This is a genomic window from Flavobacterium sp. U410 (genome assembly GCF_053570605.1).
In genome coordinates this window covers 57,672-115,342 of the sequence record NZ_JBSEFI010000009.1, presented here as the reverse complement: position 1 = coordinate 115,342, position 57,671 = coordinate 57,672, and the positions used below count along the sequence as shown (strand labels likewise).

Genomic DNA, 57,671 nt, shown 5'->3' with positions numbered 1-57,671 from the left:
AATCTGAAAGACGAGAAAAACAACTATGACGAAATCCATTCTGTACTTAAATTCAATGATGGTGAAGAAATGACCTTTAAATATCCAGTTGAACAACTTGATATTGTTGCAAGTCGAATGCCGACCGTTGAGAAAGTAGTTGAATTAATAAAGTCAAAACAGTTCCAAGAAATAAAGCCTCTTCTAAGTGATTCTTCTGTTGCCAAGTATAACAAAAATGAACTAGTTACTAATATGGAAAATATTGATTCTCAATTTGGCGAATTAAAGGAGTTTCTACCCTATGGATTTAGGATTAATGAAACTGAAGACGGTAAAAGATACTTGCACATTTCAGGAGCAATCTTGAGAGACAAACAAAACCATGAATTTAGTGCTGACTTTGACTTGGATCGTCCGAAAGAAGAATTGCTGATGATTGGATATAAATTATAAAAAACGTTTGCTAACAAAGCATATAGCTTATGGCGGGGAACATCTGCCCGCAAGGCTTTCGCTACGTAGCCAGCTTTGATCTCGGTGGACAGGAAAGTGCTTCGAAACCGCCACAAGTCATATGCAAACCATTAACAGCAATTTTGATCGAGACTATGAAATTAATATTTGACTCAAATGTTTTTGATGATTTAATAACTGGAAAACTTGATTTGAAAATTGTGAAAAGTAAGAGTAAAGAACTTTATATAACTCATATCCAAGTTGACGAGTTAAATGAATGTGAGGATAAAGAAAAAAGAGCCCTTCTTTTTAATTTTATGATTGAAATTAGACCAGAAAAAATAGCAACTGAATCTTTTATAATCGGAACTTCGAGAATTGGTTCTGCTAAAATTGGAGATGGAGATTTGATTGAAAATTGAGAATGGGAAATTATAAAAAAACAAACGATGCCTTAATCGGAGAAACTGCAATCAAAAATAATCTAACTTTAATTACAAATGATAAAAAATTCAAAAATAAAGTAATCGAACTCGGAGGAAAAGTATTGACTGTAGAAGAGTTAGTAAATGGATAAAAACTACTTACAACATCGGTTACAAGTAATGGCTTGGTTTGACGAACTTTCCGATTTTTGTTTCACCGGTTAGCACTTTGTACTCGTATCTCCGAAAATTCAAAATTTAATTTTATATTTGGAATGGCTCAGTTTGTGGTTTTTCGCCACAATTTTATAGCTGAGGACCGTTAGCATTAATTATAAAAAACATAAACTTGAAAAACATTTATCAGCATTATATTCCGCTCAAAATGATTTTTTTGTTAGAGCTAGTGAGTGGAATATCAATTCTAGGATTTTTTTTATATCTATTCAAAAATAACATTTATCCTGATATATGGGCAATAGCTGGGCCTTTGTTGGGTAGCGCTTTAATAATAACAGGATTAACAAGTTCCAAAATCAGAGAAATCAACGTTAATATTTCTCATCAATCAATAGAAATAAGTAAAGAGTCACTCTTTTCGTCAAAGGATATTAAAATCAAATTTTATAATTTAAAATCCGAATTGAAAACTGGAAATGGAAAAAAGAATAGTATGATACCCAAACTTAGGTTGATTATTTTTGATTCCGATAAAGAAATTGATGAATTAAATAGCAATTTTCTTGGATTTAATAACTCTCAACTTAGAAAATTACATTTTGACCTAAAAGAAATTACAAAAAAATCTAATTCTAATATTGTATAATTTACTCAGAATTTCAAAACTTAATCTAATAAATTTCAAATATTTAACCATAACCTAATGTTTTTAAGCTAATTATATGGGATACTATCTAGAATATATAACCGTAAGTTCTGAAAAAGAGTTATTGTCTAAAATTTCGAATAATGATAAAGAATTAGAATATGACAAAATCGGGATTTTAGAAGGGAAATTTAAGGAAAGTAAATATGACTTTAGCTTTAACATTTATGAAAATGGAATTTTGAATATTTGCTATCCTAAAATTAAATACAGTTGGATTGTAAATAAATTATTTGATGCTGACAGAATTGTACTCGAAATTGATAAAGAAATAATTAAATTCTTTCCCAATAATACTATTTTTAGAATTGATGAATTCATTCGTGAGGAATTTGAAAAACATACAAATAGTAAAATATTAGCCGAAGAATATTTAAAACAACTTAATCTTTATCTTAAAAAAGAAGATTCTAACTATTGGAAAAAATTATAATAACTACTTACAACATCGGTTACAAGTAATGGCTTGGTTTGACGAACTTTCCGATTTTTGGCACTTTGTACTCTTATCTCCTAAAATTCAAAATTTAATTTTATATTTGGAATGGCTCAGTTTGTGGTTTTTCGCCACAATTTTATAGCTGAAGACCGTTAGCATTAATTATAAAAAAAGTCTGCGGTTATGGTGGCTGTCCGGAAGAGTTGATGTATAAAGACTCCCTAAATGGAAAAGAAATTACAATTTTAAATTTCTGCTTTACATGTACGGGAGCTACTGAATATGAAAACAAATTTATTGAAATTGTAAATAATAGAAGTCAAAAACTACTTCATTAAAAAACATAGATCGCCTTTTCCCTACTTATCTCCTATCACAAAAACGTTTTTTATTATATAATTTAAGTATTTTTACCTAATTCCGTCAAAACCGTAACACAAACTAATGCTAAAAGAATATTTAAACTCCTTTGGTTTATTATCAGATAAAGAAATTAATTCTTTTATAGATCTTGGTATTTCCAAACAATTAAAAAAAGGGGATTTGTTTATTAAAGAAGGTGAAACTTGTCAATACGTTGCATTTGTATTAAGCGGACTACTCCGTTCATTTTATTTTTCAAACAAAGAAGAAGATATTACGTATTGTATAAGCTTTCCGAACCATTTTATGACGGCCTATTCTTCCTTTATCACGCAACAGCCTACCAATGAAAATATAGAAGCTATTTCAGATGTCGAATTGTTATTGTTTTCAAAAGAGAATATTCAGGGGTTAGAACAAAATAATCCGAATTGGATCAAATTTTTAAAGATCATTGCCGAACAACAATATATAGAGTTAGAAAAGCGCATCTTTCAACTTCAAAAAAATGAAGCTTTACACCGTTATAAGGAACTTATAAATAAACAACCGGAATATATCCGGAAGGTTCCTTTAAAATATCTGGCTTCTTATTTAGGAATCACCCAACGCCATTTAAGTCGCTTGCGAAAAGAAATTTCTTTTTAGACAAATGTCCTGTTATTAAGGAAACAACATAACTACATTTGTCATATTAAAATTAAAAAAATGAGTAAAAAAGTAGTTATCATTAACGGGCATCCCAATAAAGATTCATTCAATTTCGGAATTGCCGAAGCGTATAAAAACGGAGCTAAACAATCAGGGAATGAGGTGAAAGAGATTATCATTTCGGAACTTAACTTTAATCCTAATCTACAATTTGGTTACCAAAAAAGAACAGAACTAGAACCCGATTTACTGGAAGCTTGGCAAAAAATTCAATGGGCAGATCATTTAGTTTGGATTCATCCGGTGTGGTGGGGCGGACTTCCGGCTATCACTAAAGGATTTATAGACCGACTTTTTTTACCGGGATTTGCTTTTCAATATCGAGAAAATTCAGTTTGGTGGGACAAATTATTAGCCGGAAAAACAGGCCATATTATCACAACTCTCGATCAACCTTCCTGGTATTACAGACTCTTTTTTGGCAGACCAAGTGTAAACCAATTGAAAAAATCGACTTTAGAATTTTGCGGTGTAAAACCGGTGAAAGTGACTTATTTTGGTCCTGTAAAAAATACAGAGCATCAAAAAAGAAAAAAATGGCTGAAAGAAGTTGAAATGTTAGGCAAAAAAGTGAAGTGATTTTTTAAATATATATTTGCTACACTACTTAACTTTAAATCAAAATGAACAACGAACGCGTGTATAAAATGTCTTTTTCCGGAGTGTATCCGCATTACATCACTAAAGCGGAAAAGAAAGGACGTACCCAAGCTGAAGTCGATGAAATTATTTTTTGGTTAACGGGTTATGATGCGAAAGGTTTACAATTTCATTTGGATCAAAAAACGAACTTCGAAACGTTCTTTGCCAAAGCACCTCAACTCAATCCTAACGTTTCAAAAATTACGGGTGTCATTTGCGGTTACCGAGTAGAAGACATTGAAGAACCTTTAATGCAAAAAATCAGATATTTGGATAAATTAGTAGACGAATTAGCCAAAGGGAAAAGTATGGAAAAGATCTTAAGAAAATAGCTTAATACTTTCCGCTTTTAAAAATAGAATAGGCTAGTCGTAAACTTAACACTCCTGAAATGATAAAGCCTATAAAGCCCAAAAACGGAACATTGTAAATTTTCGGAGGCATATTAGCAAATACCAAAATGGAAGAACCCACAGATAAAGCAGCTATAATGATTGCTAAAACCAAACGATTACTCGCTTTTTGAATGGTATCACGCATATCATCTAATCCATGAATCTCATGCTTAATTTTCAGTTCGCCATGTTTTGTTTTTTCCAGAATTTCTTTAATATCTCCCGGTAAATTATCCACCAGATCGTAAACTTCTTCAAAACGTTTAACCACTTTATTGAAAATGCGCTTTGGACTAAATCTTCTGCTGATAATAGTTGTGATATACGGTTCTACGTTTGACATTAAACTATATTCGGGATCGAGTTTTAGTCCGATAGCGTCAACAATTAACAAAGCTCTCATTAGCATATACAAATAATGGGGTAATATGACTTTGTTTTCTGTTAGTATTTCTTTAAACTTACCTATTCCTTCATCAAGTTTAATATCTTGAAGCGTCATCATATCCGCTTCGCCTAATAGTTTAGTCAGTTCATATTCGACTTTTTTTCTATCCGCTATATCGCATTTTATGGCTATTTTTTCAATGGTTCCAATAATTTTTTTGGTATCCTTACGAACAAAATACAAAATCAAATCTTCTAACAATTCCCTTTCCGAAGTCAGGATTCTTCCCATCATTCCGAAATCAATAAAGCAAAGTTGCTCTCTTTCGGGGAGAAAAAATAAATTACCCGGATGCGGATCGGCATGAAAGAATCCAAACTCAATGATTTGTTTCAAATATAGATCGACACCTATTTTAGCCAATTCTTTTCTGTCAACACCTAATTCATCCAGCTTTGTAATATTACTGATCTTGATCCCTTCTATATATTCCATACAAATCATTCGTCTATTCGAAAGCTCTTTGTAAGCATACGGAACATGTAGATTAGGTTCGTTTTTAAAATTTGCAGCAAAGCGCTCTAAATTGGCTAATTCCCGGGTGAAATCAAGTTCTTCCAGAATACTTTCTTCAAAAGTTTCAACCATATTAACCGGTTGAAAAGATTGCAAAGTAGTACTGTAATTTTCTAAAGTTTTTGCCAGCGATTTCATGATTTGAATATCTGCTTCTATGATCTCTTTTATATCAGGGCGCTGTACTTTGAAAACTACCTTTTCTCCATTGAGCAATGTTCCTCTGTAAACCTGAGCCATTGATGCAGCCGCTAATGGTTCTGTCTCAATATGGAGAAAATAATCATTAGGATTGATTTTAAATTCCGTTTCTAACAAGACTTTTATATCAATAGTGTCTTTTGCGGGAACTTTGTCTTGCAATTTGGCTAATTCTTCTAGTAAGGCTTTAGGAAGCAAATCTTCTCGATTACTGAAAATTTGTCCGAATTTCACATAAGTCGGTCCCAATTCTTCCAGAACCATTCGAATGCGTTCATAAGTGGAATGCTCTAAATTGCTTTTCAAAGCCTGATGTTTTTCCAGATAAGATGTTGGCAGATATTGAAACAATCCTGAAGCCGCCAATAGATCTTCAAAACCATATTGAGTTAATACCATTGCCAATTTTTTATATCGGCTTGCCTGTTTTTTATCTAAAATACTCATGAATTTGCTTATTTTTTTTCTAAAATAATCTCTATTGGCTTATTGCTTCTCGGACCAAAAGAGCGTGCTTGTCTTTCGTTTTCTGCCGAGCATAAAATGTACAGATTATAGCTTTGTAACGGAAAAACCTGTGTTTGAAATATTCCTTTCGGATCTTCAATTTTAATACTGAACTGTTCTGCCGGAAAAGTATTGGTCACCGATAAAAAATATTGATCCTTAGCGTAAGGAAAAAAATAACGTTCCTTTTCTTTTTCTTTGCTTATCAAATAATTTTGAGCAAACAGTAAAGGTAAATTAGCTTTGTTCCAACTGTACATATTGTTAACATTGATTACGTCTTTTCCGTTCTCATCAACAATAGTGACCTTTAACTCTTTGATATTCTCCGTTTTTCCGTTTTCATGAGCATCTACAACTAAATATGATGTGAAATCATAACCGCAATGCTGAATCTGAGCAAATGCAATAGCAGAAAAAAGGAAAAAAAACATAAGATAGAATACTTTCATGTCAATTGTTTTGTAAGGTAAAAGTACAAAAGATTTCCTAACTCTTTAGTAACACGATTACGGAATTCCATGTAACTCTTTTTCGTCTATTAATTTGGCTTTTTGGTCTATAAAATTCCGTGATTCGTCTATTCTATTACTTGTTGAGCACAACTAATCATACATTTGGTACAGACTTTGGATTTAACCAATCAAAATTTAAAGTATTATGAAAGCAATAACAAAATTTGGATTAACAGCTTTATTATTAGCTGCATTCGTAGGGACAAGTGCTCAAAACAGAAGATCTTCTACCAATTCAGGAAGCAGAAATAACAGCACTACAAACAATAGTACAAGAAGCAATACTAACACTCAACAACCTAGAACGGTTGCTGTCGATAAACAACCTCAACCGCGCAATGTTGACAGAAATCAGGTTACGTACAAAAAATCGGAACCAAAAGTGGTAGTGGTTAGAAATGATAATAATCAAAACATGCATAAAGTGGTACACCAAAACAACGAATATTATGCAAATGGCGGTTATTATTACAAAAGAGTAAACAACAATTATGTTCGCACAGCACCTCCAGTTGGTTTACACATCGGTTTGTTACCTACAGGTTATATTGTGGTAACTATTAATGGCGGAAACTATTTCTACTATGAAGGAACCTATTATACCGGAAGCGGAAGTGAATATACCGTTGTTACGCCACCTGTAGGAGCTATTGTTTATGCTATTCCGGTAGATTATGAAAAAGTTGTTGTAGATGGAAATACATATTATGAATACAATGGTATTTTATATGATAAAGTATATTATAACGGAGAAAGAGCTTATCAGGTTATAGGTTATATAAATTAATTGAAGATCCATAAGAGTTAGATTTTAAGATTAGCACCCTCAAAACCCCGAAAATCCCGGATACTTTTAAAAGTAATTCCGGGATTTTTATTGTTTATTTTATAAAGAAAATTTTTAAGCGTCTTAAGAACCAAGATGGTATTTAAGATGTATAAAATATGGTAAGACAATGAAATTCTCTTCAAAATGAAAAATATCCTTACAACAGTAATTCTTACCAACTAAAAAATTATATATATTTGGTGATGTTTACTGGTTGTGCTTCATTCAGGAAAAAACCAGCCGTACATTAATTTTGCTACCTCCCACTTCTATCCTGAAAAACCAAAAGAGCTTAATTTCCCTACAGCTACTGGTAATCATCACTTCGAACCTCTATTTGTTGGATACTTAAATTGTCGTTCTTTGAATTGACCTATTTCTTCACGAAGAGCTTGGTTAATGTTTTGGATTAAATCATTCTGGACTTTCATAATCCTCAATAAGTCGTGCATAGCGTTTAGGTTTTCTAGTTGTCTATACACAATCTCTTCTAAATCTGATTTGGTATATCTCTTACTCATAAAAAAGTTTATTTTAAATTTTGATTCTTTATACGATTCATTAAAACTAAAATACACAATTAATGAATCGTTTTAAACAACAAATATATCTTAAAAAGAATGAATTAAAAAAAAATTTATTAATTAAATTTGTTCTACTTGCTATTTATATAATGTAATACGATTCAAATGACATCTAAAAAGCAGATTAATAGAATTAGAGTTGTACTAGCTGAAAAGGATAGAACTAATAAGTGGCTTTCTGAAAAAGTAGATAAAAATAGAACTACTGTTTCAAGATGGTGTACCAATGATATGCAACCTTCTCTTGAAACTTTGGTTGATATTGCTGAGGCACTTGATGTTGATATAAGAGAGTTACTAAATCCAACCAAAGATGAAAAGTAATATCTATATTGATTTATTTGCTGGTTGTGGCGGACTATCACTTGGCCTAAATCGTTCTGAATGGAAAGGCTTGTTTGCAATTGAAAAAAGCCCACACGCTTTTCAAACGTTAGAGCATAACTTGATTAAAAAAATAAATCATTTTGAGTGGCCTAAATGGTTCCCACAAGAAGCACACGACATTAATGAAGTTATTGAAAACTATTCTGATAAATTAAAAAAACTACAAGGCAAAGTAACCTTAATTGCGGGTGGACCACCTTGTCAAGGTTTTTCCATTGCCGGAAGAAGAAATGAAAAAGATGAACGTAATACTTTAATCAATTCATACATTGAATTTGTTTCGCTAGTGAAACCTAAACTTATCTTTTTTGAGAATGTAAAAGGTTTTACAATGGAGTTTAAAAACAATAAACAAAAAGGGAAAAAATACTCTCAAATTGTTACTGATAAATTAACCCAAGAGGGCTATAATGTTTTTGGTCAACTAGTCAACTTTGGAGATTATGGAATTCCACAAAAGCGGACACGTTTTATTCTTGTTGGCATCAGAAACGACATCAAAGATTCGAGTGTAGAAAAAGCAAAAAGTTTTTTCAATCTCATTGAAAACAACAAGTTTTCTTTTTTAGCTGAGAAAGAACTTTCTGTAAAACCAACTATTGAAGAAGCTCTTTCAGACTTAATCCGCAGTAAAAAAACGATTGAAACACCTGATAGAAAAGGTTTTAAAAGCGGATTTTATCATAAAACAAAATCTAATTATCAACGATTTGTCCGAAAGGAAAATGAGGATGATAAAATTCCCAATAGTCATAGTTTCACTAAACATTCTCAAAAAGTAATTGAGCGATTAAGCTATGTCCAATCTGTTTCAACAGAATGTAAAAATATATCTGAAGATTTGAAAAAGAAAATCGGACTTTCTACACAGGTTTTAGTTCCATTACAGCCAAAGGAACAAGCTCCAACCGTTACTTCGCATCCTGATGATATGATACATTATTGCGAGCCTCGTATTTTAACTGTTCGAGAATGTGCCAGATTACAAAGTTTTCCCGATTGGTTTGACTTTAAAGGAAAATATACAACAGGTGGAAAATTGCGAAAAATGGAAGTTCCAAGATATACACAGGTTGGAAATGCGATTCCACCACTATTTGGCGAGCAGGCAGGATTGATATTAAAACAACTTATTTAATGGCGAATACTGAATCATTCAAAATAAGTGCAGCATTAAAAGACCTCATTGGTAAAGAATTGATTACTGATGAGTTTGTTGCTGTTTTTGAATTGGTTAAAAACTCCTTTGATGCAAATGCAACAAAGGTTGAAGTCATTTTTGAAGACAATTACAATCCCGATAATGCCAAAATCATAATCAAAGATAATGGCAAAGGAATGAACTATGATGACCTTAAAAACAAGTGGTTGTTTGTAGCCTATTCTGCCAAACGTTTGGGAAAAGAAAATGAAGATTATAGAGATAAGATAAAGACACAACGGGTATTTGCCGGAGCAAAAGGTGTTGGTCGCTTTTCGTGTGATAGATTGGGGAAACATTTGGATTTAATCACGATAAAAGACGAACCCAATCCTAAAATTGAAAATCTTGTAGTGCATTGGGAAGATTTTGAAAATGCTGATGAAGAAGAGTTTGTAAACATCAAGGTTACACATAATGAGCTGAAAGACACTTCATATAAAATTAAAAGTGGAACAATTCTCGAAATTACCGGACTGCGAGATAATTGGGACAGAAAAAGAATTTTAGATTTAAAAAAATCATTAGCAAAACTAATTAATCCCAATCAGGGAAATGACAGCGAAAAATTTGATATTGAGATTATTGCCAAAGAAGAAATTTATATTGACAAAAAGCCAAATAAAAAAGGAAAATCAAGAGATGATTGGGATATTGTCAACGGAACCATAAGGAATACCATTTTTGAAACGCTTGAAATAAAAACATCTAACATTCTTGTACAAATCAGTGCTGATGGCAACTTTATAGAAACAACCTTACAAGATAGAAACGACCCCATATATTTTCTAAAAGAAAAAAATCCATATTCCGACTTAAAAAACATTTCGGTTTACCTTTTTCAACTAAATAGAACCGCAAAATCCAACTTCACCCGAACAATGGGAATGGAACCTGTAAAGTTTGGTTCTGTTTTTATGTATAAAAACGGATTTAGAGTATATCCGTATGGAGAACCGGGAGAAGATTTACTTTTAATAGATAACCGAAAACAGCAAGGTTATAACCGTTTTCTTGGAACTCGTGATTTGATTGGTAGAATTGAAATCAACGGAGAACAGCCTGAATTGAAAGAAACCACCAGTAGAGATGGAGGTTTAGTGAAAAATCCTACTTATTACAATTTGGTAGAATTTTTCTACGATTATGTTCTAAAAAGATTGGAAAATTATGTGGTCAATGTTATTCAATGGGGAGATGAAAAAGTTAATAAAGAAACCGGAGAGATACGACCGGAATTATGGGCAAAAGACGTTAAAATTCAAATTTTAGAACTCATTTCCGGCTTTATCAACTCCAAAAATGTCATTGATATTCAGTACGACAAAGATTTTCTTGAAATTATTGAGAGTAAGCAAGAAAAGAGTGTTGACAAGATTGTAAAAAACATAGCCAAAGTTGCAGCTAATTCTGACAACCCTGAGTTAGTAAAAGAAGCTAAAAGAATTGAAAAAGCCGTCAAAGAAATAAAAGCGGATGCACAAAAAGACCGAGAGGAAAGAGAAAAAGCCCTAACCCTACAAAAAGAAACCGAACAAAAATTAGATATTGTTACCAGCCAAAAAAACTTTTTACAATCGGAAATTAGTGATGATACCAAAAACTTGGAAAGTATTCTACATCACATTGGTTTAACAACAAGTCTACTCAAAACAGATATTGAAAACCTTGTAAAGGCAATAAACAAAGACGTTTCAAAAGATGAATTATTTAACATTGTAAAACGAATTAGTCAACAAAACGAGAAAATCACATCATTTTCAAAGTATTTCAAAAAAGTTAATTTCAATATACATTCCAATAATTTAAGTACTGACCTTGTTTCTTTCATCAACGAATATCTTACCAACGTTTACAAGCAAAGGGAAGATTTACGCATCAATCGTGAATTACTAAATATTGAAATACACTCACCAAAAGGTTTAGAATTAAACTTCAAATTCAATCCTATTGATATTGTAATTGTTTTAGATAACCTTATCAGCAATTCATCAAAACACGGGGCATCAAAAGTTGTATTAAATTGGAGCAAATTAGGTGATACCATTCAATTAACCTTTAAAGATGACGGAGCTGGAATCAAAGACAATATTCTTGACAACATTTTTGATTTTGGCTTTACTACATCAAGGCGAGGAACGGGTATTGGATTGTACCACGTAAAAGAAATTATTGAGAAATTGAAAGGAACAATAACGGTTAATAATAAAGTAAATAAAGGGGTTGAGTTTGTCATTTCCTTCAAAAATTAAGCATATATGAAATTGGAATACAACATATTATGGATTGATAATGATTTACAAAGTTACATTGACAATAATTCTGTAAGAAGTATTGAAGAATTTTTATTAGAAAAAGGTTTTGACCCTATAATTGAAAAGGTTTTTGATGAAGCAAATCTCGACCAATTTATAACCAAACATGAATATGATTTGATTATTTCTGACTATAATTTGAATAATACAACAGGGGATGAAATAATTAAACAAATTCGAGAAGATAAACAGTTAGATACTGAAATTCTGTTTTATACGGCTCAAGATAGTTATATGAACAACGATCAAGTAATAAAAAATCTTGCTTTTAAAGAACGATTAACGTTCAAAGTCGGCAGAAACGGATTACTCGAAAAAATCGAAAAAGTAATTGAACTAACACTAAAGAAACTCCTAGAACTCAATGCTACAAGAGGTTTGATTACTGCAGCGACTAGTGATTTGGATGTTGAAATTGAAGAAATTTATTATCAACTTATTGAGATTCCCCTTGATGACGAAATGAGACCAAAAGTTGAAAAAATCTTTAGGACGGATTATAAGGAAATGCAAAAAAATTATCTCAAACAATGTAAAGCTAAAAGAGATAATTGTACAGCCGACTACAAACAGTATTTTTCTCTATCTGATTCTTTTAGAAAATATGATATTTTGAAAGAGTTATTAAAGTTGAAAAACTTCGATAATTTTAATTTGGATTTATTCAAAAAATATGGAACAGATGTAATTTCAGTTCGCAACAAATTTGCCCACGCCAAAGCCATTGATGATAATGGAATCCTTAAACTAAAAGGGCAAATTGAAGGGCAGGATTTTGAGTTTACTGAAGTAAGTTGTGTAGAAATACGAAAGAACTTAATTGAACATAAAAGAAATATTGAAACACTAAAGAACCTGTTGAATAAATAATAGATGAAATGCCTACTCATAATGCTATATACATTACCAAGTCGCACCAGCTGAAGCACAAACCAAAACTTGGCAAAGAGTAAGTCCTCTCCAACGTTTCAAACTGAACGGAGATAAAGAATAAAAACACAACATTATGTATAAGCAATAGCGGGAAAAGTACTATTTTAAAACGTAAAAATCAAAATCAAAAGTTTCTTTTATATTTGTTATTATGATTAGTACAACTGCTTTTTATTTCAAGAATCTTAACTAAAACGTTATCAAACTCTTTCATAAAAATCAAAATAAAATGAAAAACGAATTGAGACCCTTTTGGAGAAACTTTTTTGATTTTAATTGGAAGTTCGGTCTTTTCTTGATTCTAATTATTTGTATTCCACGATTTATTTTAGTTCTAAGAGCAAATGAAACTGCTAATTATAGTTACATTGGTTTAATTATGATGATCTCTGCCATTGCTCCTTTTCTATTCCTCAGTAAATATGGACGAAAACAAATCGGAATCATAAAGCCTAAAAAATATTCTTGGTTATTCGGGAGTTTTATTTTGGGGCTAATGTTTAGTGTTCTACTCTACTTTGTGGGGAATTTGATGTATGGAAATACTTTTGAAAATTGGTATGTATACATTGGAAAATCATACAATATTCCTATTGAAATTGAACCAAATGACAAACTCATAATGTTCGTGATTATGGCAATAACAGGGATGATTTTTAGTCCGATTGGAGAAGAATTATTTTTTAGGGGAATTGTTCATTCAAGTTTCGCAAAATCATTTGGAAATGTAAAAGCATCGATAATTAACAGCTTTGCTTTTGCTTTAACTCACATCTCTCATTTTGGGTTAGTATTTATAAATAATGAATGGAAATTATTAACATTTCCAACATGTATTTGGACACTCAGTATGTTCTTAGTAAGCATTTTGTTTTATTTATGTAGAAAAAAATCAGGTTCAATTTTAGGCGCCATAATTTGTCATTCGGCTTTTAATTTAGGAATAATTTATTGTATTTTCTATTTATTAAACAAAACATAGGACTTTTATTTGTTGGTAAGCATATTTAATTTTTTTGTCTTTTATTAAATAATCACGTAACGTGAATCTCTATTTGTTATGTGTTTTTTCAATTTTTATTCTGCTCTTTTTACTTTACTAAATTACTTTTCAATATAATATCTTTAATCTTTCTTTCATAGTAATAATATAAATCGCTGTCTTCGCTCATTTGATTTTCTAAAACAATTATGCTTATATCATATTGGGGAACATAAATATTCAAAGAAGAAAAGCCATCTCCAAGTCCTGTATGACCAAAATATTGAATTCCATTATCATCAACTATTCTAATGTTATAACCATACCCCATCTTTTCTTTTCCAAAAACATTATGTTGCGATTTTGCACTTTCGGTGGTCATCAATTGATAGGTTTCCGGTTTTAAAATTTTTCCTTTATGAAGGTTTTCGTTCCAAATGAACAAATCTTCAGCTGTCGTAATAATTCCATCCGCAGGAATATTTTCAGTATTGATAAATGTTGAATCCACCACTTTGTAGTTATTCTTATCTATTAAATGCCCTGAAACAAGATTTTTAATAGTCGTTTTAGAATAGCAAAATGTATGCTTCATATTTAATTCTTTAAACAACTCTTTTGCTAATTCTGTATATGTTTTTTTGGAAGAGAACTCAATAATTTTTCCAAGTAGTATATTGGATAAATTTCCATATTTAAAATCAGAACCTGCTTTAAAAACTAAAGGTTTTTCAATATCAACAATACCGTGAGTATGATTTAGCAGTTGATGCACAGTAACGGTATCTGCCCAAGTCTGCGTTACATAAGGTAAATAATTCTTAATCGGCGATTGCAAATTGACATTTCCTTTTTCGACTTCTTTTAAAAGTAAAACAGATGTAAATTGTTTACTATTAGACATAATTTCAAAATTATGATCTAAAGTCAAAGGCTTTTTCTTGTCAAAATTTGTAAAACCATAAGATTTTGAGTATTTGATCTTCCCTTTTTTAGTAACCAAAATTACTCCGTTAAATGAATAAGGACTTTTCTCCTTCAATAAATTATCAATAGAAATCGAATAGTCATCTTTTTCCTGAGCAAATAAATTACTGCTGATACAAAAGAAAAAAACAAAAACTAATTTTAAAAAATGTCTCATTTTATTGTTTACAAAAGTTATAAAGCTTGTTCAATTTTAATCAAATTAAATCTCGCATCTGATTTAATAAAATCTTTCATCATTGCAGCATGCCCCGCTCCTACAATTACTACAATATTCTTATCTGTTTTCGTCACTTGATTTTGAATATTTGCATACATAATCAAATTTCTTTTATACCATAAAGAAACAAAATCAGAACCAAAAAAATCAGAGTCTTTATTTACTCTATTCAGAAATGAAATATACAATCCTTTATTTAAATTGTATTGTTCTCCTGTGTTCAAGCATTTAAAAACATCCTCTAATGTATTTTGCCTTATGCAATTATTCATAAAAGTTTCTAATTCTGCTAATTTTTTGTAAGCTGAAAAGAGTGATATTGTACCCAAATTGAGCGACAACAAATTTAGTATAAACTTTTATTTTTTTGAAGGTATAAACTAAGCGAATATAACATAATGTTTGAAAGGTTGTTTATCATTATCCCAGTATCTTCTCAATTTTTTAAACCCATTATCTGCTATAAAAAAATCCCAAAACTTTCGTCTTGGGATTTCAATATCATTTAAAAAGATGTTCTTTTTATTTCACATCCATCAACTCCACGTCAAAGACCAAAGTAGCGTCCGGTGGAATAACCCCACCTGCTCCACGGCTTCCGTATCCTAAATAAGACGGAATCACAAAACGAGCTTTATCTCCTACTTGTAACAACGCAATTCCTTCGTCCCAACCTTCAATCACTTGACCTACACCTAACGTAAAATCAATAGGTTGTTTTCTTTTGTAAGACGAATCGAAAACCGTTCCGTTATCCAAAGCTCCTTGGTAATGAACGGATACTTTACTTCCTTTTTGCGCTTTTTTGCCACTTCCTTTTTGAATAATTTGGTAACGCAAACCGCTTTCTGTTTTTTGGAAACCGGCAGCTAATTTCTCTAAAGCTTCCTCTGCTCTTTGTTTCTCTTCAGCCAAACGTTTTGCACGAGAACCTTCAAAAGTTCTGAAAGCTTCAATAGCATTCCATTTTTGAGCTTCCTCTCCTACTCTAATGATCTCAACCGAATCAATGCTGTCACCTTGTGCAATAGCATCTACCACATCTTGACCTTCAACCACATGTCCGAAAACTGTATGTTTTTTATCCAACCAAGGCGTTGGTACATGCGTAATAAAAAATTGAGAACCGTTTGTTCCGGGACCTGCATTAGCCATCGACAATACTCCCGGACCATCGTGTACTAATTCCGGATGAAACTCATCATCAAACTGATATCCCGGACCACCTACACCCGTTCCTTGCGGACAACCTCCTTGGATCATAAAATCAGGAATAACACGGTGAAAAGTTAATCCGTTATAATACGGTTTTCCCATAGGCAACACATTGTTTTCCAATTGCCCTTCTGCTAAACCTACAAAGTTTCCAACTGTTCCAGGTGTTTTATCATGAGTTAATTTCACCAAAATACTTCCTTTTGGCGTATTAAATTTTGCGTAAATTCCGTCTTGCATTGTTTTTTATAATTAAATTTGATTGCAAAATTACGATTTTATATTAAAATGGAAATTAAAATAGTGGGTTACAACCCAATTTATAAAAAAGATTTTATTCGATTAAATAAAGCTTGGCTTGAAGAATTTTTTTATGTAGAACCTCATGACATTGAAACTTTTGAAAATGTAGAAGAAGATATTATTAACAACGGTGGTGAAATATTTTTCTGTTTGGTTAATAATGAGGTTGTAGGAACTGTGGCTATGATAAAAACTGATGCAATGACATTTGAACTCGCTAAGCTCGCTGTCGACAAAACATATCAGGGGTTGCATTTGAGTTCAAGATTAATGGAAGCCTGCATTGAACTGGCGAGAAGTAAAAAAGCTTTAAAAATATTTTTAGTTTCAAATACTAGCCTCAAACCGGCATTAGGTTTGTATAAAAGGTTCAATTTTATTGAAGTTCCGCTAGACGAAACAGATTATGACAGAGCAAATATTCAAATGGAATTAATTCTATAATTATGGAAAATATAAAATATCTTGAAATCAATAAAAAAGCGTGGAATAATAAAGTCCCCGTTCATGTAGATTCTGCATTTTATGCCAACGAATCTTTCTTAAACGGTAGAAACACACTCCCAAGCCTAGATCTTGAACTTTTGGGTAATGTTTCCTGCAAAAAGATATTGCATTTACAATGTCACTTTGGACAAGATTCGCTTTCCTTAGCCCGAATGGGTGCGCAAGTCACAGGCATCGATTTTTCGGAAGAAGCCATAAAAGTAGCACAAAATTTAAATGAGAAATTAGGTCTGGGAGCAAAATTCATTTGTTGTGACGTATATGACACTTTAAATCATGTTGACGAACAATTTGATATTGTGTATACTAGCTATGGTGTCATTGGCTGGCTTCCCGATTTAGACCGATGGGCTACCATTATTGCTCAAAGTTTAAAGCCCGGAGGCCAACTGGTCTTTGTTGAGTTTCATCCGGTGGTTTGGATGTTTGACGACAATTTTAATGAGATCAAATACCATTACCACAACGAAAAAGTTATCATTGAGGAATATTCCGGAACTTATGCTGAAAAAGAAGCGCCCATCACTACTGATTATGTAGGTTGGAATCACAGTTTAGCCGAAGTATTTTCGGCTTTGCTCAAACAAAATTTAAGGATTACTTCGTTTCAAGAATTCGATTATTCCCCGTATAATTGCTTTAATAAAACAATTGAATTTGAAGAAGGAAAATTCAGAATTGAGCATTTAGGTAACAAAATCCCAATGTTATACAGCATTACCGCAATGAAACAATAAAAAAATGAAATCTATTTTTAACACCCACGATAATCAGGAACTCATTACTCGCATCAATAGACTTACTCCCGAAGCTCAAGCTGTATGGGGGAAAATGTCGGTTGACCAAATGTTGAGTCATTGTCAAGCACCTATTGATGTTGCTTTTGGAAATTTACCGTTAAAAGCCAACGTTATCATGCAACTACTGGGCAAAATGCTGAAAAATAAAATCATCAACTCACCCGAATTTAAAAAAAATAGTCCAACGGCTCCTTCTTTTATTCGAACGGAACATTATGATTTTGAAACCACTAAAAAAGAGTTGATTGAAAAAGTATCAAAATTTGCCACAGAAGGTCAAGCCGCAATAAAAAATCAAACACATCCTTTTTTTGGAAGAATGACCTATAACGAATGGGACAAATTACAATACATGCATTTAGACCATCATTTGCATCAATTTAAGGTTTAAAACATTACAAATCACTACTTATCACTACATCAAAAATGAAAAACGACTAAAATATCTGATTTTCATCGAATTAACATTTTATTAAGTATTTTTTTTATTAACTTTCCGTTATAAACACAGAAAGCCCGTCTGTGCATTCAAAAAATCCTGCTTTTTATAGAAATAAACTACCGCGATAGATCATTTTTTATTGTGCAACACTAAAAATCAAGTGTATGAAAAGTATTTTTAACACCCTTGACAACAAGCAGATTATCATGAGATTACATCTGTTAAATGAAAATTCAAAAGCAAACAACAGTAATTTTACTGCTGAAATGTTATTTCGTCAATCTCTTTTAGAGTTAGACATTGCATTTGGTAAAAAAGATATTGAGGTAGATCAGGTCAAAAAAGCAATGAGTACTCTTTTCAAAAATCAGTTTATTAAATCTTTGATTTATACTGATTCCCAAAATTTTTATCGCCGAAAATATCCAAAAGAAGCCAATCAAGAGCAACTAAAAAGTGAATTAATCCAAAAGATCAATCGTATTGGCAGCCAAGGAAAACATGCTATAATGAATATGTATCACCCATTTTGGGGAAAAATGACCTATCAAGACTGGGACTACCTAGTTTGGAATTACATTGATAATCATTTAAGCGATTTGGGTGTGTAATCTTTTCGTGCGTAATCCATCATAAAGTTTTACCTTTGCGCTGTAAATATTTTTTATCATGCGCATTGATATCATTACTGTTTTACCTGATTTACTTCGTAGCCCGTTTGAAGGTTCTATTATGAAACGTGCCATTCAAAAAGGATTAGTAGAAGTACATTTCCATAACCTAAGAGATTATAGTACCAATAAGCATAAAAATGTGGACGACTATCAATTTGGAGGAGGCGCCGGAATGGTCATGATGGTAGAACCCATTGATTTGTGCATTTCAAAATTAAAAAGCGAACGCGATTATGACGAAGTCATTTACATGACTCCCGATGGTGATACCTTGAACCAAAAAATGGCCAACACAATGTCAATGCTAGAAAACATCATTATTTTGTGCGGACATTATAAAGGAGTAGATCAACGCGTACGTGACATGCACATCACTAAAGAGATTTCCATTGGAGATTATGTTTTAAGCGGTGGCGAAATTGGAGCTATTGTGCTTTGCGATACACTTATCCGTTTAATTCCGGGCGTATTGAGTGATGAAACTTCGGCTTTAACGGATAGTTTTCAAGATAATTTACTATCACATCCTATTTATACACGTCCTGCCGAATATAAAGGATTAAAAGTTCCTGAAATTTTATTGAGTGGTAATTTTCCTGAAATTGAAAAATGGCGCGAACAAAAAGCGTATGAACATACCAAAGAAAGAAGACCTGATTTATTGGAAGAATAAATACTTAAGTTTAAAAACAAAAATTCCCGATTGAAAAATCGGGAATTTTTTTACTCATTCGAAATAATAATTTTAATTGCTCTTTCTTTTGCTCCATCCAAAAAGACTTGGTACGCATGTTCTAACTCTGATAATTTAAAATGATGAGTGATCATTTTTTTAAGTGGCAATTTATTAGTTGCAGCTGCTTTAATCAACATTGGTGTCGTATTTGTATTTACTAAACCTGTAGTAATAGTTAGATTTTTTATCCATAATTTTTCAATTTCAAAATCTACCTTTTTACCATGAACACCAACATTAGCAATGTTTCCTCCTGCTTTTACAATTTTTTGACAAATATCCCATGTAGGAGGAATACCTACTGCTTCAATTGCTACATCTACACCATCCTCTTCTACTATTTTTTTTATAGCTTCTTCAACGTTTTCACTTCCGGAATTGATCGTATGTGTTGCTCCTAATTCTTTTGCCATTTCCAAACGGTTTTCATCTAAATCTATCATGATAATTTTAGAAGGTGAATAAAACTGAGCAGTTAATAAAGCTGACATTCCAACAGGTCCTGCTCCTACTATGGCAATTTCATCACCGGGTTTAACATTTCCGTATTGCACTCCGATTTCATGTCCGGTAGGTAAAATATCACTCAATAAAACAGCTGTTTCATCATCAATGGTCTCCGGAATTTTATGTAAACTGTTATCTGCATGAGGAATACGTGCATATTCTGCTTGAACACCGTCAATCATATATCCTAAAATCCATCCGCCATCTTTACAATGTGAATACATTTGTTTCTTACAGTAAGAACACGACCCGCATGCTGAAATACACGAAATAAGTACCTTGTCTCCTACTTTAAATTGACTTACACTACTTCCTACTTCTTCAATAATACCAACACCTTCATGCCCTAAAATTCGACCACTGGCTATTTCCGGGTTTTTACCTTTGTAAATTCCTAAATCTGTACCACAAATAGTTGTTTTTAAAACTTTTACAATAACGTCCGTTGGTTTTTGGATCGTTGGTTTTGGCTTTTCTTCTAACTTAATGTTATGATCACCATAATATACCATTGCTTTCATAAGAATATTTTTTTCATTTACGTAAAAATATAATTAACTTTAGAGAATAATTTGAAGTATTCTGCTAAAACATGTAACAATTCTATCATTTTTACATTTTAACTTTCAATTATGAGTTAAACTTTCATTCTTCATGAACATTACAGACAAGATATATCAAAATAGAAAATTAGAAACTTGGGTCGAAAACAGAACTTCGAGTGCCTTAAACAATGCTGAAATGCACATTTTTGAAACCCATCAAACCGAGAATAATTTTTTACTAAAATTTAGGCATCCGGTTTTAGTAAGCATGTTTGAGGGAAAAAAAGTAATGCATCTTAAAGGAATGGATTCTTTTGATTTTTTACCCGGAGACTCATTAATTCTACCTGCAAATGAACTGATGACTGTTGACTTTCCCGAGGCTAGTTTAAATACACCAACAAAATGTCTGGCAATGACTATTTCCGAAGAAATGATTCGGAAAACCATTGATGATATGAATGAAAAAAGAGCTAAAATAGACGGAGAATGGGAATTAAAAGATTATAATTTTCATTTTACCAATGATATGGCTATTCATCAAATTATTGAGCGATTGTTATTTCTTTTCACTGAAAATCATCCTTCTAAAGATATTTTTGCAGATTTTATGCTACGAGAATTAATTATTAGAATTTTACAAAAGGAAACCAAAAGTCAGTTAATCAAAGACTCTAAATCGTTGGCAGCAAATAACAGGTTAGCCTTTGTTATTAATTACATTCAACAAAATTTAGACAAAAATTTAACCATTAAAGAATTGAGCGATAAAGCCTGTATGAGTGAATCACATTTTTATCGGGTTTTCAAAAATGAATTAGATCTTTCCCCAATCGATTTTATTAATAATGAACGTGTAAAATTAGCTACCGAATTACTAAAAGACCCTAAAAAACAAATCAAAGAAATTTACATGGAATGTGGTTTTAACAGCCTTTCTTATTTCAATAGAGTTTTTAAAAGAATAGAGTTAATTTCTCCCAAAGAATATAAAATACGTACTACTACTGGAGAATAATATTAAAATATTGATTATCCCTATTGAATTTAAATATTGTGAACTGATACAAAAAAATATAAATTTCGGATTCAAAGTTCAATTTTTTTTATATATTTGCACCCAAATTTGGATTAACCTCTGGCGAAAGACGTATATGTTACTCTGAATCAAACTTTTATTTTAAACAAAATGGCTAATTTAGTTGATTTCGTACAAAGCGAATTTGTAGCAAAAAAAGATTTCCCTGAATTTAACTCAGGAGACACAATTACTGTGTATTACGAAATTAAAGAGGGTGAAAAAACAAGAACTCAGTTCTTCAAAGGAGTTGTTATCCAAAAAAGAGGGGCTGGTTTAACTGAAACTTTCACTATTCGTAAAATGTCTGGTTCTGTAGGTGTAGAGCGTATCTTCCCTTTAAACATGCCAGCTTTACAAAAAATTGAAGTTAACCAAAGAGGTAAAGTTCGTAGAGCTCGTATCTTCTACTTCAGAGAACTTACCGGTAAGAAAGCTAAAATCAAAGAAAGAAGAAGATAATTTAAACTTCTACTTAGTAAAGAATAAAAAAGTCTCAACAATGTTGAGACTTTTTTGTTTTTATATATTTTTCAAACGCAATTTTTAGGTTTTGATAAAAATTCAATGCTTAAATTACCATATCCTTAATTCAAACGTTTTCGACCACTTTGAAACTGATAATTCATTACAAAATCATTATATTTGCCAGATTTTCTTTTGAAAAACTAATAAACAAACGAACTTAAATTAAATTTTCATGTCAAATCAACCTAAAATTATCTATACGATTACGGATGAGGCGCCTATGCTAGCCACTCATTCTTTTTTACCTATAGTACAAGCTTTCTCAAAACCTGCTAACATTACTTTAGAAACCAGAGATATTTCATTAGCAGGAAGAATTTTAGCTAACTTTCCTGAATTCTTAAAAGAAGACCAAAAAATTGGTGATGCTTTAACAGAACTAGGACAATTAGCAACAACTCCGGATGCAAACATTATTAAGTTACCAAATATTTCTGCATCTATTCCTCAGTTAAAAGCAGCTATCGCTGAATTACAAGCACAAGGATTTTCTATTCCTAACTATCCGGACGATCCTAAAAATGATGAAGAAAAAGCGATTAAAGCTAAATATGCTAAAGTTTTAGGTTCTGCTGTAAATCCGGTTTTACGCGAAGGTAACTCAGATCGTCGTGCTCCTAAAGCCGTTAAAAATTACGCAAAAGCTCACCCTCACTCTATGGGTGCTTGGGCAAATACTTCAAAAACTAAAGTAGCCCACATGAATGAAGGTGATTTCTACGGAACTGAGACTTCTGTTACTTTAGATAAAGAATCACAATTCAAAATCGAATTCGTTGCAAAAGACGGAAGCGTTAAAGAATTAAAAAGTTTAGCTCCTTTAAAAGCCGGAGAAGTTATTGACAGCGCAGTATTAAACATTAATGCTTTAAAAGCATTTGTAAGTCAAGCTAAAGAAGAAGCTAAAGCGACTGGTGTACTTTTATCAGCTCACTTGAAAGCTACAATGATGAAAGTATCTGACCCAATTATCTTCGGAGCAATTGTAGAAGTATACTTTAAAGATGTTTTTGAAAAATACGGAAGTGTTTTTGCTGAATTAAACATCAATAAAAATAATGGTTTAGGAGAAGTTTTCGGTAAAATTGCCGGACATGCTCAAGAAGCCGAAATCAAAGCTGCTATTGAAACTGCTATTAACAATGGTCCTGATTTAGCCATGGTTAATTCAGACAAAGGAATTACAAACTTACACGTGCCTTCTGATGTCATTGTGGATGCTTCTATGCCTGCTATGATCCGTATTGGAGGAAAAATGTGGGATAAAGAAGGAAAAGAACGAGATACTTTAGCAATGATCCCGGATCGTTCTTACGCTGGTGTTTATGTTGCTGTAATTGATGACTGTAAAGCAAACGGAGCTTACGATCCTAAGACTATGGGGTCTGTTCCAAACGTAGGATTAATGGCTCAAAAAGCAGAAGAATATGGCTCACATGACAAAACGTTCCAAGCGGAAGCTGAAGGAACTATTCGTGTAGTAGATGCTGAAGGAAATGTATTGTTACAACAAGCTGTTGAAGCCGGAGATATTTTCCGTATGTGCCAAACTAAAGATGCTCCTATCCAAGACTGGGTTAAATTAGCTGTGAATAGATCTCGTTTATCTGATACTCCTGCTGTTTTCTGGTTAGACGAAAATCGTGCTCACGATAGAGAAATCATCAAAAAAGTAGAAAAATATTTAAAAGACTACGATACAACAGGTTTAGATATTCGTATTTTAAACCCTATTGAAGCTACAAAATTCTCTGTAGAAAGAATCCGTCAAGGTTTAGACACCATTTCTGTTACAGGAAATGTATTACGTGATTACTTAACAGACTTATTCCCTATTTTAGAAGTAGGTACTTCTGCAAAAATGCTTTCTATTGTTCCATTGATGAATGGTGGTGGATTATTTGAAACCGGTGCAGGCGGATCAGCTCCTAAACACATTGAACAATTTTTAGAAGAAGGATATTTACGTTGGGATTCATTAGGTGAATTCTTAGCTTTAGGCGCCTCTTATGAGCATTTATCGCAAACACAAAACAATCCTAAAGCTATGGTTTTAGCTGAAGCTTTAGACGTTGCTACTGAGAAATTCTTAGAAAACGACAAATCTCCGGCTCGTAAAGTAGGACAAATTGACAACAGAGGTTCTCACTTCTACTTAGCTTTATATTGGGCAAATGCTTTAACTACTCAAGATAAAGATGCTGAATTGAAAGCTAAATTTGCTCCAATTGCTGAAGAATTAAATGCTAACGAAGCTAAAATCAACGAAGAACTGATTGCTGCTCAAGGTTCTGCTCAAAACATTGGTGGATACTATCATCCAAATGAAGAGTTGACCGCTAAAGCAATGCGTCCAAGCACAACTTTAAATGCAATTTTAGCTAAATTGAATTAATCAATTTCTATAATTTAATAAGCAAAGGCTTCCAATTTGGAAGCCTTTTGTCTTTGCTACATTACAAATGTTCTATTTTTTCAGTTGCTCAATTTCTGCCTTTAATGACACCACTTCATCATTCAACTCTTTAACAGCTTCAATTAGCACAGGTATTAATTGTATATAATTAACTGTTTTATATTCTTCAACCTTAGCTTGTGTATAATCAGTTCTCATCGTTTTAATCATTTCCGGAAAAACTTTTTCTACTTCCTGTGCTATAACTCCATATTCTTTACGTTTATGATGCTTAACCATCATTTCTCCGTTTAAATCATTTCTTTTAACATCAAACTCTATATCATAATATTTACCTGATATCTGTTCCAATTTTTCTAATGGCGAGTCAATTCTTTCAATATTAGATTTTAATCTCTGATCTGAAAGATTTTGAAAACCAGAGTAAGTAGCTACAATACCATTACCCACTATTGCATAAGTATCTGTTGTATCTCCCCAAAGGCCAACATATCCGTACCCATAAGTACCTACACTATTATAAGTAGTTGCTCCAAAAGCATCGTAATTTTGCCCCCATACACCATAACCCGGTCTGTAATTTGTCACACCTACAACTCCGTTAAATCCTTGCCCGTATACACCATGTCCTCCATTAGTTCTTAGATTACTTCCATTTATTGCAGCTGCAGCTGTAGCTGTTGAAGCCACTTCTCCGGAAACACCCGCTGCTGCCCCTGTTGTCATACCTACAATTGCTGCTGTATTAGTCGCTGTATTATTTGTCTCTGCTTGAATAGTTGAATAACTATTTGAAGAAGATGTGCTTCTTGCCCAAATAGCAACTCCGCTTGTCGAAACTGTTGACTGGATTCCGGCAGTATTAGACATCGGGTTATTAATAACTAATCCATGTGTAGCAGCATTTTGATTATTTATTGTAACAGATCCGGCATCTGCAGTTATGGTTCTTCCGGCACCTGATCCTCCTTCGTCATAAGCCATATCTAATGTATTATGTGATCCACCAGCCGCTCCGGCAGCCATTCTTACCCAAATGGTTCCATTCCAATAATAATACCCCGGAGTAACATCACTCACTGTTGCTGTATTGTAGACAATTGTCCCTGCTGTTAATGCGCCACCAGCTGGATTTACTACAGGCGCTGCAACTGTTGTAGTTGTTAAAGCAATTTGCGGAGCTAAAAAGCCATTTGAAGAAGAGTTAATTTCTAAAGCTGCTCTAGGATTAGTAGTTCCTACACCAACTTGAGCCATAGCAGTAATGCTCATTCCTAAAAAAACAAAAAGTAATCTTTTTCTCATAATTATATTAAATATTTTTTACATATAAATCCAAATATAATAAATTTATTCTACTAAATAAGTTAAAAAATAATACAATTGATATATATTATACTAAATAAAAAAAGATCACAACTCTATTATATAGCTCTGTAATCTTTTTATATCACTATATATAAAATTGAGAACTTAAAGGATAAATTTTACTTTTCCATAATTAAAAGTTATTTTTGGAATTCGTAACTAAAGATTTTATGAAAAAAATTATAATTAGCATATTTGCTTTATACGTTCACTTTCTTTCCTTTTCTCAAAATTTCACTATTGAAGAAACAGTAACCGGACCGCGAAAATATGCTCCCGAAACTATTTTGTTTTCCCAATGGAAAAAAAGCGAAAATGCTTTCATTTACCTAAATAAAGACTACCAATCTCTTATAGAAAAAAACAGTCAAAACAAATGGGCAGCAACCACACTAGCAACAACGACTGAACTCATAAAAAGTTTAGAAACGGCTTTTCCGAATGAAAAGTTCGAACTGCGATTTTTTCCTTATAATTTTGAATGGATTACAAACGAAATCATTTCTTTTACTGTCGAAAGTAAAACCCAAAAACATTTTGTTCACTACGATTTCAAAAATCAAAAAATAGTTAAAAGTGTCACTGTTCCAACAGCTGCAAACGAACCTAATGTTTCTAAAGGTTTTGATGTTGCTTGGTTAGAAGACAACAATATTAAAATTACTTCGCAAAACGGAACTACACTTTCTGTAACAAACGATACGGATAAAGGAATTGTAAACGGAAATAGTTATGTACACCGTCAGGAATTTGGTATTCACCAAGGAATGTGGTGGAACGAAAAAGGAACAAAACTAGCTTTCTACCGAAAAGACGAAACCATGGTTGGCGATTACCCAATCATCAATTGGAACGAACGCGAAGCGGTAAATAATAACATCAAATACCCAATGGCGGGTATGAAAAGTGAAGAAGTAACGCTTCAAATTTTCGATATTAAAACTCAAAAGACAATTCAAATTCAAACGGGCGAACCCAAAGAGCAATATTTAACAATGGTTTCTTGGCATCCTAATGGGGAAAGTATCTTTATTGGTGTATTAAACAGAGAACAAAATCATTTAAAATTCAACCAATATAGTACTAAAACCGGTGCTTTAATCAAAACTTTATTCGAAGAGAAAGCAGCTACTTGGGTAGAACCGCAGCACGAAATCATCTTCTTGCCTAATAATTCGGAACAATTCATTTACCAAACCGATTATAACGGTTATAACCAAATGTATTTGTACAGCACATCAGGGAAATTAATTAAAAATTTAGGCTATAAAGATGTTATTGTTTCCGAATTCAAAGGATTCAGTTCAGATAACAAATCGGTGTATTATACCGGAATTACGAATCAAGGTCTGGATCGTCAATTGTTTGAAGTTTCTTTGAAATCGGGCAAAACAACAGCTTTAACTTCGGCTTCAGGAACGCACAATGCAAGTGTTTCATTCGACGGAACATACATTTTAGATACTTTTAGTAATACCGAAACACCTAATACTGTTGCCATTGTTGAAACCAAAACTAAAAAATCAACTTCTTTGGTAAACGCTTCAAATCCTTTTACCGGAAAAATTGATTTACCAAAGATGGAAATGGTTACTTTAACTTCTGCTGATGGAAAAACATCTTTAAACGGACGTATTTTGTATCCAACAAATTTTGATGCAACAAAGAAATATCCAGTCATGATTTATGTTTATGGAGGTTCTCATGCGCAATTGGTTACCAATAAATGGTTAGGCGGTGCAGGATTTTTCGATTATTACATGGCACAACAAGGATATGTTGTTTTTACCTTAGATAATAGAGGTAGTGATGCTAGAGGAAAACATTTTTGCGATGTCAATCACCGTCAATTAGGAATTAACGAAATGGCCGACCAATTACAAGGTGTTGAGTTCTTAAAATCAAAAGACTTTGTTGACACCAATAAAATTGGAGTTTTCGGTTGGAGTTTTGGTGGTTTTATGACGACTTCACTCCTAACCACTTATCCTGATTTGTTCAAAGTAGGTGTTGCTGGTGGACCGGTTATCGATTGGAAATATTACGAAGTAATGTATGGCGAACGTTATATGGATACGCCTCAAGAAAATCCGGAAGGTTATGAAAATGCTTCTTTATTGAACAAAGCTCAAAATTTAAAAGCACGCTTATTGGTAATCCACGGAGCTCAAGATCCTGTGGTAGTACAACAAAACAGTATGAATTTTATTGAAGCATGCATTAAAGCAGGAAAACCAATTGATTATTTCTTGTATCCAAATCACGAACACAATGTTAGAGGAACCGACAGAATTCACATGTATGCGAAAATTGCCGATTACTTTAATACCTATTTAAAATAATTTATAAGCCAAAATTGAAAGCTATGAGTACAAAAATCCACAGAAATAAAGAACTATCCATTTTTGAAGCCTTAATTCCCGTTTTTGCATTAGTTGGAATGCTAGCTTATAACGTATTTGTTTTTGGAGACGAAGCCTTAAGCGGTAGTAACCAATTTGTGCTTCTTTTAGGCGCTTCGGTTGCAGCTATCGTTGGTTTCTTTAATAAAGTTTCTTATAAAAAAATGATAGACGAAGTTGCCGAAAACATCAAATCGACTGCCGGAGCTATTTTGATTTTATTGATGGTAGGATCTTTAGCTGGAACTTGGCTAGTAAGCGGTGTCATTCCTTCCATGATTTATTATGGACTAAAAATATTGAGTCCGGCTATCTTTTTACCGGCCACTTTAATTATTTGTTCCGTAATTTCTATTGCAACCGGAAGCTCTTGGACAACTTCAGCTACTGTGGGTATTGCCTTAATTGGGATTGGTGGCGCTCTAGGTTTTGATTTAGGAATGGTTGCCGGAGCTGTTATTTCGGGTGCTTATTTTGGAGACAAATTATCTCCCATGTCAGACACAACCAACCTTGCTCCTGCTATGGCCGGAACCGATTTGTTTACGCACATTCGTTACATGACCATTACAACAGTTCCTACCTATATTATTACGCTTATTGTTTTTATCATTTTTGGGTTAACAGTAGAAACACACGGAATTGCCAATACCGATGCGCTTTTGGCTGATATTGAAAAAGCATTTAACATTACCCCTTGGTTGTTTTTAGTTCCTGTTATTGTAATTGGTTTAATCGTCAAAAAAACGGAACCTTTAGTGGCTTTATTGGTTGGAACTTTATTAGGTGGAATTTTTGCACTTATCTTTCAACCAAATATTATTTTGATGCTTTCTGGTGGAACCGAATTGAACTTTTTAAACGGATATAAAGGCGTTATGAATGCCATTACAGTTGAATCGGTAATTCCAACAGAGAACGAAACGCTACAAGATTTATTCAAAGCAGGCGGAATGCAAAAAATGTTGGGAACTATTTGGTTGATTCTTTGCGCTATGGTTTTTGGCGGAATTATGGATGCTATCGGAGCTTTGGCACGAATTAGTCAAACCTTATTAAAATTAGCACATTCCACTTTTGGACTATTTGCTTCAACTGTTGGAAGTTGTTTAGCGCTTAACGTTACTGCTTCTGACCAATATTTAGCGATTGTAGTTCCGGGTAAAATGTTTGCCAAAGCTTACGAGCACAAAGGTTTGGCTCCAGAAAACTTGAGTAGAACCTTAGAAGATTCGGGAACAGTTACCTCTGTATTAATTCCTTGGAACACTTGTGGTGCTTATCAATCAGGGGCATTAGGAGTAGGAACTTTTGATTATTTACCATATGCTGTTTTTAATTATTTAAGTCCGTTGATGACCTTAATTTTCGCAGCTTTAAACATCAAAATAAGACAATTAACGACTTCAAAAATTGAAGAATAATAAGTATAAATAAAACTTATTCTATAATAAAAATTAACCATGACTTAACTATAGTTGTGGTTTTTTTATTTGTAAATTTGCATTAGAAAATTAGTAATAACATTAAAATAACAAATTATGGCACTAGTAGGAAAAAAATTCCCTAACATTACAGTTGACGCTATTTCTGAGATGGGTGACAACTTAAGAATCAACGTTTTAGAAGAAGCAGTAAACAACAAGAAAAAAGTTGTATTGTTTTGGTATCCAAAAGATTTTACTTTTGTTTGTCCAACAGAATTACACGCTTTTCAAGCTGCTTTAGGTGAATTTGAAAAAAGAAATACTTTAGTTATTGGTGCTTCTTGCGATACTAACGAAGTTCACTTTGCATGGTTAAACACGCCAAAAGACAATGGTGGTATTGAAGGTGTTACTTACCCAATTTTAGCTGATACTACTAGAAATTTAGCAGCCGCTTTGGATATTTTAGATGCGGAATGGGTTTTCGACGAAAATCTTGAAGAAGAAATTTTAGAAGGTTCAAATGTAACTTACCGTGCTACTTATTTAATTGACGAAGATGGTAAAATTTTCCACGAAAGTGTAAATGACATGCCATTAGGAAGAAATGTAAACGAGTACTTAAGATTAATCGATGCTTATACTCACGTTCAAACTCACGGTGAAGTTTGTCCGGCTAACTGGGAAGAAGGTAAAGACGCAATGAACGCAGATAGAAAAAGTACTGCAGCTTATTTAGCTTCTCACTAATAAAAAATCAACTTCAATAGCAATGTCAAAGATCAATTTGACATTGCTATTAAATCAAAATCCAAAAATTATGTTTCAAGAAATCGAGCAAGATAATTTACAAGAAATTGTAAACTCTAATGATACTGTATTGGTTCAATTTTCGGCTTCATGGTGTGGAAACTGCCGTATTATGAAACCAAAATTCAAAAAATTAGCTTCTGAAAACGAAAACGTTCCATTTTTAGTTGTAGATGCTGAAAAGTTTCCGGAATCCAGAAAATTAGCTAAAGTGGACAACTTACCTACTTTTGCCGCTTTCAAAAACGGTCAATTGGTAAAACAAACGCAAACAAACAAAGCTGAAGTTTTAGCAGAATTAGTTCACGAAGTAATTTAATTAATGGTTTTTTGTTCATAGTTTATGGTTATTTAAAAATTTATTTTAACCATCAACCACTAACAGCAAACTATAAACTTTAAAAACATGAAATTACCTGTAATTAAACAGCTTACTCAGTTTATTGAAGAGAACGACCAAGATTACCTAATTGAAACTATTGAAGTTTTAGAAAATCTTACCGAAGTTCCTTCTTTAAAAGACGAAGAGTTAGATGTTATTGGAGAATTAATCTCTAATATGTATGGCGCTTTAGAAGTACACAAAATGATTCAAGACGGAAAAGACAAAAAAACCGCTTTAAATGATTTCATGAAGCGCGTCTTGGGTTCTATCGATAAAGAATAAAAAATGCTCTCTAAATTTGAGAGCATTTTTTTTACGCATAAAAATACAGAATCATTATTATTTTGTTAAAAAATTATATATTGCATAATATTTCAATATATAATTTATGAAACAACTATATTTTTACACTACTCTACTTTTAAGCTGTTACACTTTAATTGCTCAAACTACTTTTAAACCAAGACAGCAGCAGCTTGAGTTTATTGAACTTCACAACGGAGAATTATCTGTTTTAAAAACACCTCAAGCTACTCTTCAAAGCTTTGTTTCTAAACTTCCTTATCCTATTATTTTTGTTCACGGACTCAATTCCAGTTCGGATACCTGGAACACTTCAACCGATTATTTTGATAACCAATATAATTTTAGTTTCGGTGGTCGATTGGATTATTGTTTAAATGCTGATAGTAATAATACCCTAGCCAACACTAACTTCTACCCTACTCCTAATGCTGATATTGCTGCATTTCAGACTAATTTCCAAAATGGAGATTATTTCTATGTGAATTTCAATGTAGAACCAAACGGAACTATTGATACCAGTGTTTTAAGCAATCAAGCTGCAATTACCAAACAAGGGGCTGCTATGAAAGACGCTGTACAACGTGTGCTACAAATTACCGGAAAAGATAAAGTTATTTTGGTGGGACATAGTATGGGCGGTTTGGCTTCACGAGAATATTTACAAAATACGATCAATTGGCAAAGTGATAATCAACATCACGTAGCTAAACTATTAACTTTAGGAACACCTCATGGCGGAAGTAATGCAAGCGACAATCCGTTAGCCTTTTTTACTAGTGTTAATGTACGTTCAGAAGCCATCAGAGATTTAAAAAAAACCTATTATTACAGTGGGGAACCAAGTGTTTTTTTATTTGGAGGAGCAGAAATTCAGAACAGCAGTACGATGAATGATAATTCATATTCGCCCGATTTTTATAATGTAGACATCAATTGTAATGGCACAGTTGGTGAAAGTATTACAGGTTTAAACCAAAGAGCTGCCGATCATTTTATTGATTATTCTTGTGTTATCGGAAGAATTACGGGTGGCACAACAGACGGTGTTGTTGCCGAACCTTCTTCGCTATTAAATACATATATCACTGGACTTACCTATCCTGCAAAATATTTCTACTTTAATTCGTCATTCGATTTTATTGAAAATCATACCGAACTTCCCGGAAAATATTATCAGATCATGCAAGGTTTAGACGAACCTAATTTTAAAGAACTAGCTTATGGAATAAATACCAATCAAGATTATTATGGTTTTACGACAGTTCAAGCTAATTCAGGAACTGCTGATTTGGACTTTTATAAATTTACTGTTTCAGATGCCATTGATGCTCAGATTAACATTAGTTCTATCACAACTAGTAACATGAATGCTATACTTTTAGACGAAACCGGAAACAATATAGGTTCAACTCATAATAATAGTGGTAACAGTATTAGTTTTTCTGAAACTTTAGCTGCAGGAAACTATTTTTTAAAAATTACAAGTGTCAATCCATCCACAACAAATTACCAAACACCTTACCAATTCAGTATTACTACTACTTTGAATAACTCGTCTTTTAGTTCAGATGAAAATACGATTCGCATTTATCCCAATCCGGCTACAAATGTTTTAATAATTCATGGAAACGAAATGGAAAAAATCAGTATTTATAATCTTTTGGGGCAACAAGTACTATTGCTAAATAATTTAAATACTTCAAATCAACAAACTTTAGATATTTCTCCATTACAATCAGGAGTTTATTTATTGAATGTAGAAAATAACCAAAAACAATATACTTTAAAATTTATAAAAGAATAAAAATAGTTATTTACTTAACCAACTAAGTTTGCCGAATTCTAACCTTTAAGAATTCGGCATTTTTTTATGTATTAAAATATTTTTTTCTAAACCAAAAAGCTAAATTCACCAATGCTATCAAAGCCGGAACTTCAACCAAAGGACCAATTACACCTGCAAAAGCTTGTCCGCTATTAATTCCGAAAACACCAATAGAAACTGCAATAGCCAATTCAAAATTATTTCCGGTTGCTGTAAATGCAATAGCTGTAGCCTTAGAATAATCGGCTCCAAAATATTTTCCGATAAAGAAACTCACCACAAACATAATTCCAAAATAGATCACTAAAGGAATAGCAATTCGAACTACATCCATTGGAATCTGAACAATTAACTTGCCTTTCAGACTAAACATCAGAACAATAGTAAATAACAAGGCAATTAACGTTATCGGTGAAATAAAAGGAACATATTTTTCCTGAAACCACTTTTCGCCTTTTAAACGAATCAATCCAAATCGACTGATGATTCCTAAAACAAACGGAATTCCCAAATAAATTCCAACACTTTCCGCAATTTGCTCAATACTAATATTAACTTCGAACCCTTTGTAACCGAAAATAGGTGGTAAAACGGTAATAAAAAAATATGCGTAAACGCTGTACAATAGCACTTGAAAAATACTATTTAAAGCAATTAAACCTGCTCCATATTCTCGATTTCCTTCTGCTAAATCATTCCACACAACAACCATTGCAATACATCGTGCCAAACCAATAAGAATAACGCCAATCATATATTCAGGATATCCTTCTAGGAATAAAACAGCCAAGAAAAACATTAAAATCGGACCAACAATCCAATTTAAAATGAGTGATGCACTCAACACTTTAGTATTTTTAAACACCTCACCCATTTTGGCATAATTTACCTTTGCTAAAGGCGGATACATCATCAAAATCAAACCAATTGCTAAAGGAATATTCGTTGTTCCACTTGAAAAAGAATTGATAAAACTACTGCTTGAAGGAATAAAATAACCTATTCCCACTCCGATTACCATGGCTAAAAAAATCCATAGTGTTAAATAGCGGTCTAAGAATCCTAATTTTTTTCTTTCTACGACCGGAGCGCAATTAGTAACAGACATACTACTTCTTTATTTGTGAGAAAACATAAAATAGTTCAGAAGCAATTTCTAAACTTCTTTCTTCATATTTAGCATTCATTAAATCCGTGCCGTCAAAAGCTTTCGGATCTTCGTAACGAATCGGAATTCGGGCTTCAGCACCAAAGATAAAAGGACAACCTTCATCTGCCGAAGAACACGTCATAATCGCAGCAAAACCTTTTTCGGGATTAAAACTGTCATCATATTTTTTAGAAAAACCAATAACAGCAGCTTCATTTGCATCATATTTTAAAGCATACACCGGATTTGTATTTTCAGATAACTTTAAAATTTTAAAACCTTGATTCGTCAATGTTTCCGATACTTTCTCAAACATAGCTGTCGCTTCTGTTCCTCCTGAATAACAAAAAACATTAGGGATTTTAAAATGAAAAGCCATAGTTTGTGCCCAAATTTGAGACAAATGACTTCTGCGCGAATTATGCGTACAAATAAAATTCAATCGGATTGTGTCTTTTGAATTGACTTTGTTTTGGATAAAATCGATTAAAGGTTGTAGCACCTCTTTTCGTTCGTTAGAAACAGAAATTTCTGTTATTTTTTCAAGTGTCTGCGATAGTTTTGTATACATTTTACAAAAGGGATTTTAGCAACAACCTGAGTTTGGTGTGCAACAAGAAGTTTTAGCTTGTAAATCTTTTAAAGAAATTTTCATTTTTTCCGGCGGAATTCCACAATGATCTGTTGCTAAACAAGTCGTTTCATTTTTCGTTAATTTGAACATTCCGTTTTCAAAAACCAACCCGAATTTTCCAATGGTTTGTTCCATTTGGTACTCTACTTCCAAGTCCAAGTCTTGACCTTGAAACAAATTCTCAGAAGCTTTGATGATTTTGAACACTTTGTCAGCCGTTAAGCGATGTTCTAAATCACCAGCAAACCAAACCTGAAATGTAATTCGTTTTTCTTCGCGAATGGTATTTCCGCAATCGATAAAATTCTTGGTCAACAAACCCATTTCTGTAATATGAAAATGGCTAGGGACAAAAGTTCCGTCAGGTAACTGAATGGTAAATTCTGTTATCGTTTCTAAAGCGGTTTTAAATTCTGATAATTTCATTTTTTACTTTATTTAATATTTTGTCAAATTGAGCGGAGTCAAAATCTTATGAATATAAACTTAATTTATTGGCTGCCTATCTCTCGACTCCGCTCGAGATGACAGATTAAGAATTATTAACAACATTTTGTGTTCAACTTCTTTGAAATAACTCCAAAATAGTCTTCAATAAGAGATATTGTAACCGGATTTAAACAATAACAAATAGCAGTTCCTTCTATATTTCCTTGAATAATACCTGCATTTTTCAGCTCTTTTAAATGTTGTGAAACCGTTGGTTGTGCTAAAGGCAATTCGTTTACAATATCACCACAAATACAACTATCTACACTCAATAAATATTGAATAATAGCAATGCGTGCCGGATGTGACATGGCTTTAAACAAATTGGCTAAATCGTTTTGTTCTTTGGTAAAAAAATCCGCTTTTGAAGCTCCCATATTTAAAATTATTATATTGCAATATTACGATATAATAATTAAATAGCAAAATAAAAAAGCTCTAATTAAAATCAGAGCTTTTCATTTATGTGTTTATTCTTTTATAAATTTGGTATTTCCACTACCCTTTTCAGAATTTACTTTTATGAAATATGTTCCGTTTTCTAAATTGGAAATATCAATTTTACCCGTTGAATTTGAAACAGCAATTACTAATTGCCCAATAATATTATAAATTTCAACCGATTTAATCTCCGCTTGATTTTTACCTGAAATGTTCAAAATATCCTTCACCGGATTTGGATATAACACAAACTCTTTTTCAAACTCAAAACTTGGATTGCTCAAAGCCTGAATAGTTGTTACATAATTATTGGTTGTAATAGGAAAGTTATAATCAAAATAGATATTCGCTTCATTACTAAATGTCTCACCAACAGTCAAGGTTGGCAATGTTTTTATTTTAAAAGCCACATAACCATCATTAATTGCGTCATTGAAATCTAAATTGATGTTTTCAAAAATAAATTCCACTTTATTGTCCTTAATTCTTGTATAGAAATCATGACTACTATGCAAAGGAACTAAACTTGAAAGATCAAATTTTGAAGCATCAATCATGTCTTTTACTACGATATTTTGCGCAGGATAAGTTCCGGTATTTTCAAAACGAATTACATAGTGTACATATTTTCCAATCATATTCGGTTCAACAACTTCTCCTTCTAAACAGGTTTTATCATTGGGATCATAAGAGCCAACCACGGTTTGATTTAATGTAAATGAATTATCTTCAATAGTTTCATCTGTATTTGCTGTCGTAATTGTAGCTGTATAATTTAACACATCCCCATTATTGACAGCAGGTGTTTCTGTCGGAGAATTTACATTGAAGGTAATTTCAATTTCTCTAGTTTCAAACGGCTGTAAATTAGTATAATTCCAAATTAAACTATTGGTTACTACACTATCATAGACCGGATTTGAAGAAACATAATCTAAAACTGCATCGTCAAAAGCCAAGGTTACATTTCCGTTTTCTAATTGATTTCCTTTATTTCTAAATACTATTTTATAATTCGCATCAAAACCCGGTCTTGCAGGATTTCTTGGTACAATCATAACTTCCACATCTGAATGTACGCCATTTGCCGTAACACAAAAATCTTGAGTAAACGGACTTGGCTGAGTTGGAAAATCAACTGTAAAACTTGGAGGAGTGATATTGAAATATGTAGGATTTTCTAAATTTGGTGTAATTATATAATTTCCTGCTTGTAAAGGGATATCAAAATTTCCGGATACATTTGAAATAAAACTATCTGTAGTTGTTCCATCTGTTATGTTAAAATTCAAGTTTGGATAATTGATATCTGACACATCACACCCATTAGTATCAAAATCATATTTTGTATTGCCTGAAACTTCGTAAAAAGTTCCTCCCGGAGTAAAAGAGCAATAACTGTTTACATGGCAATTAATATAACCTAAATCAATTACTTCTTGCTGGTACATTTCAACATTTTCTTCATCAGCACATATATATTGAATATTAGGATTATTTAATAAAGACAGATTCAAGTCACTACTCCCTGTTTTAATAAATAATGCAATTAATTGATTATTTCTACAATCCAATTCTAATAAATTATTACAGCCTGAAATATTTAAGCTGGTTAGTTCATTGTTATAACACGAAAGCCAATTTAAAAAAGTTAAATTAGAAACATATAAACTCGTTAATTGATTGTTATTACAATACAATTGTGCTAAATGAATGCATCCTGTCACATCTAAGTTAATCAATTGATTGTTATTACAAATTAAATAGTTTAAACTTGCACAATTTGAAGCATCTAAACTTATTAATTGACCATTAGTATACTCTAAAGAATTTAAACTAGTTAGTCCGGAAACATCCAAACTAGTTAATTGGTTATTATCGCAATATAGCACTTCTAAATTGGTACAACCTGAAACATTTAAACTCGTTAATTGATTATTTTGACAATCAAAACTTGTTAATCCAACAAAATTAGACACATTTAAACTCGTTAATTGATTATTTTGACAATCAAAAGAGGTTAAACTATTACTGTTTGAAACATCTAAATTAGTTAATTGATTATCATGACAACTCAATTCTTTTAAAATAGTACAACCTGAAATATCTAAACTACTCAATTGATTATATCTACATTGCAAAAGATGTAAATTAATACAATCAGAGGCATCTAAGCTTATTAATTGATTATAATTGCAGAACAACCAATACAAATTAGTACAATTAGATAAATTTAAACTGGTTAATTGATTATTCCCACAATTTAATGTATACAAATTAGTTAAATTAGAAACGTCTAAACCGGTTAATGAATTATTATTACAACGCAATTCTACCAAATTAGTAAAAGCTTCAATCCCTGTCAAATCAGAAATAGCTAAGGAAACTATACTTAGATACTTAATAGCTTCCGCTTCCGAAACTTGTATATTTCCATCTCCATTAGTGTCAATAGCATTAAAAGTACCTACACCACCATTAGCATGAGGTGTAGCAGTTGAAGCAATATTATTATTTGAACCTGCACTTAATAAGGCTGCCTTAAAATTAGCATCCGGGATATTTACAATTTGAGCATTAACTATAAAATTAAGCAGTAAAAAAGATAAAACATAGAGTTTTTTCATATCAAGAAATTTATTACCAAAAGAAACAAAAAATATATTTTTTAACAAGTTATTATTAGGTTAATTTTAGAAAAAAGTCAATCACATCCAAATGTCTTAAACAAAAAAATCCCGCATGATTCATACGGGATTTAATTTATTTAGAAAAGGGAAAATTAGTTTCCTCCTTTTTCCATTTTAGCTTTTAATTCTGCTAAAGCATCGATATCACCTAAAGTTGATTTTTCAACTGTATTGTTAGATGAAGTTGAAGCTGCAGCTTCTTTAACCACTTTCTCTTCTTCTTCACGGAAGATAGCAGTGTGAGAAGCAACTACTCTTTTGAATTCTTTGTTGAACTCAATTACTTTGAAATCAGCAGTATCACCTTTTTTCAATTTTTTACCATCTTCTTTTTCTAAGTGACGAGATGGAATGAAAGCAACTACATCATCACCGAAATCTACAGTAGCACCTTTGTCTACCATTTCAGCAATAGTTCCGTTGTGGATAGTTCCAACAGCGAAAGCTTCTTCATGTTTATCCCAAGGGTTTTCAGTAGTTTGTTTGTGACCTAAAGATAATTTACGTCCTTCTACATCTAATTCTAAAACAACAACGTCTAATTTATCACCTACGTTAACAAATTCAGATGGATGTTTGATTTTCTTAGTCCAAGATAAGTCAGAGATATACACTAAACCATCAACACCTTCTTCTAATTCTACGAAGATACCGAAGTTAGTAAAGTTTCTAACTGTACCTGTGTGGCGAGAACCAACTGGATATTTAGAAGTAATATCAGTCCAAGGATCTTGAGTTAATTGTTTGATACCTAAAGACATTTTACGCTCATCTCTATCTAAAGTTAAGATAACTGCTTCTACTTCGTCACCGATTTTCATGAAATCTTGAGCTGATCTCAAGTGAGTAGACCAAGACATTTCAGAAACGTGGATTAAACCTTCAACACCGTCAGCTACTTCAATGAAAGCACCGTAATCAGCTAAAACAACTACTTTACCTTTTACTTTATCTCCAACTTGTAAGTTAGCATCTAAAGCATCCCATGGATGAGCGTGTAATTGTTTTAAACCTAATTGGATACGAGTTTTCTCATCATCAAAGTCTAAGATAACAACGTTTAATTTTTGATCTAATTCTAATACTTCGCTTGGGTGGTTGATACGAGACCAAGATAAGTCAGTGATGTGGATTAATCCGTCAACACCACCTAAGTCAATGAATACACCATAAGAAGTGATGTTTTTCACAACTCCTTCTAATACTTGTCCTTTTTCTAATTGACCAATGATTTCTTTCTTTTGTTCTTCAATATCAGCCTCGATAAGTGCTTTGTGAGAAACAACAACATTTTTGAATTCGTGGTTGATTTTTACCACTTTGAATTCCATCGTTTTGTTTACGTATTGATCGTAATCACGGATTGGTTTAACATCAATTTGAGAACCCGGTAAGAATGCTTCGATTCCGAATACGTCAACGATCATACCACCTTTAGTTCTGCATTTAACGAAACCGTTAACGATTTCACCAGTTTCATGAGCAGCGATAACTCTATCCCATGCTTTGATTGTTCTAGCTTTTCTGTGAGACAATACTAATTGTCCTGTTTTATCTTCACGAACGTCAATTAAAACTTCTACTTTATCTCCAACTTTTAAGTTAGGATTGTAACGAAATTCGTTTAAAGAAATAACACCTTCTGATTTAGCGTTGATGTCAACGATAGCATCTCTATCAGTGATTCTTACTACAAGACCTTCAACAACTTCTTGATCGTCAGTTGATACAAAAGTTTTTGCTACTAAATCTTCAAATTCTTGCAAGTTTTTTTCATCAACAGCATCAATTCCTTCTGCGTAATTGTGCCAGTTAAAATTTGCTAAAAACTCTTCTTGTGTTTTGTTAATTTCAGACATGCTGATTATAATAATTTGTATGCTGGGTTTTTTGAGTTTCAATTTTGCAGATTAAACCACAACAGTGTTTTTCATAATTAGTTGATACCCAATCGGAAACTCTACTCTGCCAAAAAGGTGTGCAAAGATAGTAACTTTTTCCTGAATTTCAAATAGTTAATTCAAAAAAACTATTGTTTTAAAAATACTGCTAATTTTAACCTTTAATTTTCTGCTGTATTAAGCCTAAAACCTGAGTAAACTGTTCTTCTTTAGACAAATGCGAATTATCTACCACCACTGCATCTTCTGCCTGAACTAGCGGAGAATCCTCACGATGGGTATCTATATAATCGCGTTGTTGTACATTTTCTAAAACTTCTTCATAAGAAACCGACTGTCCTTTTTCAAGCAATTCGTTATAACGTCTTTGCGCACGGGTTTCAGCAGATGCTGTCATGAAAATTTTCAATTCAGCTTTCGGAAATACAACCGTTCCAATATCTCTTCCGTCCATTACTATGCCTTTATCCTGCCCCATTTCTTGTTGTTGCTGTACTAATTTGGCTCTGACTTCTGAAATTTCAGCAATGCGACTTACATTTTGGGAAACTGCTAAAGTCCTGATTTCTTTTTCCACATTGACACCATTCAAATACATTTCGGCAAAACCCAAAGCTTCATTAAACTGAAAACGCAATTGTACTTGATCTAAATTTTGAACAACTTGATCTTTGTCTAAATGATTTTCAGAAACCCACTGGTTCTGCATGGCAAAATACGTCACGGCTCTATACATGGCTCCGGTATCAACATATACATAACCCAATTCTTTGGCTAGTTGTTTGGCTAACGTACTTTTTCCGGTTGACGAAAAACCGTCGATTGCTATAATGATTTTCTTCATATTCGAATGTAAACTATTCGTTTTCTTTAACTTCTTTCTTTTTTAAAATATCCATTACCACAGTTTGAGCAGCGTGTAAACCAAATAATCCCGGCATCCAGCTATTGGTTCCGTAAAATGATTTTTTAAAATTGCTTCCATCCGTCATTTTTACACTATCATAATCGGGACGTTCATCAGAATACACCACTTTTACGCCTCCGGAAATTCCTTCTTTCTTTAAACGTCTACGCACTTGTTTGGCTAACGGACAATATTCGGTTTTACTGATGTCGCGTACTTTTACTTTTTCGGCTAAAAATTTTCCACCGGCACCCATGTTACTAATAATCTTTACGCGCTTTCTTTTGGCTGCCAAAATCAAATTCAATTTAGGCGTTAAACTATCAATACAATCCAACACATAATCAAAATCTTGGTTGACCAATTCAAAAGCTCTTTCGGGCGAAAGAAATTCCTGAACACGAGTTAAATTCAATTCCGGGTTAATATCCATCAAACGATCGCCTACAACTTCAACTTTAGGTTTGTCTACCGTTGAATGTAATGCCGGTAATTGTCGGTTAATATTGGTAATATCTACGGTATCACCATCTACAATAGTCATGTTTCCTACTCCGGCACGAGCCAAAAATTCAGCTGCAAAACTTCCTACACCACCTAACCCCACAACCATTACATTTGCATTAGTCAACTTCGCTAAACCTTCCGGTTTAAACAATAATTCTGCTCTTTCTTGCCACTTTGCCATACCTTAATCTATTTTACTCTTTATTTTATTGGTTTAATTGGAAGACTTTACTAAAATTAGTACTTACTTTTTTTTGCAATTCTTCCAGAGTTATTTCTTTATAATTCGCTGCTTTTTGATACACTTCAACAATAGTTTCCTCTATTGTATCGGTTTCCAAAAAAAACTGATTTTCGGGCACAAATTTAAAAACCTTTTCTAAATCGGGGTTACGCAACAGGTATTTTCCGAACGAAAGATAAAATCCGTTATCCAATAAACTTTTGGCTACTTGTTCATTTTTTGAAAAACCGTGAATAATCATCGGGTTTTGAATATTCATTTCTTTTTGAATCGCAATGACTTCCTGGTAAGCCGCAACACAATGCAAAATAATAGGTTTTGTTGTTTTTTGTACCAATTCTATTTGCTGCTGAAAAACTTTGGTTTGCACCGAAAGCGGAATTTCAATTCGTTTATCCAAACCGCATTCGCCTAAAGCCAAACATTTTTTCTCTTGTAATTTCTCTTCTATTACTCGCAAATCACTTTTCAACCGATTTTCTTCAATATACCACGGATGAATTCCAATGGAATACTGCGGAATTTCAGTTGAAAACTCCCATGGATATTGGTTTACCACTTCCAAGATTTCCACCTGTGCAGAATAGCGATGTGTATGTAGATTAATAAACTGCATTAGTCATGAAACTTTTTTACGCCGGCTTCAATAGCTATATCCAAATCATTTTCTCGTGGCACTAACGGACACGAATAGTTATGATTGTAAGCACAATACGGATTATAAGCCTTATTAAAATTAAGGATAACCTCTTTTGATTTAGGAATTACAATATCTAAATATCGTCCGCCGGCATAAGTGGTTTCTCCATTGGTTAAATCTAAAAACGGAAGAAAAAGATAATCTTTAAAACCCGGTTTTTTACTCAATTCAATATTTTTATAGACATTTAAAACCATTGACTTTCCTTCCAATTCAAAATGTAATTCGCCATATTTAATATACATTGGTGTTCTGGAAGTCGAAGTTTTCATTTTAAAGCTTTTCTCTTTTTTAGCTTTTACAAAAGTTGCTTTCACAATGAACTTTTCGGAAATAGGATAAAAATCCAAACGTTCAAAATGCGCTAAATCTTCTTTTTCTAACGGACTGGAAACCGAGTCTTTAAATTCTTTATTCAACCCTTCCTGAAATTCTTGTGCTAATTCGATTTCGCTTTTTTGCTGACCGAAAACGGTAATTGTAAACAATAAAGCCAATGTTATTTTATACATGAATCAAACTTTTTAACAAAAGTACAGAATTTTAACGGGGATAACCAAAGACTAAAAAGGAACAAAAAGTTAAATTCATAGCAACTTAACACAACAATGGGATTTGCTTGTTACTTTTGCGAATTAAATTCTATTCATGCTCGTTAAAGCTTTCCAACAATACATCAATAATTTCAGAGGTTTTTCTAAAGAAATCTGGATTTTAACTTTAATTACTTTTATCAACAGAGCCGGAACCATGGTACTTCCGTTTTTGTCAAAGTATTTAAAGGAAGATCTTGGTTTCAGTTACAGTCAAGTGGCTTGGGTATTGGTGAGTTTCGGAAGCGGTTCTATGATTGGTTCTTGGCTAGGCGGCAAACTTTCCGATTCTATAGGGTTTTACCGTATTATGATTTTTAGTTTGCTTACCAGCGGACTCATGTTTTTTGGGTTACAACACATTCATACTTTTGAAGCTTTTTTGGTAGCCATTTTTCTTATTATGTTAGTTGCCGATATGTTTCGTCCGGCGATGTTTGTCTCGCTAGCCGCTTATGCTAAACCCGAAAACAGAACCCGAGCACTCACGTTAGTTCGTTTAGCCGTGAATTTAGGTTTTGCTGCCGGACCGGCTTTGGGCGGTTTGATTATCATCAACATGGGCTACAAAGGTTTGTTTTGGGTTGACGGAACAACTTGTGTTTTAGCTATTTTGATCTTTTGGGCAACCGTTAAAGAAAAAGAAAAATCGAAATATCAAGACACTAAAAATCCGGGAGAAGTTTTAACGGCTTCGGTTTTTAAAGATATTCCGTTTTGGATTTTCCTAACTACTTGTTTGATTACGGGAATTATCTTTTTTCAATTGTTCACTACTCTACCTATTTATCATAAAGAACAGTTTAACATGACCGAATATGAAACCGGAATACTCATGTCGTTCAATGGTTTTATGGTTTTTTTAATAGAAATGCCTTTGGTGAGTTATATTGAAAAACATCATTTTAACAAAGTTAAAGTAGTTACTCTGGGAGCTTTTATCATGGCGCTTTGCATGTTCATGCTTTTGTTGAACCAATGGCAATTTATGCTTTGGGTGATGATGTTTGCTATAACCTTTGGTGAAATGTTAGCTTTTCCTTTTTCCAATTCGTTTGCGATAAGTCGTGCTCCAAAAGGGCACGAAGGTCGATATATGGCCATTTTTACGATGAGCTATAGTTTGGCTCACATCTTATCGGCTAAAACCGGTTTTGGAATTATTAGTGCAAAAGGATATCAAACCAATTGGCTTTTTATGGGAATTCTAGGTTTAATAGGTTCGTTACTAGGTTTAATCGTCTTTTTTATGGTACAATATGAAAACAAATCGCTGAAAACGTTATTTTTTATGTTTTTAGCTAGGCTGAACAAACTAATATTACCGAGTTTCAGTAAACAGCAATTGAATCCTATTATTGCTAAGAAGTGGCAAAAAGCTATTTTGGCTTGGCGTTATTATGTTACTGTAAGAGCCTTGGGAAAATAAAAAAACGTAAATTTTAGTTAAATAACTATTTTTATAGTTGTGTAACTAAAAAAATAGTTGTAAGTTTGGTTCATCAATCAAATTACAATTATGTTATGCAAAAATTAACCAATAAAGAGGAAGAGATCATGCACATTTTATGGAAGCTTAAAAAAGCTTTTGTAAAAGATGTTTTGGCGGAAATTTCAGAAGACAAACCTCATTATAACACTTTATCCACTATTGTTCGAAATTTAGAAGACAAAGGTTATGTTGGACACACTGCTTACGGAAACACGCATCAGTACTACCCTATTGTAAGCAAAGAAGAATACCGTAAAACTTTTATGAATACGGCTATTTCTAATTATTTTAATGATTCTTATAAAAATTTAGTTTCCTTTTTTGCCGAAGAAGAAAAAATTTCGGCTGATGAACTTCGCGAAATTTTAGACATAATCGAAAAAAAGAAATAATATGGAAACAATTCTGCTCTATTTTCTTAAAGTGAATGGGTTATTAATTTTTCACTATTTGGTTTATTATTTCTTTTTGAAGAAAGAAACGTTTTTTCAAAGTAACCGCTGGTTCTTAATCGCCGGGATTTTTATTTCCTTTATTATCCCTTTGTTGTCTTATTCTAAAATCATCTGGGTAGATCCACAACCGGTTTCCGGAATTTATAACACTATTAAAGGAACCGGAATTACCACAATATCTGCTCCTGAAGAGGAATCAATAGACTGGAATACTATTTTGTGTTATTGTTATGTTTTTATTTCTCTGGGGCTTTTTATCAAACTAACCTTAGAATTCATTTCCCTTGCTTCTATTATAAAATCAGGGCAGTCTAATAAAATAGGTAAAACTCATTTTGTAGAATCTCCACAGATAGAAAATCCTTTTTCGTTTTTCAATTATCTGGTGTACAATAAAAAAGAGTTTAGTAAAGAAGAATTGGAATATATTTTTATTCATGAAAAAGTACACATGCAGCAAAAACATTCTGTGGATGTACTGATCAGTAAACTTTTGGTTTTATTCTTCTGGATCAATCCAATTGCCTGGCTTTATCAAAAAGCTATGCTTCAAAATTTAGAGTTTATAGCGGATGCTGAATCTATAAAACAGACTAATCAACTGTATGCCTATCAGAAGACGTTATTAAAAATAGTATGTAGTCAAAATCAATTATCAATCACCAATCAATTTTATCAATCATTAATCAAAAAACGAATTGTTATGTTAAACACTAATCCTTCTCGCAAAAAAGATGCATGGAAATACTTTGTTGCTCTTCCTGCATTAGTTGCTTTCTTTTTAATCTTTCAAGTGGAAACCATCGCTCAAGTAAAAAATTCTTCTGTTGAAGCTAATAAAGATGTTTCTATTGTTGAAATGACTATCGATAAAACCTCAACAGATGACGAAATCAAAAAAAATGTTGATTATTTCAAAGATGCTCTTGGTATTACTGTTAAAGTTAAAAATGTAAAACGAAATTCACAAGGTGAGATCTATGCTCTTTCTATTGAGTATAATGACTCTAAAGGTAATCAAGGCAAAGTAAGTCATAAAAATGATCCGTCTGATCCTATTGAACCGGTTTGCTTATTCACCAAAGTAAATAACGGCAAAGTTGAAAAGATTGTTTTTAGAGACAAAACTATGGAAGAAAAACATATTACTCAAAGCCCTTATCAGGTTATGTTAGCGGATTCTACTATTGATTCGGATGAAGATCTTTCTGATATTGAGAACGAGGATGAAGACACTGATGAAACTACCAACGATTTAGTTATTGTAAATGGTAAAACATATTCAAATGAAGAGTTGAAGAATGTAAAAATTCAAGCAAATGGTAATGTTACTGTTTATTCTGATAAGGATGCTAATGGAAAATTTAGAAAAGACAATGTTGTTGTTGTAAACGGTAAAGATATTTCATATTCTTATACAGTTGAACTTCCTGAGCCTCCTGTCCCTCCGGTTTTTGACATTGATTTCCCGACTCCTCCTACGCCTCCGAATTTCCCAAATGTACCGGATGTTCCTGCTGACTTTCAAGATAAAATTGCCATGGAAAAATATGAAAAAGCAATGAAGGTATATGAGAAAAAGATGAAAGCTATTGAGCCTAAAATGAAGGAGTTTGAGAAAAAAATGGAAGCTTTTGAAAAAGAAATGGAGAAAAAAGAACCGTCTATGAAAAAATATGAAGAGGCTATGAAAGTATATGAGAAAAAAATGAAGGTTTATGAAAAGAAAATAGAAGCTTACATGCAAAAAATGGAAGAATCCAATTAAAAAATATAATTCCCCCTCCATTTAAACACTGAGCAAAACCAGAAGCTGTCTCAAAGGTATTTTGTTGATCTTGTTTTATTTTACCGACTACAGAATTAAAACAAGGTTTAAAAACAATTTTATCTTTTAAGACGGCTTCTTTTTTGTTGAATATCTTTATTTTTTTGCTTTCTGAACGGACAATTCTACCCAAATTGGTACATGATCTGATATTGTTCTGGCCTGATGAAAAGAAGAAAATGTATTAAAAAAGAGAATTACATTTTTTGAAACTACTGAAAATGTACCTTTTAGAATAAAAATATTATCGTATTCTGATGCTAAGCAGTCTCCTTCAATACACTTTTGCCGTAATGATGTCTTTTGTCCTGTAAAAACGGGTAAATATCCTTTTTGCTTCAAGGGATTAAAAACAGTATGTTGCTGCGGGCAGTTAAAATCGCCTAAAAAAACTAAATTGAGCTGAGGATATAACTCCGGAAAAAATTTAAAATATTTAATTTCTGTTTCCGGTTGCTGTTTTTTGGTCTTGGCATGAAAATTAACTAATGTGAATGTTTTTTTCTGATACTGAAATGTACAGAAATAAGGTTCTCTTTGTATTTCTTCTACATAGTGATTGTCTAGCCAAGCTTTTAGTTGGGTTACTTTATTTGATTTCCATAAAAAAGCATAGCGTTCTGTTTTATATGCAGTTCCTTCTGTGGGCTTACTTACTACATAATTCCAGTTGGCTCCTTTCCTATTCAATTCATCCACTAATGCAGCAACGGCTTTAGGTCCTGATTCGTTTGCAACTACTTCCTGAATGGCTACAATATCAAAATCTTTCAGTACTGTTGCCATGAACTGAATTGCCGAATCTGATTTTGAAGCTCCTAAATTTTCAATATTCCACGACATTACTTTTAGTTGAGAAAAAGCAATTGATGTACTAAAAAGCAGGACAAAATGTATTAATCTTCCCATGCGCAAAGTTTGAGTCCTAATGTTTTGGCTTCATTAAGTGTTTTTTTATGGATTTCATCTTTACAACTGTTTAATCCTCTGCATTTTTTAGTAAAATGATACTTTTTAGCTCCGGCAGAACCGCACACATAAACTTCTGTCTCCTCATATTTTATTGACGTCATTACATTTAAAATGCATGCTAGTAATAGTAGTTTTTTCATTGTTTTTATTCTACTTTAAATTTATATTCTTTTCCATCTTCATCTGTACCGGCTAGTTTTCCGTAATCTACCCATTCTACATGCAGTTCTTTTTCTTCTCCCTGTGCATTAACTACTATTCCTGCACCATATTTTCCACGTATGTTGATATTGCCTCGCACTTCGTTGCTGTCTTTATCATGCCCTACAATATCATAATTATATTCGTATTGACCGGATATTCCGGTTCGGTACTTATACAGATGTTCTTCATCTACATGATAGGTTAGCGATTCTTCTTCTGTTATTTCTTCTCTGTCTTGCGGTGTTATGGGAGGTTCTGCTTCCTTATACAGAGGCTGCATTTTAACCGGAGGACTATCTGTTTGCTTACAACACAGTAAAAACAGTGTAATGGTTGAGAGTAGTAGTTTTTTTAGCATGAATTTTATTTTTATTACTGAATATTATTAAATAGTATCTAAAATATAAATAAGTCGATGTGAATTATTTAAAATGACATCATTTTTAGGAGATAAAAATGACTTATTCTGTTCATCTATATAGCCTAAAAAAGTAGCGTTTTTGTCTATAAAATAAAATTTTATATTCTTAACGTTTGCTTCTCCTTCCAATAGAATGGTTTCTAAATCTGTTTCAAATAAACGTTTGCTTTTTTCGGTTCCAAATAGTTCATAAAACATATTGGAAAGATGTTTATGATTAATACAACTGGAAATAATCTTTGAATCAATTAATTCTTTATAAAGAATTTCGTCTCCTTCTATTTTATCTTTTATAATTTCTGCATTGCGTTCATCATTAATCTCTGCTATTGTATGGACATTAGGCGCTTCTTTTTCTATATTAAAAATAGTCATTACGGTTCTTAGATCCACATCTTTTATCGTATCATGTTCTTTAGGTTCTGCAAATACGATAGCAAACTTTGCTTTTGCTATATTCACTTTTAACAATGTATCCAGTTCTGTATAATCATCATTTACATAAATAACACCATGAATATCATCTTGTACTTTCTTTCTGGTGATCAAAACTATTCTATTAATATTGTTTTTATCCTGGAGCAAATCTTCTATGACATTTTGTGATGACTTGGTATAGCCACAAATAACGATGTGATTCTCTAGTTTAATTTTCCCGATTTTACCCGAAGTTATGACTTCCATTGTATTTTGAATTTTATTTAGTATGATTGAAACAAAAAAGCCAAATATTGCCATATTAATTAAAAGCAATAAAGCGGCAAAGAATTTACCGAAAATGGTTTTCGGGGTATCGTCTCCGAAACCAAGTACTTTAACAGAATACCAGATAGAATCTTTAAAATTCTGAAATTCGCTATCTTGGGTTCCTCTTTCGGAAATATATAAGGCAAATGAAATAACGAACATAAAAAATATTGTAAAACTCAGAAAAACATGCCATACACGACTTTCTTCTTTCATTCCTTTTAGAATGATAAAGATCTTATCGATTTCTCGAAATGTTTTTATAGATCGATAAATTCTAAAAATCCTGAACAATCTGAGAAACCGCAACGTTCTGAAGACTCTAAAAAACTTTATACTAGGTATAATTGCTAAAAAATCTATAACTGTTTTCCACTGAGTAAACCATCGCAACTTCTGAATCAAAGCATGTTTTAATCCTTTATTCTTTAGGTCTTCTCTGAAATTTGAAGCAACATAAAAACGAAGCAAAAACTCTGTAATGAAGAAGAACATAATTCCTTCATCTATTTTTTCAAAAATAAAAGGTAATTCTCCTTCACTATTTTCAATAAAAATAGGAACAATGGAAAGGATAATAATAACCGCTAAAAAAATATCAAACAGAAATTTCTTGCCGTCATTTAACTGATCGTTTTCTAATATGTCATAGAGCCATTTTTTCACTTGTATTTAATGATAAAAAGGTGTTTCTATTGAAGGCACAAACCAATTTAAAAAATGCTCAAAAACAGTTAGTAATGAGAATGATAAACCTATAACAAGTATAAATTTAAAAACAAAATATACTATATTATTGTTCTCTAATTCTATTAACATTTCATTTCTTGTAAAAAAATATTTGTCCACCAAATCAATTATCTTATTAATGAAAATTGTAAATAGAAAAGTAAAACCAACATATAAAAGTATTTTCCCCACACTAAAGAAAAACGTGTTTTGTATTGTATTAGAATAAATAACCGTTTCAATTGTATTTTCTGTTACTTGCAATGCAATTTTCAGGAAAATAAAAAAGGGGATTAACCAGTTACATTGCCATAAAAGAAAGGACCATGTTGATTTTTCTTTTATACTCGAACTGATTGTTTTCTTAGCAACAAATTGTACTAAACCTAATGCAAGGATTAAACTGATAATCCCTGTTAAAATGGTAAAAAATAAACTCTGTTTGTTCATATTACTTTGACTTTAATGAAATTCTCCAAAAATGTAAATTATTAAATTCACCCGAAAGTTCTCCTGGTTGTAATCCTAAAGCGGTTGTTTCCCAGAAATAGTATTTTTTATCTCTATATGGATATGCTACTCCGCTTCCGCTAAATGGTAAATTTATTCCCAAAATTGAGTGTTGATAGTGTTCACTACTTAAAATTGCTACATCATAATTATAATGTTTAAAAATTGAATACAATAAAATGGTTCTTGTATCACAATCTCCTTTTAAATGATATAAAAACTCTACCGGTGTACAAATCCCAAACTCCTGATTTCCGATACATTTTCCTTGATTATTCCTTAAAAAATTTCTGGTAAAATTATCGGTTTGAACAGAAGGGGTACAATCATTTTGTAATACTAGACTATAGGGTATATCTTGAACAAAGCTAACTACCATTTTTGCAAAATCAACTTTATTAAGCTTATTAGTAGTACCAATGCTATCCAACATGTAATATAAATTTTCATAGTTATCTGTATCAAACTGTTGTATATTATACAGTATTTGATCGTAACTTAAATTTCTTCTGTTACGCAATTGATTTTTAAACTGACCGGATTTATAATAATCACTTTGTTTAATATAATAATACCCTTCATATTCATTTCCATTATAATCTTTCCAAATTCTGTAATGTTTGATTATTTTATCGTTTAATGTTTCGTTTTTTTTAGTCTCATGTTGATTATCTGCAATGGGTTTAATTACTGGGTTTAATTCTTTTTCAGTCTCAACTGGCTCTGATTCTGGAATATAATTACTTCTATCATTCGAAAAATTATAAGTAAAAGAGATTAACAAGCTTAGTAAAAACATACCCACTAATCCTCTAAAAATCCATTTAAGAAAAGGTGCTAATAGATTTAGAAGCCAAATAACTATTATAAAACCAATTATATATAAAACTATCGGAAAAAAGTTGGCAAGAACAGCTCCAACAATTAAAAATCCTATTATCCCCAAAGAACTGAAAAAACAGCCTTTAGCAATACCTCCTTTAGTATCCACAATTCCATTCTTGTTTTTTTCCCAGATTCCCCAAATAGTTTTATCATGATATGTATTATAATATTCATATCGGATATAACCTTCTCTAACTTCACTCCTTCCTGTCTTAATACCGCTCGATTTAAAAAGTTTAGAAGAAAAAGTAGACTGAATTTCATCTGTCCATTCCTCTATTACTTCTTCATAACTAATTTCATAATCAAAAATATAGCCTGTAATTGTTCCTATAAATACCCCAAAAATTTCACTTCCTTCTATTTGATGATATTTTTTATCTGAATAGAAATCACAAATTTTAGGTTCTATTACCCCTAATTTATAATAATTACCTTCCTTTTCTATGAAAACCTTTAACAATTCCGGCAGCTTTTCTCTCGGAAACTCTTTAGCATTACACTGATTGTTAAAGGAAATATTTTTTGATGTTTGTTCAATTCTTACTAAAGCTTCATAAATCTCGAATTCATAAAATTCTGAATTGTAAAATTCTTCCGAAATCTTTAATAAACTTCCTCTATACTTACCTTTTACACTTCCCAGAATATATGTTTTTCTAGGAATCTTTATCTCATAAGTAACTTTTAAACACTTTATACCATTTTCATCAATAAATGGTTCACGTTTAATTTCTGTAATTATTCGCTCTTCCATTTACTTTGTGGTATTATATAATGAATTTATAAAGTCCTTTTCCGAACTAAACTTCGCATCATCTAATATTCTCTTTGTTCTAAAAGGAGGGTCTTGCCAAATCTCATGAAACGAGATTTTTTCCGGATATAGTTCTTGTTTAACTTCTTTTAGAATCTCATTGTACTTGTCCTTGTTAATTTCTCTTATCTTTAGAAGAGCAACAAACAATCTATCCTGAATATCATTATTTACTTTCTGAATTTTATTTTCTAAAATTTTAGAATACTGGAATTTGAAATCTTCATAAAAATCAATAACTACTCTTTTCTCAATCTCTCTTTTGAATACATAAAATTTTTTATTTCTAACTAAGAATTTCATGCGAATAGGTAATAAGAAAATGATTATTACACAAAGTGTTATCATCCAAGAGAATATGTTTTCGTGGAGTACTATCTTGATTTTTTGAATGTAAAAATTACTTTTAGACAATAATTGTTCTAAATTTCTATAGTTCTTGATTTTACTAGAAATAATTTTATTTAACTGATTTCTATAAGAATTAAATTCATCCGATATTTTCAAATTTGGTATAGGCAATAACGCTAAATTTGTTTGATAGTTTATATCACTTTCTATTTCTGAATTCAGTAAAAGTATTAACTCTCCAATCAACGAATCTTGCTTTATATTTTGCTGTATAAAAAGTGGTTTAAAATTATATTTCTCTATTGAGTCTAATAAATTATATGCTTTAGAAATAAAAACTCTATCCGACAATAATTTACTATTCAAACCAGAAGCCTTTTGTTTTGCTACAATGAACTCTTTATCTGTCAATTTCAGCCTTGCATGCTTTTCAAAATCAATTTTAGCTCTTAATTCATCTTCAATAAATAAACTATCTATAGCCATTATCATATTGGCTTTTTGCAATTGTTTAAATTTTTCCAGACTAGGTTCAATTGAACTTGATAAAAAGTAGACATTTAAAGGCTGTGCAATTATTACAGCTAATAATATCATAAACCCTAAACGCAAAAACATGGAAAATGTAAAAAATCGAGTGTGATCTTTCTCATCAACAACTACTTCTCCGTTATTTGTTTTGTACTTACTTGGTAACGTGGGCGGAGAAATTGTATATAGTAGCAATAAATAAATAATAGTTATTATACTCGCCCATAGCAAACCAAACGGTGTACTTATAAATGAATTCTCATCAAACAATGAATATGTAAAAGTAGTTGCGCTAATAAAACATCCGACAAATACCAATAGTACAAAGAATCCTATTACTGCAAAATAAACTTTTAGAGAAGCCGAACATCTTTTCAAAACATAGCCATCTTCTCCTGAAAGGGTAGTTAGTTTAAGTCTGATATTTTCTATAAAACTATTCTTCATTTTGAATTGGCTTGATGTAATCTTCTAAATTTTCATCAATTTTGCTCATCTCTCTTTCTTTATATTTACCAACAGCATAATCCGTTAGCTCTTTTTGTATTTCAGTCAGTTTTATTTTTTCATAGATCAATCTTTTGGCTTCATGGTTTATGACTAAATGGCGTTCTATTCCTTCTTTATCTTTATAAAAATCATACTGAATTTCAATTCCTTTTTCTGCTTTTATCAAATCATCTCGATTCTCTGCTAAATAATCATAAGGAGATTTAATAAGCATCAGTTTAAAAAACACTGGTGTTAGTTCTATTGCCATAAAAAGTAATGTAATAAAAAGAGTTATCCATGTACCTGCAACCTCATGAGCAATTTTAATCCGTTCAAGAAGACCATCTAAGCCATTAGCTACCTTTTCTGTGTCAGCTAAGGCCTTCTCTCTTCTTTTTTCTATTTCTCTTTTTTCATTTTTAACTCTTAAATATTCCGGATTTTTCTTAATATCCTCAATTTCTTGATCTACAACATCCATCTGTGCTTTAATTGCTCTTGCTCTTGGACCTACTGTAATCAATCTAGCTTCTTCAATGTATTGTTTTTCTAAATCAGCATGTCTTTCAATCTTAAGCTTTAAATCTTCTTCAATTTTCTTAATTTCTAAGTTTTTCTTTGCTAATTCTTCATTAAAATTTGCATTGACTTTATCTATATATATTCTTTGCTGCTCTATTTGTTTTTCACGAAGTTTAATATCAATTTCTGTTTTAAACATTCTTATTTCAACTGGTTTTGAAATTGTAATTGCAATAATAGCTCCCATTAAAATACGAGGTGTCGCTCCTTTTAATTCGTCCCAAGTAATAGCTTCTGTTCCATCTCCTTTCCCAGTACTTGTAACGATGAAACGATCAATGTTATAAATCATTAATCCCCAAATTAATCCAAAAAGCATTGCTCCAAACAATGTTCCTGTATGAACCGGATTATCAATAGCTGAACCCCGAGGTTCAAAAATGGTATAAAAAGCATAGCCGCCGGCAATTCCTGCCATTGCTCCGGTTGCAAAAACAATTCCTCCTAGGCACATATACTTAATCTGATCAGAATATGTTGCTCGCTCTAACAGATAACGGTCTCCACCTGCACATTTCCATAAAAATCGCATAATAGAACCCGATTTTGGTAACTCATAATAATCTCTTTTCATATAAATTCGTTTTGGTTATAGGTATTAAATTTTATAGTTGCTTTTTTATGTTTTAACCTTATTTCATCAAAATAGAGCTTAGCAATTTTTCTACGAACTGTCGGTTCAATGTTAATATGAAGTTTCTTTTGTTCATTACTTTGAAGCTGCAATTTTGAGGTCTTTGTTTTAAAATCAGAAAAGTCAGCCTCAAAACCAGGTTCAATTGAAATAGTTTGATGATATGTTTCAAATATCCCAATAGCATAAAAATCAATTGTATAATTGTAATTTTTCAAAGGGATTATTTTTGTTCCTTGGTGAAGATGTTTTACATTATTGATTTTAAAGTATAAAGCATTTTTGAAATGAAATTCAAACAGTAGGAAACTGTCTTTAAAATATGGATAAGAAGCGTAATTAACTTTCTCTCTTTTTAACCTTTTACTACCACTAAAAAGAATTTTAAAAAATGTAATTCCTACTAAAAAATAAAACTTAGAAAACAACACTATATTTTTTATCATAATACTGTCTAATTTGTATCCCAAACATACTCTATCTAAAAACCAATACCTTACGGAAAACCGTAATCTAATTTCTCTATCATAAAAAAATCCCGAGAACAAAAGCTATCGGGATTCTTGCCTACTAGTTAACCTAATCTTTTTTAGGAGGTTTGGGCTTTGCCTTTGGCGGATTATTATCTCTATTTTTTCCGGAAGGTTTTCCTGTTTTACTGGGCCAATTTGGTTGTTGCTTTTTAACTGTTATCTTAATTATTCATTTATAAATTGTTGCACTTTACCAAATAATAATTCTGCCATTTGATTATTAGTCTCTTCAAAATCTTTTTTGACAACTTTTTGTTCTTCCCAATGAATATTGTATTCATTTTTATATTGATTTACAATTTTTACAGTTCCCCCTCTTGTTCTGGTCGCACAAATTATAATATCACATTTTAATTCAACAAAAAAAGGTAATGACTCAAAGATTCTTGAATTAGGATCTCCCTGACTTTCAATACCTATTACTTTTCCATTGATCGTGATAACTACTCTTATGTCTCCGTCAAAAGATTTCATTTGTTTAACAGAGTCTAATAATATATCTTTTTCATAGTTATCTATCAATTTTTGATAAAGTAATTTAATTGTCATAGACTTCCCAACGTTTGAAGTCCCATACAACGCAACTATATGTTTCATTTTTTTCTATTTTACATATTGATAATGTACCCAACCTATATTTTCGGAATCATTGACCAAAACTTTTAGCCATTCTCCTTCTGCTTTAATGAATGTCAATTCGTCTCCTTGTGATAAAACCTCAACTATTTCATAATCTGTACCCGGTCCTTTTCTTAAATTCAGCGTAGTATTAGAAACATATAATAGTTTACCGGCATAATAATTCTGTATCACATTTACGGTTACCGTACTACGATAAGTGTTTCCTGAAGATTGGCTACTACTCTGTCGTGGTGTTGTATAAAAATTTTGAGTACTACTTCCCGAACAGACTCCGCAAGTTCCTCCGTTAGAACAATGGGCGCAGCGAGAACAATTTTTACAAACACTACAAGAAGAAGATCCTGTACATCGTCCTTCTATTACTGTTTTTGGAATACAGGAATATTTAGAAGTTACCAAATCTTTTTGGGGTTCTGCCCCATAGAAAAGGCTTAATAAAGAGGTTAATATGATTATTATTTTCATCTATTTTACTTTTTTAATTAAAAATCAGTTTTAAAACAATCAATAGTAATGTTGGTAGTATCAAAACCAATGCACAACCTTTATTTTTAGCCTCTGAAAAGTTTTTTCTATAGCTTACTCCTGAAATTCCAGTTCTTAGCGAGGCTCCTTTTCTACTAATTGACCCAAACTTCGTTCTGATGCTTGGAGATATTCCCGATTTGCTGATATTGATATGAAGTCCTTTTCCTATACTGATTCTTTTTTGAAAACGAAACCCCATTTAACTTGTATGACATTCATTTGAACATGTTTTGCAACCATTCGATTGAGCATAAGTTTTTTTGGATTCTTTGACAGCTTCTTTACAATTACTGAATTCTCCGAGATACTTTCTATTAGATTCACTTGGCAGATAAATACAATTCTGAGTATGAACCTCATGATCTCCATTTGATTGCTGATTCTTGTTTACATAATACTTCATAATTTTAATTATTTAAGGTTAAACACCTCAAACATAAAACCAATGTTATTCGTTTCCTTACGGTTTACCATAAAGGCTACTTTTTATTTTGAAAAAATAAATTAAAGATGGTTTTTGATTTTTGTAGCAAAAAATATTTTTTGAAAAAAGTGCTGCAAGTAGTGTAGCAAAATTTAATTTTAAAAAAAAATGCTACAAACATTGTAGCAAAAAAAATATTTTTAAAAAATTGATACGCTATACAGCTATCTTTTGAAATTTTAGATAACGCCCATATCTTTAGCTATAGCTATTAAATGCACATTATTATTGGCTCTGAAATAGGTTCGCAGTTTGTTAATGCGTTTCTCTATGGCACTTTTGCTATTTGGCATGATTCCTTGTTCTTTAAAAGTAACTTCTATTTCGTCCTGAGTGATTCCCAACGCTAAATGTTTGATGATCTGTAGATCGTAGCTGTC

Annotated in this window: 63 protein-coding genes (2 of these 63 cut by a window edge); 31 read left to right on the top strand and 32 right to left on the bottom strand. The window is 32.1% G+C overall.

Annotated elements, in window-relative coordinates; genetic code table 11:
- The 8 genes from ACUSJC_RS08085 to ACUSJC_RS08050 all read left to right on the top strand — a co-directional run.
- Positions 1–435, top strand: the 3' portion of a protein-coding gene (locus ACUSJC_RS08085; RefSeq protein WP_449269059.1) for a hypothetical protein. It extends 315 nt beyond the left edge of the window; the window shows 435 of its 750 coding nt (coding positions 316–750); its start codon lies beyond the left edge, outside the window; the stop codon is at positions 433–435.
- Positions 436–464: 29 nt separating this feature from the next.
- Complete coding sequence (locus ACUSJC_RS08080; protein WP_449269058.1) at positions 465–860, top strand: hypothetical protein; 396 nt, start codon at positions 465–467, stop codon at positions 858–860.
- A gap of 2 nt (positions 861–862) precedes the next feature.
- The gene (locus ACUSJC_RS08075) at positions 863–1,015 is read left to right on the top strand and encodes a PIN domain-containing protein (RefSeq protein ID WP_449269057.1); all 153 of its coding nucleotides are present in this window, start codon (positions 863–865) and stop codon (positions 1,013–1,015) included.
- A 197-nt stretch (positions 1,016–1,212) separates the two neighbouring features.
- Positions 1,213–1,689: a hypothetical protein gene (locus ACUSJC_RS08070; protein ID WP_449269056.1), complete on the top strand. Its 477-nt coding sequence runs from the start codon at positions 1,213–1,215 to the stop codon at positions 1,687–1,689.
- A gap of 76 nt (positions 1,690–1,765) precedes the next feature.
- Entirely contained in the window at positions 1,766–2,182 is a 417-nt protein-coding gene (locus ACUSJC_RS08065; protein WP_449269055.1) for a hypothetical protein, read from the top strand.
- Between the two features lie 450 nt (positions 2,183–2,632).
- Positions 2,633–3,199, top strand: a complete 567-nt coding sequence (locus ACUSJC_RS08060; RefSeq protein WP_449269054.1) for a Crp/Fnr family transcriptional regulator — start codon at positions 2,633–2,635, stop codon at positions 3,197–3,199.
- Positions 3,200–3,259: 60 nt separating this feature from the next.
- A complete protein-coding gene (locus ACUSJC_RS08055) occupies positions 3,260–3,841 on the top strand; it encodes an NAD(P)H-dependent oxidoreductase (protein ID WP_449269053.1) in 582 nt (193 codons plus the stop codon).
- Positions 3,842–3,885: 44 nt separating this feature from the next.
- Positions 3,886–4,236 (top strand): DUF2200 domain-containing protein, encoded by a 351-nt coding sequence (locus ACUSJC_RS08050; protein ID WP_449269052.1) that lies wholly within the window; start codon positions 3,886–3,888, stop codon positions 4,234–4,236.
- A 1-nt stretch (position 4,237) separates the two neighbouring features.
- Here the strand turns inward: ACUSJC_RS08050 and ACUSJC_RS08045 are convergent, their stop codons facing one another.
- Together ACUSJC_RS08045 and ACUSJC_RS08040 are read right to left on the bottom strand one after the other, a co-directional pair.
- On the bottom strand, positions 4,238–5,911 hold the full coding sequence (locus ACUSJC_RS08045) for an ABC1 kinase family protein (protein ID WP_449269051.1): 1,674 nt from the start codon (positions 5,909–5,911) through the stop codon (positions 4,238–4,240).
- Between the two features lie 8 nt (positions 5,912–5,919).
- The gene (locus tag ACUSJC_RS08040; protein WP_449269050.1) at positions 5,920–6,423 is read right to left on the bottom strand and encodes a hypothetical protein; all 504 of its coding nucleotides are present in this window, start codon (positions 6,421–6,423) and stop codon (positions 5,920–5,922) included.
- Positions 6,424–6,631: 208 nt separating this feature from the next.
- Here ACUSJC_RS08040 and ACUSJC_RS08035 point away from each other — a divergent pair, with 208 nt between their 5' ends.
- Positions 6,632–7,273, top strand: coding sequence for a DUF6515 family protein (locus ACUSJC_RS08035; RefSeq protein WP_449269049.1), 642 nt, complete (start codon positions 6,632–6,634; stop codon positions 7,271–7,273).
- Positions 7,274–7,635: 362 nt separating this feature from the next.
- Here ACUSJC_RS08035 and ACUSJC_RS08030 read toward each other — a convergent pair whose 3' ends face one another.
- Positions 7,636–7,836, bottom strand: a complete 201-nt coding sequence (locus tag ACUSJC_RS08030; RefSeq protein ID WP_449269048.1) for a hypothetical protein — start codon at positions 7,834–7,836, stop codon at positions 7,636–7,638.
- Positions 7,837–8,004: 168 nt separating this feature from the next.
- Between ACUSJC_RS08030 and ACUSJC_RS08025 the strand changes: the two genes are divergently transcribed.
- From ACUSJC_RS08025 to ACUSJC_RS08005, 5 genes are all read left to right on the top strand, one after another.
- Positions 8,005–8,223, top strand: coding sequence for a helix-turn-helix transcriptional regulator (locus tag ACUSJC_RS08025; RefSeq protein WP_449269047.1), 219 nt, complete (start codon positions 8,005–8,007; stop codon positions 8,221–8,223).
- Positions 8,213–9,424: a DNA cytosine methyltransferase gene (locus tag ACUSJC_RS08020; protein ID WP_449269046.1), complete on the top strand. Its 1,212-nt coding sequence runs from the start codon at positions 8,213–8,215 to the stop codon at positions 9,422–9,424. The genes ACUSJC_RS08025 and ACUSJC_RS08020 overlap by 11 nt, the downstream gene beginning before the upstream one ends.
- Complete coding sequence (locus tag ACUSJC_RS08015) at positions 9,424–11,739, top strand: ATP-binding protein (protein ID WP_449269045.1); 2,316 nt, start codon at positions 9,424–9,426, stop codon at positions 11,737–11,739. The genes ACUSJC_RS08020 and ACUSJC_RS08015 overlap by 1 nt, the downstream gene beginning before the upstream one ends.
- Before the next feature lie 6 nt (positions 11,740–11,745).
- Positions 11,746–12,672, top strand: a complete 927-nt coding sequence (locus ACUSJC_RS08010; RefSeq protein WP_449269044.1) for a response regulator — start codon at positions 11,746–11,748, stop codon at positions 12,670–12,672.
- Positions 12,673–12,964: 292 nt separating this feature from the next.
- Complete coding sequence (locus tag ACUSJC_RS08005; RefSeq protein ID WP_449269043.1) at positions 12,965–13,717, top strand: CPBP family intramembrane glutamic endopeptidase; 753 nt, start codon at positions 12,965–12,967, stop codon at positions 13,715–13,717.
- A gap of 109 nt (positions 13,718–13,826) precedes the next feature.
- Here ACUSJC_RS08005 and ACUSJC_RS08000 read toward each other — a convergent pair whose 3' ends face one another.
- The 3 genes from ACUSJC_RS08000 to ACUSJC_RS07990 all read right to left on the bottom strand — a co-directional run bounded on the left by ACUSJC_RS08000 (position 13,827) and on the right by ACUSJC_RS07990 (position 16,379).
- Positions 13,827–14,861: a serine hydrolase domain-containing protein gene (locus ACUSJC_RS08000; RefSeq protein WP_449269042.1), complete on the bottom strand. Its 1,035-nt coding sequence runs from the start codon at positions 14,859–14,861 to the stop codon at positions 13,827–13,829.
- Positions 14,862–14,878: 17 nt separating this feature from the next.
- Positions 14,879–15,253 carry a DUF5694 domain-containing protein gene (locus ACUSJC_RS07995; protein ID WP_449269041.1) on the bottom strand — a complete coding sequence of 125 codons (375 nt, stop codon included), beginning with the start codon at positions 15,251–15,253 and terminating at the stop codon, positions 14,879–14,881.
- A gap of 193 nt (positions 15,254–15,446) precedes the next feature.
- On the bottom strand, positions 15,447–16,379 hold the full coding sequence (locus ACUSJC_RS07990; RefSeq protein ID WP_449269040.1) for a peptidylprolyl isomerase: 933 nt from the start codon (positions 16,377–16,379) through the stop codon (positions 15,447–15,449).
- 48 nt (positions 16,380–16,427) lie between these two features.
- On the opposite strand from ACUSJC_RS07990, the gene ACUSJC_RS07985 reads away from it, so the two are divergent.
- From ACUSJC_RS07985 to trmD, 5 genes are all read left to right on the top strand, one after another.
- Positions 16,428–16,886, top strand: a complete 459-nt coding sequence (locus tag ACUSJC_RS07985; RefSeq protein ID WP_449269039.1) for a GNAT family N-acetyltransferase — start codon at positions 16,428–16,430, stop codon at positions 16,884–16,886.
- 2 nt (positions 16,887–16,888) lie between these two features.
- Positions 16,889–17,686, top strand: a complete 798-nt coding sequence (locus ACUSJC_RS07980) for a class I SAM-dependent methyltransferase (RefSeq protein WP_449269038.1) — start codon at positions 16,889–16,891, stop codon at positions 17,684–17,686.
- Between the two features lie 4 nt (positions 17,687–17,690).
- On the top strand, positions 17,691–18,140 hold the full coding sequence (locus tag ACUSJC_RS07975) for a DUF1569 domain-containing protein (RefSeq protein WP_449269037.1): 450 nt from the start codon (positions 17,691–17,693) through the stop codon (positions 18,138–18,140).
- A gap of 215 nt (positions 18,141–18,355) precedes the next feature.
- Positions 18,356–18,802, top strand: a complete 447-nt coding sequence (locus tag ACUSJC_RS07970; protein ID WP_449269036.1) for a hypothetical protein — start codon at positions 18,356–18,358, stop codon at positions 18,800–18,802.
- 58 nt (positions 18,803–18,860) lie between these two features.
- Positions 18,861–19,538, top strand: a complete 678-nt coding sequence (gene trmD / locus ACUSJC_RS07965; protein WP_449269035.1) for a tRNA (guanosine(37)-N1)-methyltransferase TrmD — start codon at positions 18,861–18,863, stop codon at positions 19,536–19,538.
- Between the two features lie 50 nt (positions 19,539–19,588).
- Here the strand turns inward: trmD and ACUSJC_RS07960 are convergent, their stop codons facing one another.
- Positions 19,589–20,629: a zinc-dependent alcohol dehydrogenase family protein gene (locus ACUSJC_RS07960; RefSeq protein ID WP_449269034.1), complete on the bottom strand. Its 1,041-nt coding sequence runs from the start codon at positions 20,627–20,629 to the stop codon at positions 19,589–19,591.
- 133 nt (positions 20,630–20,762) lie between these two features.
- Between ACUSJC_RS07960 and ACUSJC_RS07955 the strand changes: the two genes are divergently transcribed.
- The 3 genes from ACUSJC_RS07955 (at position 20,763) to ACUSJC_RS07945 (ending at position 24,654) form a co-directional block, all read left to right on the top strand.
- Positions 20,763–21,671, top strand: coding sequence for an AraC family transcriptional regulator (locus tag ACUSJC_RS07955; protein ID WP_449269033.1), 909 nt, complete (start codon positions 20,763–20,765; stop codon positions 21,669–21,671).
- Between the two features lie 171 nt (positions 21,672–21,842).
- On the top strand, positions 21,843–22,193 hold the full coding sequence (rplS, locus tag ACUSJC_RS07950; RefSeq protein ID WP_449269032.1) for a 50S ribosomal protein L19: 351 nt from the start codon (positions 21,843–21,845) through the stop codon (positions 22,191–22,193).
- A 238-nt stretch (positions 22,194–22,431) separates the two neighbouring features.
- The gene (locus ACUSJC_RS07945; protein WP_449269031.1) at positions 22,432–24,654 is read left to right on the top strand and encodes an NADP-dependent isocitrate dehydrogenase; all 2,223 of its coding nucleotides are present in this window, start codon (positions 22,432–22,434) and stop codon (positions 24,652–24,654) included.
- Between the two features lie 72 nt (positions 24,655–24,726).
- Here the strand turns inward: ACUSJC_RS07945 and ACUSJC_RS07940 are convergent, their stop codons facing one another.
- A complete protein-coding gene (locus tag ACUSJC_RS07940) occupies positions 24,727–25,980 on the bottom strand; it encodes a tail fiber domain-containing protein (RefSeq protein WP_449269030.1) in 1,254 nt (417 codons plus the stop codon).
- 233 nt (positions 25,981–26,213) lie between these two features.
- On the opposite strand from ACUSJC_RS07940, the gene ACUSJC_RS07935 reads away from it, so the two are divergent.
- The 6 genes from ACUSJC_RS07935 (at position 26,214) to ACUSJC_RS07910 (ending at position 33,177) form a co-directional block, all read left to right on the top strand.
- Positions 26,214–28,385 carry a DPP IV N-terminal domain-containing protein gene (locus ACUSJC_RS07935; protein WP_449269029.1) on the top strand — a complete coding sequence of 724 codons (2,172 nt, stop codon included), beginning with the start codon at positions 26,214–26,216 and terminating at the stop codon, positions 28,383–28,385.
- A 23-nt stretch (positions 28,386–28,408) separates the two neighbouring features.
- On the top strand, positions 28,409–29,869 hold the full coding sequence (nhaC, locus tag ACUSJC_RS07930; RefSeq protein ID WP_449269028.1) for a Na+/H+ antiporter NhaC: 1,461 nt from the start codon (positions 28,409–28,411) through the stop codon (positions 29,867–29,869).
- 117 nt (positions 29,870–29,986) lie between these two features.
- Complete coding sequence (locus ACUSJC_RS07925; RefSeq protein ID WP_449269027.1) at positions 29,987–30,622, top strand: redoxin domain-containing protein; 636 nt, start codon at positions 29,987–29,989, stop codon at positions 30,620–30,622.
- A 70-nt stretch (positions 30,623–30,692) separates the two neighbouring features.
- Positions 30,693–31,001: a thioredoxin family protein gene (locus ACUSJC_RS07920; protein ID WP_449269026.1), complete on the top strand. Its 309-nt coding sequence runs from the start codon at positions 30,693–30,695 to the stop codon at positions 30,999–31,001.
- An 87-nt stretch (positions 31,002–31,088) separates the two neighbouring features.
- Complete coding sequence (locus ACUSJC_RS07915; protein ID WP_449269025.1) at positions 31,089–31,349, top strand: DUF6952 family protein; 261 nt, start codon at positions 31,089–31,091, stop codon at positions 31,347–31,349.
- Between the two features lie 106 nt (positions 31,350–31,455).
- On the top strand, positions 31,456–33,177 hold the full coding sequence (locus ACUSJC_RS07910) for an alpha/beta fold hydrolase (RefSeq protein WP_449269024.1): 1,722 nt from the start codon (positions 31,456–31,458) through the stop codon (positions 33,175–33,177).
- 64 nt (positions 33,178–33,241) lie between these two features.
- Here the strand turns inward: ACUSJC_RS07910 and arsB are convergent, their stop codons facing one another.
- The 10 genes from arsB to ACUSJC_RS07860 form a co-directional block, all read right to left on the bottom strand.
- Positions 33,242–34,306 (bottom strand): ACR3 family arsenite efflux transporter, encoded by a 1,065-nt coding sequence (gene arsB / locus ACUSJC_RS07905; RefSeq protein ID WP_449269023.1) that lies wholly within the window; start codon positions 34,304–34,306, stop codon positions 33,242–33,244.
- Position 34,307: 1 nt separating this feature from the next.
- Positions 34,308–34,919 (bottom strand): arsenate-mycothiol transferase ArsC, encoded by a 612-nt coding sequence (locus ACUSJC_RS07900; RefSeq protein ID WP_449269022.1) that lies wholly within the window; start codon positions 34,917–34,919, stop codon positions 34,308–34,310.
- 15 nt (positions 34,920–34,934) lie between these two features.
- A complete protein-coding gene (locus ACUSJC_RS07895; RefSeq protein ID WP_449269021.1) occupies positions 34,935–35,408 on the bottom strand; it encodes a DUF6428 family protein in 474 nt (157 codons plus the stop codon).
- A gap of 116 nt (positions 35,409–35,524) precedes the next feature.
- Entirely contained in the window at positions 35,525–35,848 is a 324-nt protein-coding gene (locus tag ACUSJC_RS07890; RefSeq protein ID WP_449269020.1) for an ArsR/SmtB family transcription factor, read from the bottom strand.
- A gap of 93 nt (positions 35,849–35,941) precedes the next feature.
- Positions 35,942–38,539: a DUF7619 domain-containing protein gene (locus tag ACUSJC_RS07885; protein WP_449269019.1), complete on the bottom strand. Its 2,598-nt coding sequence runs from the start codon at positions 38,537–38,539 to the stop codon at positions 35,942–35,944.
- Between the two features lie 155 nt (positions 38,540–38,694).
- A complete protein-coding gene (gene rpsA, locus ACUSJC_RS07880; RefSeq protein ID WP_449269018.1) occupies positions 38,695–40,461 on the bottom strand; it encodes a 30S ribosomal protein S1 in 1,767 nt (588 codons plus the stop codon).
- Between the two features lie 196 nt (positions 40,462–40,657).
- A complete protein-coding gene (cmk, locus tag ACUSJC_RS07875) occupies positions 40,658–41,347 on the bottom strand; it encodes a (d)CMP kinase (RefSeq protein ID WP_449269017.1) in 690 nt (229 codons plus the stop codon).
- 13 nt (positions 41,348–41,360) lie between these two features.
- Complete coding sequence (locus ACUSJC_RS07870) at positions 41,361–42,098, bottom strand: tRNA threonylcarbamoyladenosine dehydratase (RefSeq protein WP_449269016.1); 738 nt, start codon at positions 42,096–42,098, stop codon at positions 41,361–41,363.
- 25 nt (positions 42,099–42,123) lie between these two features.
- Entirely contained in the window at positions 42,124–42,777 is a 654-nt protein-coding gene (locus ACUSJC_RS07865; protein ID WP_449269015.1) for a TatD family hydrolase, read from the bottom strand.
- Positions 42,777–43,373 (bottom strand): DUF1684 domain-containing protein, encoded by a 597-nt coding sequence (locus ACUSJC_RS07860; protein ID WP_449269014.1) that lies wholly within the window; start codon positions 43,371–43,373, stop codon positions 42,777–42,779. The genes ACUSJC_RS07865 and ACUSJC_RS07860 overlap by 1 nt, the downstream gene beginning before the upstream one ends.
- A gap of 136 nt (positions 43,374–43,509) precedes the next feature.
- Here ACUSJC_RS07860 and ACUSJC_RS07855 point away from each other — a divergent pair, with 136 nt between their 5' ends.
- The 3 genes from ACUSJC_RS07855 (at position 43,510) to ACUSJC_RS07845 (ending at position 47,169) form a co-directional block, all read left to right on the top strand.
- The gene (locus ACUSJC_RS07855; protein WP_449269013.1) at positions 43,510–44,883 is read left to right on the top strand and encodes an MDR family MFS transporter; all 1,374 of its coding nucleotides are present in this window, start codon (positions 43,510–43,512) and stop codon (positions 44,881–44,883) included.
- Positions 44,884–44,978: 95 nt separating this feature from the next.
- Complete coding sequence (locus tag ACUSJC_RS07850) at positions 44,979–45,338, top strand: BlaI/MecI/CopY family transcriptional regulator (RefSeq protein WP_449269012.1); 360 nt, start codon at positions 44,979–44,981, stop codon at positions 45,336–45,338.
- Between the two features lies 1 nt (position 45,339).
- Complete coding sequence (locus ACUSJC_RS07845) at positions 45,340–47,169, top strand: M56 family metallopeptidase (protein WP_449269011.1); 1,830 nt, start codon at positions 45,340–45,342, stop codon at positions 47,167–47,169.
- A 156-nt stretch (positions 47,170–47,325) separates the two neighbouring features.
- Here the strand turns inward: ACUSJC_RS07845 and ACUSJC_RS07840 are convergent, their stop codons facing one another.
- The 14 genes from ACUSJC_RS07840 to ACUSJC_RS07775 all read right to left on the bottom strand — a co-directional run.
- Positions 47,326–48,138, bottom strand: coding sequence for an endonuclease/exonuclease/phosphatase family protein (locus ACUSJC_RS07840; protein WP_449269010.1), 813 nt, complete (start codon positions 48,136–48,138; stop codon positions 47,326–47,328).
- A complete protein-coding gene (locus ACUSJC_RS07835) occupies positions 48,126–48,341 on the bottom strand; it encodes a hypothetical protein (RefSeq protein WP_449269009.1) in 216 nt (71 codons plus the stop codon). The genes ACUSJC_RS07840 and ACUSJC_RS07835 overlap by 13 nt, the downstream gene beginning before the upstream one ends.
- A 5-nt stretch (positions 48,342–48,346) precedes the next feature.
- Positions 48,347–48,763 carry a hypothetical protein gene (locus tag ACUSJC_RS07830; protein ID WP_449269008.1) on the bottom strand — a complete coding sequence of 139 codons (417 nt, stop codon included), beginning with the start codon at positions 48,761–48,763 and terminating at the stop codon, positions 48,347–48,349.
- Between the two features lie 27 nt (positions 48,764–48,790).
- Complete coding sequence (locus tag ACUSJC_RS07825; RefSeq protein WP_449269007.1) at positions 48,791–50,239, bottom strand: ion transporter; 1,449 nt, start codon at positions 50,237–50,239, stop codon at positions 48,791–48,793.
- Positions 50,240–50,245: 6 nt separating this feature from the next.
- The gene (locus tag ACUSJC_RS07820) at positions 50,246–50,752 is read right to left on the bottom strand and encodes a hypothetical protein (RefSeq protein WP_449269006.1); all 507 of its coding nucleotides are present in this window, start codon (positions 50,750–50,752) and stop codon (positions 50,246–50,248) included.
- Position 50,753: 1 nt separating this feature from the next.
- The gene (locus ACUSJC_RS07815; protein ID WP_449269005.1) at positions 50,754–52,454 is read right to left on the bottom strand and encodes a hypothetical protein; all 1,701 of its coding nucleotides are present in this window, start codon (positions 52,452–52,454) and stop codon (positions 50,754–50,756) included.
- On the bottom strand, positions 52,455–53,843 hold the full coding sequence (locus tag ACUSJC_RS07810; RefSeq protein ID WP_449269004.1) for a DUF4407 domain-containing protein: 1,389 nt from the start codon (positions 53,841–53,843) through the stop codon (positions 52,455–52,457). It abuts the gene before it with no gap.
- A complete protein-coding gene (locus ACUSJC_RS07805) occupies positions 53,833–55,044 on the bottom strand; it encodes a DUF4407 domain-containing protein (protein WP_449269003.1) in 1,212 nt (403 codons plus the stop codon). The genes ACUSJC_RS07810 and ACUSJC_RS07805 overlap by 11 nt, the downstream gene beginning before the upstream one ends.
- The gene (locus ACUSJC_RS07800; protein WP_449269002.1) at positions 55,041–55,550 is read right to left on the bottom strand and encodes a hypothetical protein; all 510 of its coding nucleotides are present in this window, start codon (positions 55,548–55,550) and stop codon (positions 55,041–55,043) included. The genes ACUSJC_RS07805 and ACUSJC_RS07800 overlap by 4 nt, the downstream gene beginning before the upstream one ends.
- A 252-nt stretch (positions 55,551–55,802) precedes the next feature.
- On the bottom strand, positions 55,803–56,234 hold the full coding sequence (locus tag ACUSJC_RS07795) for a hypothetical protein (protein ID WP_449269001.1): 432 nt from the start codon (positions 56,232–56,234) through the stop codon (positions 55,803–55,805).
- Positions 56,235–56,240: 6 nt separating this feature from the next.
- Positions 56,241–56,744 carry an SH3 domain-containing protein gene (locus tag ACUSJC_RS07790; protein ID WP_449269000.1) on the bottom strand — a complete coding sequence of 168 codons (504 nt, stop codon included), beginning with the start codon at positions 56,742–56,744 and terminating at the stop codon, positions 56,241–56,243.
- 13 nt (positions 56,745–56,757) lie between these two features.
- Complete coding sequence (locus ACUSJC_RS07785; protein WP_449268999.1) at positions 56,758–57,006, bottom strand: DUF4236 domain-containing protein; 249 nt, start codon at positions 57,004–57,006, stop codon at positions 56,758–56,760.
- Complete coding sequence (locus ACUSJC_RS07780; protein ID WP_449268998.1) at positions 57,007–57,210, bottom strand: hypothetical protein; 204 nt, start codon at positions 57,208–57,210, stop codon at positions 57,007–57,009.
- Positions 57,211–57,470: 260 nt separating this feature from the next.
- Positions 57,471–57,671, bottom strand: the final stretch of a protein-coding gene (locus ACUSJC_RS07775) for a DUF5932 domain-containing protein (protein ID WP_449268997.1). 465 nt of this gene lie beyond the right edge of the window; only the last 201 of its 666 coding nucleotides appear in the window; its start codon lies beyond the right edge, outside the window — the gene reads right to left on this strand; the stop codon is at positions 57,471–57,473.

Coding starts and splice junctions, on each gene's coding strand:
- ACUSJC_RS08080 (WP_449269058.1), top strand. CDS start 465: ATGGCGGGGAACATCTGCCCGCAAGGCTTTCGCTACGTAGCCAGCTTT.
- ACUSJC_RS08075 (WP_449269057.1), top strand. CDS start 863: ATGGGAAATTATAAAAAAACAAACGATGCCTTAATCGGAGAAACTGCA.
- ACUSJC_RS08065 (WP_449269055.1), top strand. CDS start 1,766: ATGGGATACTATCTAGAATATATAACCGTAAGTTCTGAAAAAGAGTTA.
- ACUSJC_RS08060 (WP_449269054.1), top strand. CDS start 2,633: ATGCTAAAAGAATATTTAAACTCCTTTGGTTTATTATCAGATAAAGAA.
- ACUSJC_RS08055 (WP_449269053.1), top strand. CDS start 3,260: ATGAGTAAAAAAGTAGTTATCATTAACGGGCATCCCAATAAAGATTCA.
- ACUSJC_RS08050 (WP_449269052.1), top strand. CDS start 3,886: ATGAACAACGAACGCGTGTATAAAATGTCTTTTTCCGGAGTGTATCCG.
- ACUSJC_RS08045 (WP_449269051.1), bottom strand. CDS start 5,911: ATGAGTATTTTAGATAAAAAACAGGCAAGCCGATATAAAAAATTGGCA.
- ACUSJC_RS08040 (WP_449269050.1), bottom strand. CDS start 6,423: ATGAAAGTATTCTATCTTATGTTTTTTTTCCTTTTTTCTGCTATTGCA.
- ACUSJC_RS08035 (WP_449269049.1), top strand. CDS start 6,632: ATGAAAGCAATAACAAAATTTGGATTAACAGCTTTATTATTAGCTGCA.
- ACUSJC_RS08030 (WP_449269048.1), bottom strand. CDS start 7,836: ATGAGTAAGAGATATACCAAATCAGATTTAGAAGAGATTGTGTATAGA.
- ACUSJC_RS08025 (WP_449269047.1), top strand. CDS start 8,005: ATGACATCTAAAAAGCAGATTAATAGAATTAGAGTTGTACTAGCTGAA.
- ACUSJC_RS08020 (WP_449269046.1), top strand. CDS start 8,213: ATGAAAAGTAATATCTATATTGATTTATTTGCTGGTTGTGGCGGACTA.
- ACUSJC_RS08015 (WP_449269045.1), top strand. CDS start 9,424: ATGGCGAATACTGAATCATTCAAAATAAGTGCAGCATTAAAAGACCTC.
- ACUSJC_RS08010 (WP_449269044.1), top strand. CDS start 11,746: ATGAAATTGGAATACAACATATTATGGATTGATAATGATTTACAAAGT.
- ACUSJC_RS08005 (WP_449269043.1), top strand. CDS start 12,965: ATGAAAAACGAATTGAGACCCTTTTGGAGAAACTTTTTTGATTTTAAT.
- ACUSJC_RS08000 (WP_449269042.1), bottom strand. CDS start 14,861: ATGAGACATTTTTTAAAATTAGTTTTTGTTTTTTTCTTTTGTATCAGC.
- ACUSJC_RS07990 (WP_449269040.1), bottom strand. CDS start 16,379: ATGCAAGACGGAATTTACGCAAAATTTAATACGCCAAAAGGAAGTATT.
- ACUSJC_RS07985 (WP_449269039.1), top strand. CDS start 16,428: ATGGAAATTAAAATAGTGGGTTACAACCCAATTTATAAAAAAGATTTT.
- ACUSJC_RS07980 (WP_449269038.1), top strand. CDS start 16,889: ATGGAAAATATAAAATATCTTGAAATCAATAAAAAAGCGTGGAATAAT.
- ACUSJC_RS07975 (WP_449269037.1), top strand. CDS start 17,691: ATGAAATCTATTTTTAACACCCACGATAATCAGGAACTCATTACTCGC.
- ACUSJC_RS07970 (WP_449269036.1), top strand. CDS start 18,356: ATGAAAAGTATTTTTAACACCCTTGACAACAAGCAGATTATCATGAGA.
- trmD (WP_449269035.1), top strand. CDS start 18,861: ATGCGCATTGATATCATTACTGTTTTACCTGATTTACTTCGTAGCCCG.
- ACUSJC_RS07960 (WP_449269034.1), bottom strand. CDS start 20,629: ATGAAAGCAATGGTATATTATGGTGATCATAACATTAAGTTAGAAGAA.
- ACUSJC_RS07955 (WP_449269033.1), top strand. CDS start 20,763: ATGAACATTACAGACAAGATATATCAAAATAGAAAATTAGAAACTTGG.
- rplS (WP_449269032.1), top strand. CDS start 21,843: ATGGCTAATTTAGTTGATTTCGTACAAAGCGAATTTGTAGCAAAAAAA.
- ACUSJC_RS07945 (WP_449269031.1), top strand. CDS start 22,432: ATGTCAAATCAACCTAAAATTATCTATACGATTACGGATGAGGCGCCT.
- ACUSJC_RS07940 (WP_449269030.1), bottom strand. CDS start 25,980: ATGAGAAAAAGATTACTTTTTGTTTTTTTAGGAATGAGCATTACTGCT.
- ACUSJC_RS07935 (WP_449269029.1), top strand. CDS start 26,214: ATGAAAAAAATTATAATTAGCATATTTGCTTTATACGTTCACTTTCTT.
- nhaC (WP_449269028.1), top strand. CDS start 28,409: ATGAGTACAAAAATCCACAGAAATAAAGAACTATCCATTTTTGAAGCC.
- ACUSJC_RS07925 (WP_449269027.1), top strand. CDS start 29,987: ATGGCACTAGTAGGAAAAAAATTCCCTAACATTACAGTTGACGCTATT.
- ACUSJC_RS07920 (WP_449269026.1), top strand. CDS start 30,693: ATGTTTCAAGAAATCGAGCAAGATAATTTACAAGAAATTGTAAACTCT.
- ACUSJC_RS07915 (WP_449269025.1), top strand. CDS start 31,089: ATGAAATTACCTGTAATTAAACAGCTTACTCAGTTTATTGAAGAGAAC.
- ACUSJC_RS07910 (WP_449269024.1), top strand. CDS start 31,456: ATGAAACAACTATATTTTTACACTACTCTACTTTTAAGCTGTTACACT.
- arsB (WP_449269023.1), bottom strand. CDS start 34,306: ATGTCTGTTACTAATTGCGCTCCGGTCGTAGAAAGAAAAAAATTAGGA.
- ACUSJC_RS07900 (WP_449269022.1), bottom strand. CDS start 34,919: ATGTATACAAAACTATCGCAGACACTTGAAAAAATAACAGAAATTTCT.
- ACUSJC_RS07895 (WP_449269021.1), bottom strand. CDS start 35,408: ATGAAATTATCAGAATTTAAAACCGCTTTAGAAACGATAACAGAATTT.
- ACUSJC_RS07890 (WP_449269020.1), bottom strand. CDS start 35,848: ATGGGAGCTTCAAAAGCGGATTTTTTTACCAAAGAACAAAACGATTTA.
- ACUSJC_RS07885 (WP_449269019.1), bottom strand. CDS start 38,539: ATGAAAAAACTCTATGTTTTATCTTTTTTACTGCTTAATTTTATAGTT.
- rpsA (WP_449269018.1), bottom strand. CDS start 40,461: ATGTCTGAAATTAACAAAACACAAGAAGAGTTTTTAGCAAATTTTAAC.
- cmk (WP_449269017.1), bottom strand. CDS start 41,347: ATGAAGAAAATCATTATAGCAATCGACGGTTTTTCGTCAACCGGAAAA.
- ACUSJC_RS07870 (WP_449269016.1), bottom strand. CDS start 42,098: ATGGCAAAGTGGCAAGAAAGAGCAGAATTATTGTTTAAACCGGAAGGT.
- ACUSJC_RS07865 (WP_449269015.1), bottom strand. CDS start 42,777: ATGCAGTTTATTAATCTACATACACATCGCTATTCTGCACAGGTGGAA.
- ACUSJC_RS07860 (WP_449269014.1), bottom strand. CDS start 43,373: ATGTATAAAATAACATTGGCTTTATTGTTTACAATTACCGTTTTCGGT.
- ACUSJC_RS07855 (WP_449269013.1), top strand. CDS start 43,510: ATGCTCGTTAAAGCTTTCCAACAATACATCAATAATTTCAGAGGTTTT.
- ACUSJC_RS07850 (WP_449269012.1), top strand. CDS start 44,979: ATGCAAAAATTAACCAATAAAGAGGAAGAGATCATGCACATTTTATGG.
- ACUSJC_RS07845 (WP_449269011.1), top strand. CDS start 45,340: ATGGAAACAATTCTGCTCTATTTTCTTAAAGTGAATGGGTTATTAATT.
- ACUSJC_RS07840 (WP_449269010.1), bottom strand. CDS start 48,138: ATGGGAAGATTAATACATTTTGTCCTGCTTTTTAGTACATCAATTGCT.
- ACUSJC_RS07835 (WP_449269009.1), bottom strand. CDS start 48,341: ATGAAAAAACTACTATTACTAGCATGCATTTTAAATGTAATGACGTCA.
- ACUSJC_RS07830 (WP_449269008.1), bottom strand. CDS start 48,763: ATGCTAAAAAAACTACTACTCTCAACCATTACACTGTTTTTACTGTGT.
- ACUSJC_RS07820 (WP_449269006.1), bottom strand. CDS start 50,752: ATGAACAAACAGAGTTTATTTTTTACCATTTTAACAGGGATTATCAGT.
- ACUSJC_RS07815 (WP_449269005.1), bottom strand. CDS start 52,454: ATGGAAGAGCGAATAATTACAGAAATTAAACGTGAACCATTTATTGAT.
- ACUSJC_RS07810 (WP_449269004.1), bottom strand. CDS start 53,843: ATGAAGAATAGTTTTATAGAAAATATCAGACTTAAACTAACTACCCTT.
- ACUSJC_RS07805 (WP_449269003.1), bottom strand. CDS start 55,044: ATGAAAAGAGATTATTATGAGTTACCAAAATCGGGTTCTATTATGCGA.
- ACUSJC_RS07800 (WP_449269002.1), bottom strand. CDS start 55,550: ATGATAAAAAATATAGTGTTGTTTTCTAAGTTTTATTTTTTAGTAGGA.
- ACUSJC_RS07795 (WP_449269001.1), bottom strand. CDS start 56,234: ATGAAACATATAGTTGCGTTGTATGGGACTTCAAACGTTGGGAAGTCT.
- ACUSJC_RS07790 (WP_449269000.1), bottom strand. CDS start 56,744: ATGAAAATAATAATCATATTAACCTCTTTATTAAGCCTTTTCTATGGG.
- ACUSJC_RS07785 (WP_449268999.1), bottom strand. CDS start 57,006: ATGGGGTTTCGTTTTCAAAAAAGAATCAGTATAGGAAAAGGACTTCAT.
- ACUSJC_RS07780 (WP_449268998.1), bottom strand. CDS start 57,210: ATGAAGTATTATGTAAACAAGAATCAGCAATCAAATGGAGATCATGAG.